Genomic DNA, 54,761 nt, shown 5'->3' with positions numbered 1-54,761 from the left:
TTTGGCCATTTGGAAGCCCTGCAGCAGCATGCTGCAGATAGCCTTCGGCCCGCTCACGCCGTGGCCGATGATGACGTTGTCGTTGATGCCCAGGATGGGCGAGCCGCCTACGCCCTCGTAGTCGAATTTGTGGAAGAACGGGTCCATGTTCATGCCCTTCTCCTGCATGATGTCGTAGAACGACTCCGAAAGCTTCAGAATCACGTTCCCCGTAAATCCGTCGCACACAATCACGTCGGCCTTTTCGTTGAACATGTCGCGCCCCTCGATGTTGCCGATGAAGTGAATATGCGGGTTCACTTTCAGCAAGTTGTAGGCGGCCTGCAGCAGGGCCGTGCCTTTGCCTTCTTCCTCGCCGAGGTTCATCAGGCCCACCTTGGGCTGCTCAATGCCCAGCACGTACTGGGCGTACAAGGAACCCAGCTCGGCAAACTGCTCCAGCATTTCGGGTTTGCACTCGGCGTTAGCGCCGGCATCCACCATCACGCCGTATTCGCCTTTCAGCTTGGGTACGAGGTTGGCAATGGCCGGGCGCATTACGCCCGGCACGGGCTTTACGCTGAAAATGGCGCCTACGAGCATGGCCCCGGTGCTGCCAGCCGAGCAGAAGGCTTCCACGTCGCTCCCGTGCAGGAGTTTGTAACCCACCGCAATGCTGGAATCGGGCTTTTGCTGCAAGGCTTTGGTGGGGTGTTCCCCCATGGCAATGACCTGCGTAGCGGGCACGAACTCAATATTGGCGGCACGCTCGCCGTGCGCGGCCAGCAGCGGGCGCACGGCTTCTTCCTGGCCGATCACCACGATGGTGGCCTGGCCGGCAAGTTGTTCGGCGGCCAGTACGGCTCCGTCCACGGCAGCTTGGGGGGCGAAGTCGCCACCCATGGCGTCGAGGGCTATTTTCATGAAAGCGGGATGAAGAACAGTCGGCGGTAATGTAAAACCGGCGGCCGGGTGAGGGCCGCCGGCTGGGCTAGGAGCGGGGTCGGGCTATTCCTCGTCGGTGGAAGCCGCGGCCGAAGCTACCGGAGCGTAGCCGGCAATAGCCACTTTGCCGTTGAGGTACAGGTCACCGTCCACTACGTAGGCGCGGTGACGCAGGTGCAGTTCGCCAGTGGTCTGGCAAACGGAGACCGGCTTCGGGTCGAGCTTGTAGTGAGTGCGACGCTTGTCGCGGCGGACGGCGGAAATGCGTCGTTTCGGGTGTGCCATGAGTGAAAATGAAAAGGTAAAGCGAAGGAAAAAAAGTCGGGTGAAAGCAGCGACGCCTTAGTTGAGGTTGCGCAGGGCATTCCACCGCGGGTCGGTGGTGTCCTCGTCATCGTCCTCGTCGTCGGCGGCCGGGCCGGTGGAGTAGATGAGCTTGGCTTCGGCGTCGGGGTTGTCGTCCTCTTCGTTCTGGAAGCGCGGGTGCAGCTTCTTCATCGGCAGGGCCAGGCCGATGTAATCGAACAGGTGCTGGGCCAGCGGCAGGCTCTGCGTATCGGGCGTTACCTGCAGCACATCGTCGTCGAGCTCCAGTACCTCGTCGCCGAAGCGCACGAGCAGCTGGTTGGTGACGTCGATGGGCTGGTCGAACTCGTCGAGGCTCCGGTCGCAGATCAGCTGCACCGTGCCCACGATGTGCGTGTTGATGACGATGCGCTGAGCGGTTTTGTCCACCAGCACGTCGGCGCGCAGCTGGCCGCTGGGAATCAAGGTTTGGTCGAACTGCTCAAAGAAGGCCTGATCGAGGTCAAACACGAACTCGTGTTTTTTCTCGCTCAGCGCGGCAATGGGCAAATCGTATCGCAGGTCCTTTTTCACGGAGTCGAGTCGGGCGGCAAAAATAGCAATATTTCGCCGCATGAATGGGGGATGAAGGAAGATTGGGCGCGGAATCAGGCCTTTTTGAGGATAAATTCCGGGCTGATACCCAGCCGCTCGTAGAGCTTTTTGGCCAGGTCCAGCGTCACGCGGCGCTTGCCGCTCAAGATCTGGGACAGAGCCCCGGCCGGCACTTCCAACAGCTGCGCCAGCTCTTTCTGCTTGAGGCGCATCTGCTGCCGCTTCAGCTCGATCATGTCGGCCAAAGTAGCCGGCAGCGTGGGTATCGGCAGCAGCCCGAGTTGGTCCTCGTAGGCGTCGATGGCCACGATGAGTTCCCGGAACTCGGCTTCCAGCGCCGCGTTGCCCTCGAAACCGGCGGCCACCAACGCGTCGAGGCGGCGCAAGGCGGTTTTGTATTCCGAAGGGTTGCTAAGCGTCATAAAAGGGAAGAAGCAAAGGTGGAGAAGCTAAACGCGGGCAAAGCCCATCAGCCTTTCCGGGTGCAAAGGTGCAGCGAAAATTGCTAAATCAAAAATTAAGTTTCGTTTTTGGAAAGATTGTTTCTGTATGGACAATAGGTAGTAGAGGGTGGCCAGGCGAAAAGTAGACTGTAAGCCCCTTATGTAAAGTGGCGTAGCATTCCCCTTGGAGTGCTACGCCACTGCTTGGCCATCTTGTACAGGCAGGGTGATTTCTTGCCTGCAGTACTATCAAGAAGGGCAGGTAGGCCCCAGCCGTTAACTCTGGGCTACCTGATCGGCGCGGCGGTTGCGCACCAAGTCGCAGGCCAGGTACAGGGCTTCGCGGAAGGAAGTCGGGTCGGCGCTGAATTTGCCGGCCAAGCCGTAGGCCGTGCCGTGGTCGGGGGAAGTACGGACCACCGGCAGGCCGGCCGTGAAGTTCACGCCCCGCTCGAAGGCAATGGTTTTAAACGGAATCAGGCCTTGGTCGTGGTACAGCGCCAGCGTCGCATCGAACTGCCCGTACTGGCGCGTGCCGAAGAAGCCGTCGGCAGGGTAGGGGCCGTACACCAAGTGTCCATCTTGCAGGAACTGCTGGATGACGGGCTGCACCAGATCCTGCTCCTCACGGCCGATCAGGCCGTTTTCGCCGGCGTGCGGGTTCAGGCCCAGCACGGCCACGCGCGGCTTCTGAATGCCGAAATCCTGCCGCAGCGAGTGCAGCAGCATGCGCAGCTTGCCGCTGAGCACTTCAGATGTCAGGCGGGCGGGCACGTCCTTCAGCGGAATGTGCCCGGTGGCGGTGGCCACGCGCAGGTTGTCGGCTACCAAGAACATTAGGCTGTCGTTGTTGGCGCTGAAGTGGTGGGCCAGGAATTCGGTGTGGCCGGGGAAGTTGAAGCCTTCGCCCTGCGTGTTTTCCTTACTGATGGGCGCCGTCACCAGCGCGTCGATCAGGCCGGCTTTCAGGTCGCGGGCGGCAGCAATCAGCGAGAGGCGGGCCGCCCGGCCCGAGGCTTCACTGGGCTGCCCGGGAGTCAGCACAAAGTCTTCCTCGTCCCAGCAGGTAACGGCGTTGATCTTGCCGGCGGTGATGTCTGTGGCCTCGCGCACCTGGCGGAAGCTGAGCGGCGGGTGGTGCTTATCCTGCGGAAAGTCGTCGAAAAGCGTGGCGGCCGTGCCGTACACCACCGGGGTGCAAAAGCGCAGGATGCGCGCGTCCTGCAGGGTGCGGTAAATGATTTCGGGGCCAATGCCGGCCAAATCGCCGGTGCTGATGCCTATGCGGGGAAGCATTCTGGGAATTTAGTGCTAAGGGGAAGCGCAGCGGCAGAAAAGTGCTGCTGGCATACTACTGAAACGTCCTGCTGAACGCCGGAGGGGCCGCGCAAAAGGAATCCGTCCGTTTGACAGAAGACCAGGGGCCGCAGCACGCGAGGTGTCTCGGCTGCGGGCCGGCGGAAGGTACTTAAAGTTCCGGTTTAAGCACGGCTGGTCAAGAAGTTGTATAACAGCCGCACGGCCGTACCTGTGCCGTGCTTGCCGCGGTACGAGTCGGGGGCCGTGAGGTAGGCCGGGCCGGCAATGTCGAGGTGAATCCAGGGGTAGCCCACGGCGAAGCGCTCCAGGAACTTACCGGCCGAAATGGCGCCGGCTTCGGCCTTGCCCAGGTTGTTGATGTCGGCAATGTCGCTCTTGATGTGCTCGGCGTACTCCTCCCACAGCGGCAACTCCACGATGCGCTCGTGCACGCGCCGGCCGGCGGCGGCCAGCTCGGCCATCGTCTCGTCGCCGCAGGTGCCCATGGCCACGATGCCTTCCTTGCCCACGGCCCGGGCGGCCGAGCCGGTGAGCGTGGCCGCGTCGATGACCAACTCGGGGTGGTACTTGCGGGCAAAGCTGAGCGCGTCGGCCAGGATCAGGCGGCCTTCGGCGTCGGTGTTGAGCACTTCCACCGTCAGGCCCGAGTGCATGGTCAGCACGTCGCCGGGGGCAAAGGCGGGGCCGCCGGGGCGGTTGTCGGTGGCCGGTACCAGGGCAATGACATGCAGCGGGACCTGGTTTTTGGCCAGTGCGTACAGCACGCCGGTCATGGCGGCGGCGCCGGCCATGTCGCACTTCATGATGTCCATGGAGCCCGGCGTGGGCTTCAGGCTCAGGCCGCCGGTGTCGAACACCACACCCTTGCCCACGAGCACGTAGGGCTTCTCGTTGCGGGCGCCTTCGGGCTTGTACTCCATGATGGTGAACGTGGGCGGCTCGGGGCTGCCCTGGTTGACGGCCAGCAGCCCGCCCATGCGCAGCGCCTCGATGCGGGCCTGGTCGAGGATTTCGGTGTGGTAGCCGGCGACTTCGCCCGCGGCGGCCATCTGCTCGGCGAAATTGGTAGCCGTGAGCTTGTTCTGGGGCATATTGACCAGGTCACGGGCCAGCTCCACGCCGGCCAGCAGGTGGCCCAGCGCCGTCACCTCGGCTTCGGCCGCGCCCACCAGCACCACGCGCGTTAGGTCGGCCGGCTTGCGGGATTTTTCGTCCGTCTTATACCCCTCAAACTGGTAGGCCGACAGGTACAGGCCCTCGGCCAGCGGCAGGGCGGCGTCGCCCGCAGTCGTCAGGTCGACGATGTAAAGTTCCTGCACCTTCGCGGCTTTCAGCTTGGCATGCAGCTGATGGCCGCTTTTGCGGAGTTGCTCGGCCGTGAGGTCGGCGGTTTTCTTCTCGTCCTGCACCACCACGTACAGCCGGTGCGTGTACAGGTTGACCGCGAACAGCTTCTGGTCGGCCGCGAGCTGGGCCTGGGCGTAGTCGCGCGCCGCGTCGGGCAGCTGCGGCACGCCGGCGGGCAGTTCTTGGCTGCCGACGGGCAGAATCACAACGGTATCGGCAGGGCCCTGGGGCAGCGCGGCGGCAGAGGAGAGGAGTAAGGGCATCGGGAAGGAATAGCTTGAAGGGCGCAAGTTATCGGGTTATGCGTAACCGCCGCGTAACCTTTCGCGAGTGGCCCCGGTGGGGCTTTCGTACTTTTGCCGCCCAAACCCGACACGCGGAGCCTCCCTCCGTGCACCTGCCCGTGGAACGCGTCACCCCCAAAAAACACCTGGGCCAGCACTTTCTGGCCGATCTGAACATCTCCCGCGACATTGCCGAGTCCTTGCGCCTGCCCGACGGCGTGCGGCACGTGCTGGAAGTGGGGCCCGGCATGGGCGTGCTCACGCAGTTTTTGCTGGAGCGCCCGGCCGACTACGAAACCACCGTTATCGAAATCGACCGGGACTCGGTGGCCTACCTAAAAGTGCACTTTCCTGCCCTGCAGGACCGCATCCTCTCGGCCGACTTTCTGAAGCAGGATTTGGGCAAGCTGTTCGATAACGCGCCGCTGGCCGTCATCGGCAACTTTCCCTACAACATCAGCACCCAGATCTACTTCAAGGTGCTGGAGCACCGGCAGCAGGTGCGCGAGTGCGTGGGCATGATTCAGAAGGAAGTGGCCGAGCGCATTGCGGCGGGCCCGGGCTCCAAGGTGTACGGCATCCTGAGCGTGCTGGTGCAGGCTTTCTACGACACCGAATACCTCTTCACGGTGCCGCCGCACGTGTTTGTGCCGCCGCCCAAGGTGCAAAGCGCCGTGCTACGTCTGACCCGCAATCAGGTGGAGCGGCTCGACTGCGACGAGAAGCTGTTTTTCCAAGTGGTGAAACAGGCCTTCAGCACCCGCCGCAAGACGCTGCGCAACTGCCTCAAGCCGCTGGGCATGCCCGCCGAAGCCATGACCGATCCACTGTTCGATAAGCGCGCCGAGCAACTCAGCGTGCAGGACTTTATCGGCCTCACGCAGCAGGTGGCTGCGCAGCGCCAGCAGGCCATGCAGGACTAGCCTTTCTTTTCCCCATCCCATGAAAAAGACGTTTATCCTAGGCCTGCTGTTCGTCGCGCTGGCTGCCTTCCGCGCCGCCGCGCCCACGTTTGAGGGCCGCATCGTATACCAGTACTCGTTTGCCGACCTGCAGGGCCAGGACATCACGGCCAAGATGACCCCCTTCTTCGGGGCGCAGCAGCACTACTACGTGAAGGGCGCCGCCTACAAAGCCTACAACGAGCAAAACGAGTGGGTGCAGCTTTACGAGCCCGGTCCCAACCGCTACCACTACTTCACGGGCGGCAAGCTGGCCCAAAGCTTCGCGGCCGGCGACGCGGCCAGTCAGGCCAAAACCACCGCGCTGAAAACCAGCGAAACCATTCTTGGCCGGCGCTGCCAAGCCCTGCAGATCGACGCCGACGGCGCCAGCACCATCTACTTCTACTCCCCGGAGGTGCGCGTCGACCCGGCCCCATACGCCCAGCACAATTTCGGGCACTGGAACACCATGCTGCAGGGCACCAACGGGGGGCTGCCGCTCAAATTCGTTAGCGTAAACCCCAAGGCCGGCTTCGTGATGACGGCCGTGGCCATTGAGGTAACGCCGCTGCAACTCAAGGCCGAGGATTTTGCCCTGCCGACCGCCGCTCAGAAGTAACCGCATGCCCCTGTTCCTTTGCATCGACGAAATGCACCCTTCGCTGAAGTCCCTGATGCGCGAAGCAGGCGTGCAGATTGATTACGAACCCGACCTGCTGCCGGCGGAAGTGCCGGCCGCGCTGGCCGAAAAGCCCTACGAGGGCCTGATCGTGCGCTCCAAGGTGCGCGTGACGGCCGACCTGCTGCGCCACGGCCCGCAGCTGCGCTACGTGGCGCGGGCCGGCGCTGGCGTCGACAACATCGATGTGGCGGCGCTGCAGGCAGCCGGCGTGACGCTCGTCAACGCGCCCGAGGGCAACGAGCAGGCCGTGGGCGAGTTTGCGGTGGGCACCCTGCTGGCCCTGCTGCGCAAAGTGGCTGCCGCCGACGCGGAGGTGCGCCAGGGCAAATGGCAGCGCGAGGCCAACCGCGGCTACGAGCTGCAGGCCCGCACCGTGGGCATCATCGGCTGCGGGCACATGGGGCGCTCCTTCGCCCGCTGCCTGCGCGGCTTCGGCTGCACGGTGCTCGGCTACGACCACGATCCGGCCGTGCAAGCCACCGACTACCTGCCGCTGGTGCCGCTGGCAGAGCTGCAGCAGCGCTGCGACGTGCTCAGCGTCCACATCCCGTATTCCGCCGAAAACCATGCTTTCGTGAACGAGGCGCTGCTGCGCGGCTTCCACCACAAGCTCTGGCTGCTCAATACCGCCCGCGGCGAGGTACTCGACCACGCCGCTCTCGTCCGGCTGCTGCAGGAAGGCCAGTTGCGCGGCGCGGCCCTGGACGTGCTCGACAACGAGCGGCTGGCCGCGCTCAAGCCCGAGCAGCAGGCCCGCTTCGAGTACCTGCGCACGGCGCCGCAGGTGGTGCTCACCCCGCACGTGGGCGGCTGGACGCACGAATCGTACCGGCGCATCAACGAGGTGCTGGCCGGCAAAATAGCTGCGCTGCTGCGCCAGCACGTAAGCCCCTGAGTTCAGCAGGCAAACGCAGCGGGCCGTAGCGCCTGCCCCTCCGCCCGCCCCGGCCGGGCTTGCGCACTGTGGCCCTGATTGCGTATATTTGCTGATGCCTGTTCGGGAGAACGGCCGGCACCGCCGGCCGTTCTCCTTGTTTTTTTACCTGTTTGCCCCACCACTCTCATCGTCATGGCTGTCAACTATTATACCGCCGAAGGCTTGCAAAAGCTGAAGGATGAACTGCAGGACCTCAAGATCCGCGGCCGGGCCGAGGCAGCCCGTCAGCTGGCCGAAGCCCGCGACAAAGGCGACCTGAGCGAAAACGCGGAGTACGACGCGGCCAAAGAGTCGCAGGGGCACCTGGAGCTGAAGATTTCCAAGCTGGAGGAAATCATCGGCAACGCCCGCATCCTGGATGACACCAACCTGGATACGAGCAAGGTGCTCATCATGAGCAAGGTGAAGCTCAAGAACCTGAAAAACAACATGGTGCTCGACTACACGCTGGTGGCCGAGGAGGAAGCCAATCTGGCCGCCGGCAAAATCTCCGTGAAGTCGCCCATCGGCAAAGGCTTGCTGGGCAAGTCGGCCGGCGACGTGGCCGAAATCACCGTGCCCGCCGGCAAGCTGCAGTTCGAAATTCTGGAAATCAGCCGGTAGGCGCCGCCGGAGCGTCGCTCCAGCCCCCGACCTGCACAAAAGGGCGAAGCCACGGCTTCGCCCTTTTGCGTTTTGCCCCGTACTTTGACGGCCGGCATGGTCATGCCCTCGGAGGGCCGCGCAAAGCGCCCTTGCCCGTTCACTACCTCACCCATTCACCTCATGCCTTCCATCTTTTCGCGCATCGTCGCGGGCGAGCTGCCCGCCTATAAAGTGGCCGAAGACGAGCACCACCTGGCCTTTCTGGACATTACGCCGCTGGTGGAAGGCCATACCCTGGTCATTCCGAAGCGCGAAGTAGACTACATATTCGATTTGCCGGCCGAGGAGCTGGCGGCCCTGCACCAGTTTGCCCAGCGCGTGGCCAAGGGCGTACGGGCGGCCGTGCCCTGCAAGCGTATCGGCGTGGCCGTCATCGGCCTGGAAGTGCCGCACGCCCACATTCACCTGATTCCGATGAACCAGGTGTCGGACATGAACTTCGCCAACCCGAAAATCAAAGTGCCCGAAGCGCGCATGCAGGAGCTGGCGGCTGCCATTGCGGCCCAGGTGCCGGCCGCCGCGGGCGCTGCCCAGGCCCGCAAAGCCCCGCTGGGAAGCAAAGCGGAGCGCGAAACGGCCGCCGCCGTCCCCGCCGCGGCCGATGACACCCTGCCGCAGCTGCGCCCGCTCACCGAAGGGCTCTACTACCTGAGTGAGTCCGACTCGCCGCTGACGCCCGTAAGCCTGCCCGCCCCGGCTGGCGAGCTGACGCCGCAGGCCCTGCGGCAGGCGCTGCAACTGCCCGCCGACACGGCCGTGGAAACCCAGGATCTGATGGTGTTTCTGCGCAACCACACGGCCGACGACGGCGTGCTCGGCGACGTGGAACTGGCCAACCGCTTCAAAGCGCTGCAGATGTTTCTCAAGCAAGAGCTGGAAGATACCCAGGTGTACCGCGTGGGCAAGGGCCCGCAACTGGAAGCGTATGCCCTGGGCAAGACGCGTGACGGTCAGCTGGCTGGCTTTAAAGTGACCTTGACTGAAACCTGATCCGACTGGATGACAGTGGAGTAGGCGGAGAGTGGTACAATAATTGGGAGACGTGCACAAGCAAGATCCGGGTATCGGCGTTGCTGCGTAGGTAAATCGTTCTCCTGTATTCCATTCCACCGTTATGCTCAACCATTACGTCCTGGCGGCGCTGCTCCTGATTGGGATAAGTACCGCCAGTCAGGCCCAGGAAGCCACCCCGGCACCCCCGTCAGACCCGCCCGCCACGGCCGTGGGCGGCCCCGTACCCGCCAATGTGGAAGACTTCGTGCGCCACGAAACCAAGGGCGGCGAACTGGACTTCGACAAGATACTGGCCGCGAAAAAGCAGACGGTGTTTCTGCACGACGGCAACATGTACAGCAAGCGCGAATACGCGCTGGTGCTGTGGGGCATGCGGGTAAAAGCCCTCGGGCTACCTTCGGCGGAGCGCGCCTGCGCCGTGTACGCGCTGGCCAGCAACCGCACCCTCTCGCCGGCCGAAAAGCGGGCCCTGACCAACGGCTTCGAAAGCGGCAGCCAAGAGTAAGGTGAGTTGCTGCCCAAGTAAAAAAGCCCCGCCGGACACACGTCCGGCGGGGCTTTTTCCTGCTGAGTGCCAAGTTCAGCGCGTGGGGCCGTTGTCGACCCGGGCTTCGAGGCGGGCCTGCACGTCGAGGGGCAGCTTGCTGAGCAAGTCCAGGCCGGTAGCGTTTTCGATAGCGTCGACGCTCACGCGGTACCGGCTCCAGTCGGGCGCTACCGCGTTATCGTTGGGCGTGTCGATGGCAATAACGCGGGCTGCGCTGGTAGCGAGGCGTTGGAGGTCGTTGTCGCCCTCGGGCAGCACCACCAGCACCTTCCACACGCGTTTGGGCACCGTCACGCGGCCGTTGTCGAGGGTTTGAGCAAGGCCGTTGGCGCCGGTGCCGCCGCGGCCGTAGCTGCCCATTAGCACGTACACCTCGTGGCCGGCCTGCACCAGGTCGCGGCCGTATTCCTCGAGGTTGTTCCAAGTGCGCTGGTTGTTCATGGGCGCCTGGGGAATCATGTTCGTCATCAGAAAGGTCGCCGAATTGTCGTCCAGGTCGTAGTTGCGGTCGGCGGAGGGGCAGTTGTGGCCCTTGTCGAAACCAGATCCGGCGTAGGAGCGCGACGTGACCGGGTACCAGCCGCGGGGCAGGGCCGGGTCGGGCCGGAAGTCGTCCTGGCGCGGGGCCGAGCCCAGCCAGGCTTTGCTCAGGTGCCACACCACCCAGTTCGGAATGCCCCGGTCGCGGGAGTAGCTCAGCGCGAACTGCGGCTTCACCATCAGGTAGTTGTTGGGCGACGCGTCGGGGTTGGATGTCGCGCCGCTGGGGTTGCCCAGCGCAAGCGGGTCGTCGCGGCGGGCGGTGCCAGCTGCAGCAGGTGCGGCGGGCGGATTTGCCGGTCGGGTACCGCCCGGCGCCGGCTGGGCAGCGCCATTGCCGGCTACAGCAGGCGGGGCGGTGCCCGCCTTGTAAGGCTCCACCGCGAAATCGTCGATGTTGAGGCGGTCGTCGCCGCCGTCCACCTTCCGGATTTCCAGCCGCAGCGGGCCGGGGCGGTTCACCACCACGGTAGCGGGCAGGCCGGGGCCTTCCACCTTCAGCTCGGAGCCGGCGGGCTGCCAGCTGCGGCCGCGGTCGGCGGAATACCACAGCTGCCAGCGCACGGAGCCATCCTGGCCGTAGCTGGCGTGGAACACGCGCACGCGGCCCGCGCCGCCTGGCAGATCAAAGCGCATCTGGGCGCGGCCCTTGCCGCGCAGGCGCAGGGCGCGCTGGCCGTGCTTGTGGTCCTGCTCGGAGGTGCCAATGAGCGCGTCGTCGAGCAGCCACTTGCCCGTAGCCAAGGGCTCTTCGGCGGCGCCATACGCCCCCTTGCTGCCGGTTTCGAAGTCTTCGGTGAGTGGCCGGCTCGTCTGCAGCACTGTGGCGGCAGCGGCGGTGGGCGGCGTTGCTGTGGTGGCTGCGTCGTCGGTGCGTTGAAAGCAGGCGGCCAGCATACCGCTGAGCAGCAAGGCCGAAAGCAGGGGGGAAGAAGTAAGGTGCATAAGCAGGATGGGCTGGGGCGCAAGATAGGCAACCGTTTTGGGGTGGCGGCCGGGCAAATCAGCCCGCGTGAGCTCCTTTGCCGGTACGTGACGACCCGGCAGCCCACAAAAAAGCCGGGCCGCTGACAGCAGCGGCCCGGCTTTTTTGTGGGCGTTGTTGCGGAAGGTTAGGTTAGTTTACCAGCTGGCCCATCACCGTGAGAGCGGCCAAGGTGGGGGTGGGGTGGCCGCCGGCATCCTCCAGCGTCACGGCAAAGGCCTGGGCGCTGGGAATGTCCTTCATGCGCTGCAGGCTGTCGCCGGTAGCGGTGTGCTCGGCCAGCATGCCCGCGTCGAGGGGCTTGCCGTTGTCGAGGGCCCAGAGCTGGTACTGCTTGCCGGCGGGCGGGGCGGGCAGGTTCTTGACGTCGACGTACACGGCGCGGGTAGCGGGGTTGTACATGACGCGGGCGCGGGCCCCCGGCGCCTGGGGCGTGCCGGTCATGACCACCATGCGGAACTGCTCGCTGCGCAGCACCCCGATTTCGGCGGTGCGGGCAGCCAGGCGCTTCTGCACCGCCTGCGTAGTGGCCGCGTAGCGCGCCTGCTCCGACTGGGCCAGGACCAGCTGATTTTCGGAGCGCTGCCAGCGGCTATAGAACAGCCAGTTGGCGCCCAGGCTCAGCAGCAGCAGCACGGAAGCGGCCACGGCCAGCCAGCGGTAGCCGCGGCCCGTGCCGGCCTCAGCGGCTGGCATGGGCCGCACCACGGCCTCGGGTTGCTCGTAGCGCGCCGGCTCGGGCGTAGAAGGGGCAATCGGGGTGGCAGGGGCAGTGACTGGCTCAGCCGCCGGGGCCTGCCGGATGGCTTGCTGCCAGCCGCCCAGCACCCGCTCGCGCATGCCGGCCGGCGGCGTCACGGCGTGGGCTTCGGCGTAGCCGCCCAGGCTGCGCTGAACCCCGGCCAGCTCGGCCCGGATTTCGGGGTACTGCGCGGCGAGTCGCTCCACCTCGGCGGCTTCGGCCGGGGTAAGCTGCTGCAGCGCGTACAGCTCGAGTTGTCCTGATTCGATGTATTCCTCGATGTTCACAGCTCAGGTTATCGGATCAGTTTGGAAAGTACTTTAATGGCGGCGCGTGCGCGGGTTTTCACGGTTCCTAGCGGCAATTGAAGCTCCTCGGCTACCTCGCTTTGGGTGTAGCCTTCGAAATACAGCAGGTCGACTATCTGACGCTGTTCGGGAATCAGTTGGCGCGTGATTTCCTGCAGCCCGATGTGCTCGGGCCGGAAGGTAGGAACGGCGGGCTGACGCTCGGCAGGACTATCGTCCAGTGGCTGACTGCGAGAACCTACGCGGTACTGGCGGGAGCGGATTTTGTCGATGGCTAAATTTCGGCACACGTTCAGCACCCACGTAAACAGCCGCCCCTTGGACGCGTCGTAGCTCTGAAACGAATGCCAGATTTTAACCATCCCTTCCTGCAGTACATCTTCGGCTTCTTCCTCGCGGCGCACGATGCGCAGGATGACGCCGTAGAGGGCCGCCGAATACTTGTCGTAGAATTCCGACATGGCGGCCTCGTCTTGGGCGCGTAGCCTGGCTACGAGCTGTTCTTCGGCAATGGATGGCGGCTCGGGTAGCAAACTGGTCACGGTGTGGTGAAAATTCCCGGCGCGGCGGTGGGGGCCGCAGACGGGGCGGTCAAAAGTAAGGACAAAACGCCGACGACGATGGCAGCATCCGCTAACCGGGGCGGCAAAGGAAAAGTTATACGCGGCATCGGCCTGCGGGCTGCGTACGTACTTTACGGGCCGACGTTACCCGGACATGCCTAGCTACTTATGCCCATCGAATCCTACAACCCCTACACCGGCCGCGTGTGGCGCCGTTTTCGCGCCTTTTCCTGGGCTCAGACCGAGCGCATCCTGGCCCAAAGCCACCGCGCCGCCGCCCGGTGGCGCACCACTTCGTTCGAGGAACGCGCCCGGCTGATGCGCCGCGCCGCCCAGCTGCTGCGCGAGCGGCAGCACGAGCTGGCCCGCCTGATGGCCCTCGAAATGGGCAAGCCCGTGCCCGACGGCCGCGCCGAAGCCCAAAAGTGCGCCCTGTGCTGTGACTATTACGCCGCGCACGCCGAGGAATTTCTGTCCGACGAAGAAATCAAGACCGAGGCCCGCCGCAGCTTCATCAGCCACGAGCCCCTGGGGGTGGTGCTGGCCGTGATGCCGTGGAATTTCCCGTTCTGGCAGGTGGTGCGCTTTGCCGCCCCGGCCCTGATGGCCGGCAACGTGGGCCTGCTCAAGCACGCCTCCAACGTGCCGCAGTGCGCGCTGGCCCTGGAAAAAATCTTCCACGACGCGGGCTTTCCACCCGCCGCCTTCCGCACCCTACTCATCGGCTCCGACCTGGTGGGCCGGCTGATCGAAGACGACCGGGTGCGGGCCGTCACGCTCACCGGCTCGGAACCCGCCGGGGCGCAGGTGGCCGCCACGGCCGGCGCCCAGATCAAAAAAACCGTGCTGGAGCTCGGCGGCTCCGACGCCTTCATCGTGCTGGCCGACGCCGACCTGGCCCTGGCCGCCAAAACGGCGGCGCAGGCCCGCATGATCAATGCCGGGCAGAGCTGCATCGCCGCCAAGCGCTTCATCGTGGAAAAACCGGTGGTCAAGGAGTTTATCAGCCAGCTGAAAACACACCTGCTGGCAATGCGTACCGGCGACCCGCTGCGCGAAGACACGCAGTACGGCCCGCTCGCCCGCCCCGACCTGGCCGACGAGCTGACCGAACAGGTGGAAGATTCCGTACGGCAGGGCGCCAAGGTGGAGCTGTTTGGCGGGCAGTCCAAGCCGGGCACGGCCCTGTTCCGGCCCGTGATTCTGTCGAACGTGAAGCCGGGGCAGCGGGCCTACGCGGAGGAGCTGTTCGGGCCGGTGGCCCTGGTGCTGGAGGCCAAGGATGCCCGGGATGCCGTCCGGCTGGCCAACGACTCGCGCTTCGGGCTGGGCGCCTCCATCTGGACCGCCGACGTAGAGCGTGGCGAAGAGCTGGCGCGGCAGGTAGAAGCCGGTGCTGTGTTTATCAACGCGCTGGTCAAGTCGTCGCCCGAAATGCCCTTCGGCGGGGTGAAGAAGTCGGGCTACGGCCGCGAGCTATCCTACCTGGGCATCCGCGAATTTGTCAACCAGAAGTCGGTGTGGGTGGCCGGAGAGGCGCCCGTCGCTAAGAAAAAGGTGGAGTAAGTGGTGAGGTTGCGAGTGTCGGGCCGCTTGCGCGGAATGCGCGGCTTCGGCCTCCCAAACGTCAAACTCACCGCCTCACCGTCTCACGCGTAGCCCAGCACGCGGTACACCACGTAGCCGCTGATTTCGTGGAGCAGCAGGCTCCAGCGCGTCAGCGCGTCGGCGTCGGGCACGAGCCAGTAGTGGGGCGAGGTGCTGCGGTCGGTGGTGACGAACCCGGCCGGAAAGGCTACCGGCTGCAGTCCCACGCGGCGAAAGCAGCCCAGGGCCCGGCGCTGGTGAAAGGCCGAGGTGACGAGCACCACGGAGCGCAGCTCGGGGTGACCAGCCAGCATTTCCTTGGTGTAGAGGGCATTTTCGCGGGTGTTGCGGCTGCGCTCCTCCAGCAGCATGTGCGCGGCGGGTACGCCGGCCAGGCGCAGCAGAATGTACAGCTCGCGGGCCTCGGTGCGCGCCGTGGGGCCGTTGAGGGCACCCGAGCCCCCCGAAATCAGGATGCGCCGGATGCGGCCGGCGCGGTACAGCCACAAGGCGTTGGTCAGGCGGTCGGCGCCGCGGCCCAGGTACACCCGGTCGTGCGGCGACTTGCGCCCGTCGCCGATGCCGGTCAGCAGCACGCCCACGTCGTGGTGGCCCAGCGCCCGGAGCCGTACGGGCGGCAGCTCCCAGGCCAGCAGCGCCTCGTTGACCAGGGCGTTGTTGGTGCCCACTACCAGCAGCAGCAGCGCCGCCAGCAGCAGGGCGCGCCGCCGCCGGGGCCGGCGCGTGAACAGGGCCGCGGCCAGCAGGGCCAGCAGCCACAGGGCCGGCAGCAGCAGAAAGTTGAGCAGTTTGGAGAGCAGGAAGAACACCCGGCAAAGCTAGGCGCCCGACCGAAAAGTCGCGGCCATCCGGCCAGACGAAGCCCGGCCACGACGGACTTTTTACCGCGGGTAATATTCGGATGAATGCGAGGACGGCGCCGATTACCCGGTGTCGGTGGGGCCTTTACTACGTGAGCGGCATGAACGCGCGCAGGCGGTCGAGCATCTGGCGGACCTGCGCCTCCGAAGTAAGCGCGTCGCACTCCAGCAGCTGGCCCTGGCAGTAGCTCACGAAAAAGGGTGCGACTTTTTCCTGCATCAGCTTTTTGGCCACGGGGTTTTCATCCGAATTCAGGCGCAGAAACACGATGCCGCGGTACGGCTCGTCGTCGGCAAACCGGGCAAAGGGCGGAGCCAGGGTTTCGCAGGTGGGGCAGTTTTCGGAGGTGAACTTGGCAAACACCTTCAGGTGGTCGTGGGTCAGGTGGCGCAGCCCCTCGTCGTCGGTATCGATTACGCGCAGGCGGTCAGCTTCTTTCATGGGAACGGGCGGGGGCTAGAGCAGAAAGGACGCCTGTGGTACGAAAGTTTGATTGATGTGGCTCGGCCCGAGTCGCGGGCCGTTCTCGCGGCACGGGCCCGCCGCGGGTGCCGCCAAAGCCTACCGCCCGCCGTGCTCCGATTTGGCTCGGCACGGCGGGCGGTAGAGAAAACATTGCGCCGGGGCGCTGAGCAGAGCTGTCCAGGCGGCAAGGCCGCTGAGGCAATGGGCAGTGCGGCGTTAGCGCAGCATCATCTGCCGGATGTACTTTACCGGGGCGCTGCCGTAGCTCAGAAACTGCTCGTTGAAAGTCTTCAGGTCGAACTTCTCGCCCTGCTTCTTTTTCAGCTCTTCCCGCAGGTCGTAAATCTCGGTGTAGCCGGTGAAGTAGGAGCTGAGCTGCACTTGGCTGAGGGTGGCGCGGCGCCACTTGTTGCGGGCTTCGGCCTCTTCCTGGAAACCGTCGCGCTGCAGCAGCCGCACCGCTTCGGCCTCCGAAATATTGCCCGTGTGCACGAGGTGGTCGAGGATGGTGTTCAGTGTCACGCGCATGTTCCACTTGTCCCACATCAGCCAGATTTCGTCGGTGCCGCCGGCGTAGCCGCTTTCCAGCATCATGCGCTCGGCGTACACGGCCCAGCCCTCGATCATGGCCCCGTTGCCGAGCACCGCCTTGATGATGCTGGGGGAGCGGTTGGCGTACACCAGCTGGGTGTAGTGGCCCGGAATGGCCTCGTGAATGTTCAGGATCTGCAGCGTGTACTGGTTGTACTCACGCAGGTAGCTTTCGGCCTGCGCCGCCGGCACGCCGTCGAGCGGCTCCACGTTGTAGTACGTATCGGCCCCCTTGTCGTACGGCCCCGGCGCCGACACCGACGCCCCGGCACCCGAGCCGCGCATGTACAGCGGCGTTTCGCGCACCACCAGCGGCTTGGAGGGGTCCTGGGTGAGCAGTTTCTTGTCGTCGACGAACCGCACCAGCTCGGGAATCTGGGCCCGCACCGCCGCCACGAAGCCCTGCGGCGTGGTGTGCGTGGCCGAGAGCTTCGTAATCACTTCCCGGATGCGGGTGAGCGTGTCGGCGGGCAGCGGCTGGCCCGGCAGGTACTTGGGCCAGAGGCGGGTGGCGCGCACGGCCATGTCGGCCAGCAGCTCCTGCTTGTGGCGCTGGGCTTTCTGGTACACCTCGTCGGCCGAGGCGTTGGCCACGATGTCGTAGCGGAATTTCTGGTCGAAGAGCTTCTGGCCGATGCGGAAGCTGCGCTTGGCTTGCGGGCGCAGCTCCTCGTCGAGGAAGCGGACGTAATCCTGGATGGCGTCGCGGGTGGTTTCAATGCGAGCGAGCAGCTCGGTTTTTTCGCGCGCCGTCAGATCGGCCTTGGCCACCGAGTCGCGCAGGGGCTGCCCGAAGACTTCCAGCCCGCCGCGGTTTTGCAGGATGGCCAGCTCCAGGTGCTCCCGGGTGGGGTTCTGGAGGTTGTTTTCGGCGGCCGCGTAATACTCGGTGGCGCGGTTGATTTTGGCCGAGATGCTGCGCAGGCGCTGGGCCAGCGGCTGGTAGCGCCCGTTGAGGATTTCGGCCACCGGCTCGCTCAGGTTGTACTGGGCCGGATTCCACTCCCAGCTGCGCAGCGTGTCGTTGTACCAGCGCGTCGAGCGCAGCTGGTTCACCATCAGCAGGTAGTCGGTTTGGTTGTGGGCCGATAGCTCCTCGAACCGGAAACCCTGCAGCTCCTGCAGGCCGCGGGCAGCGGCCTGATTTTCCACCTGCCGGCGCCCGGCGGTGGGCAGCACCAGCACGGCGTCGTACTTGTGGAAGCCCTGCGAAGAGGCCCAGCCGGGGTTGTAGTACCAGAGCGAATCGATGAACCGCTCCTTGTAGCGGTCGAAGCCGGTGTCGGCGGCCGAAGTCTGGGCCGCGTCGCGGTCGGACTTGCGCTGGCAACTGGCGGCGGCCAGCGTGCCCGCGGCGGCAAAACCCAGCAGCAGGGTGCGGGCGTAACGTGGGGTCATAAACGGAGTTGGTGGAAAACGCTTGCGGCAGGCAAGGTAGCGGCAAAAACACAGCAGACCCGCGCGGGCTGCACCGCGCCGCCAACCCAGGTGGCCCGTACTCTTCGCGCAATTGCGCATTTTTACCTTTTCATCTCTCTATGCACGGCACCATCTTTACGCTGCTGAAGCGTTACGTTCAGACGCAGTACGACCACAGCACCTGGATTCGCCTCGTGGAAGCTGCCGGCATCGGCCCCGCCGACTTCGACCACAAGCACGTGTACCCCGACGAGCAGATGTTTGCGCTGGTGGGCACGGCCGCCGAGATGACCGGCATTCCGGCGGCGGAGCTGCAGGAAAAGTTTGGCGAGTACCTCGTGCCCGACCTGCTGTACATGTACGGCAAGCTGCTGAACCCCAGTTGGCGCACCCTGGAAATGCTCGAGCACACCGAAAACGTAATGCACCGCCGCGTGCGCCAGGAACACGAGGAAAACGCCCCGCCCGTGCTCGACGTGCGTCGTACCGGCCCCGACGAAGTGGTGGTCGAGTACGTGTCGGCCCGCCGGATGGGGCCGCTGGCCGTGGGCATTGTCCGCGGATTGGCCGTGTACTTCGACGAGGCCGAGCGCATCAGCATCGAGCCCACCACCCGCGACGACGGCCGGCACGTGCACATCCGGGTGCAGCGCCGCCCGGAGTAGCGCTTCAGCCGGCATCAGCCGGCGGCCGCCCCCGAATCCAAACCGCCCGTCCCTTCGTTTGTTGACCCCGATATGGAAAAGAGCACCTACTACAACCCCGCCGACCTGGCTAAGTTTGGCAACATCACCGAGTGGCAAGCCGAAGCGGGCCGTAAGTTCTTCGACTACTACGGCGAGGTATTCAAGGAAGGCGCCCTCACGGAGCGCGAAAAAGCCCTGATTGCCCTGGCCGTGGCCCACGCCGTGCAGTGCCCGTACTGCATCGATGCCTACACCACCGACTCGCTGCAGAAAGGAGCCGACGAAGCCCAGATGATGGAAGCCGTGCACGTGGCGGCCGCCATCAAAGGCGGCGCGGTGCTCGTGCACGGCGTGCAGATGATGAACAAAGCCAAGGAGCTTTCTATGTAATGTGGAAGAATGTGGGCAATGTGGCACTGTGAAAAACTGACCGGTCACGAAGCCGACGGAAATCATTTCTCCCATTTCCACATTATCCATATTCCGCCCATTCCGACCCCATGAAAAGCCTTCACGCCCAGCAGCATCCTTTGGCCGACACCGGTTACCAGCTTACCGTGCTCAACGCGGCGCAGACGAGCGGGCAGGCCTGGCCGGCCTTTGGCGCCAAGCTGCGCGAAACCGGCCTGCTGCCGCTGCGCCCCACCGGCATCAGCACCCTGCAGCTGAACGTGGGCAAGATGTGCAACCAGACCTGCAAGCATTGCCACGTCGACGCCGGGCCCGACCGCACCGAAATCATGACCCGCGAAACCATGGAGCAGTGCCTGCAGGCCCTGCGCCTGGCCCCCGACATGCAGGTGGTGGACTTGACGGGCGGCGCGCCGGAGATGAACCCGGACTTTCGCTGGCTGGTGGAGCAGGTAGCGGCCCTGGGCCGGCAGCTCATCGTGCGCTGCAACCTGACCATCATCGTGGCCAACAAGAAGTACCACGACCTGCCGGCGTTCTTCGCCCGGCACGGGGTGCGGGTGGTGTCGTCGCTGCCGCACTTTTCGGCCGGCCGCACCGACGCGCAGCGCGGCGAAGGCGTGTTCGAGCGCAGCATCCGGGCCCTGAAGATGCTCAACGCCGTTGGCTACGGACAGGAGGGCAGCGGGCTGGTCCTAGACTTGGTGTACAATCCTTCGGGCGCCTTTCTGCCCGGCTCGCAGGCCGGGCTGGAGCGCGACTTCAAGCAGCGCCTGCGCCGGGAGCACGGCGTGGAGTTCAACGGGCTGCTGACCATCACCAACCTGCCCGTCAGCCGCTTCCTCGATTACCTGGTGGAAAGCGGCAACTACGCTGCCTACATGGACAAGCTGGTGCAGGGCTACAACCCGGTGGCCGCGGCCAACGTGATGTGCCGCAGCACGCTGTCGGTGAGCTGGGATGGGGGCCTGTACGATTGCGACTTCAACCAGATGCTGGAGCTGCCCGTGGAGGCCCGCGCCCCGCAGCACATCCGCGACTTCAACCTGGCCCGGCTCAACGAGCGCAGCATCGTGCTCAACCAGCACTGCTACGGCTGCACGGCCGGGGCCGGCTCCAGCTGCGGCGGCGCCACGGTGTAGTGTATAGTTGATGGCTGATTGTTGAATGGTTAATTGTTAATGAATGATTGCTAGACGTTCACTCGTCCAAAAAAACAACCAACAATTCAACAATCAGCCATTAACAATCATCAACCAACCTTGAAACGACTGTTGCTGATGTGGTCTGCGCTGCTGGCCCTGGTGGGCTGCGGCTCGGCCCAGCCGACGACGCCCGCGGGCGTTTCGCCGGCCTACGCTACGCTGCTCAAAACCCTCTACAAAGGCTCCGTACCGACGCTGTCGGCCGAGGAGCTGGCGCGCCTGCGCCGGCAGCGGCCCGCCCTGACGGTGCTCGACACCCGTACCCCGGCCGAGTACAACGTGAGCCACCTGGCCGGGGCGCGCCTGGTGGACTACGACGCCTTTTCGGCCGCCGCCGTGCGCGACCTGCCCCGCGAGCAGCCCGTGGTGGTGTATTGCTCGGTGGGGGTGCGCTCCGAGCGCATCGGCGAGCAGCTCCGCGCCCTGGGCTTCCGCGACGTGCGCAACCTCTACGGCGGCCTTTTCCAGTGGGCCAACGAAGCCCGGCCGCTGGTCGACGCCCGCGGGGCCACCCAGCGCGTGCACCCGTACTCGGCGCTCTGGGGAGCCTGGCTTACCCGGGGCGAAAAAGCCTACCACTAACGGGCTGATTCGGAGCAGGAGCTCGTGCTGGCGTGCCAGTCCGTTGTGCCTCTTTACCGCCATCGGCTCATCAGCCTGCGCAACCAGATTACCCCGTTGAAACCAGACCACCTGCTCATCTTTGCCCGCTACCCCGAGCTGGGAAGAGTGAAAACGCGCCTGGCCGCCGAGCTGGGCCCCGATGCTGCCCTGGCCGCCTACCGGCAGCTGCTCTACCATACCCAAGCGGCGGTGCGGCCCCTCACGGCCGGTCGCACCCTCTGGCTGGCGGCCCCGCCTCCGCCCGCGGCCGGCCCGCTGTGGCCCGGCGTACCGCAGCGCGTGCAGCCCGCCGCGGCCGATTTGGGCCAGCGCATGGCTCACGCTTTCGAAGACGCTTTTGCGGGGGGCGCCCAGCGGGTGGTCATCATCGGCACCGATTGCCCAGGGCTGAGCACCGCGCTGCTGGAGCGGGCCTTTCAGGAACTGCACACCCACGACGTGGTGCTGGGGCCGGCCCACGACGGCGGCTACTACCTGCTGGGCCTGCGCGCCCCGCAGCCGGCCCTGTTCGCGGGCATTGCCTGGAGCACCGAGGCGGTGCTGCGCGACACCTTGGCCATTGCCGCCCGGCAACACCTGGCGGTAGCCCAGCTGCCCACCCTGCGCGACGTGGACACCGCCGCCGACTGGCGCGCCTGGCAGCAAAGCGCGGGGTAGGGGCCGCGGGCGCTACCTTTGGCCTTTCTGTTGCCCCAAGCTTCGTTTGTCTATGCTGCGTTCTGCCGCGCCGCGCCTGCTGGCCGCCTCGTCCGTGCTGTTCCTTGCTGCCTGCTCCCCGCCCTCGGCGCCCGAGCAGACCGGCGCGCCGATTTCGGCCCTGGCGGGTATCCAGCAGCACTTCGACGCCGGCTGGGCGCAGAGCAAGCTGTGGGATGATGGTCTGGCCGAAGTGGCTACCTACGCGGCCGAGCGGGTGGTGTACCAGCGGCCCCGCCCCTACGAGATGACCATCATCACGGTAAAGGAGGACTTCAACCAGGCTTACAACGTGAAGACCGACGACTACCAGCGCCCCGACCTGTTCGCGGTGATGAAGGTCAACGAGTTCTGCCAGATTCCGACCGACAACTACCCGTACCACTACCTCACGTCGCTGTTTTTCCGGCGCGAGCAGCCGCTGCAGGTGCACAAGATGACGACCTCTTCGCAGGAGTGGTGCGGCAATACCTTCAAGGCCCTGACCGAAGCCGGCGGCCTCTACAAGCTCAGCTACAACTCCTACTGGGACGGGCAGGGCGTGAATCAGGTGGACGTGCAGCGCGACATGCTGCTGGAAGATGCCCTGCCGTACACGCTGCGCAGCCTGCGCTTCAACGACGAGCCGCTGTTCGAGGCCAACGTCCTCGAAACCCAGCAAACCAGCAAAGCCGGTCAGCCCAAGCTCTACCGCGCCGAGTTCCGCGTGGCCCGCGCTGCCCTCGGCGAAGCCCCGCGCCCGGCCTGGCGCGTGACCGTGCGCCTGGAGCGCGGCAAGGACAATGTGTACTGGTTTGATCAGCACTACCCGCACTTGCTGCTGCGCCACACGGCTTGGGACGGCCGCAAGCTGCTGCTGAAAACGGAGCGCCGGTTCGCTTATTGGCAGCATTAAGGAGCGTTAGCTTAACGGCCTAAGTCATAGCCCAGCAATGGCCTGGTTCAAATGGCGGACGTGGCCATGCTGCCGCCGGGGTGATTATTAAGAACTGGCGGCTGCCGCTGGCTGATGCCCGGCCCGCCGCCAATCCCACGCCACCGCCGCGGCCACGCCCAAATACTCCAGCGCCACCAGCCGCAAATCCTCCTGGTAGGCGGCCGTGCGGTAAGCCGCGTACGACAACGGAGCCAGGGCCGCCCAGACGGCCGGGTAGCGCCAGCCCGTGCAGCAGCTCAGCGCCACCAGCGGCGCGAGGTACCAAGGGTGCACGGTGGTAGCCAGCAGGTAGTAGAGCGAAAAAGCCAGCAGCGCGGCGCGCGGCAGCGCCGCGGGCGTCGGTTGTTTTTCCAGGGCGGCCAAGGTCAGAATGCCCACCGCTGCGCCCATGGCCAGGAAGGTGCCCAGGCGGGCAATTTCGTTGTAGCCACTCAGCCAGTACCCGGCGGCGCGCAGCAGGTAGTACACGCTGGCGTTGAACTCGAAGGAGTGAAAGTACAGGTCGAGGCTGCGGCCGATGTTGGTTAGCAGCGCGGCCGAGGCAAAAGGCGCGAAGCTCAGCCCAAGCAACAGCAGCACGGCCGCGCCCACAGCTACGGCGCGCCACCAGCCCAGGCGCCGCAGCAGCAACGGCAGCAGCAGCAGGGGCGTGAGCTTGGTGGCCACGGCCAGGGCCAGCGGGGCGGCCGCGCTCAGCGCTCGGCCGCGCACCAGCAGCCAGCAGGCGGCCAGCATGCCGCTAATCACCAGGGCTTCGAAGTGCAGGTTGCCGACCAGCTCAGCCACCACCAGCGGGTGCAGCAGGTATACCAGAGCGCGTTCCGGGGGGAGGCCGAACCGGCGAAGCAATAGCACGAGCAGCAGCGCCGTCGTCGCTTCGGCCAGCAGCAGGGCCAGGCGCAACGCGACAATCTGCCCCTGCTCGGAGCCCGGGAAATGCCCCGCGGCCAACCCAAACAGGGCCTGGCACACTGGCGGGTACACCGAATAGTAGTGGGGCGAATTCAGCCGCTGGTAGAGCTGCGGCGTGAGGGCCGGGGGGCCGGGCAGCGCGCCGCCCCCCGCCCGGTACTCATCGGGGCGGTGCAGAAACGGGTTTTCGCCGGCGGCGACCAGCGCCCCGTCCCAGCGGAAGCGGTGGTAGTCGTCGGAGAGGGGCGGGGTGGCCGGCAGCCAGAGCAGCCGTAGCAGCAGGGCCAGGCCCAGGCCGACGCGCCAGGGCAGGCGCAGGCGCAGCAATAGGGCGTAGGCCAATGCCCCCACTCCAAACAGCGTCAGCAGCTGCGCCGTGGCGGTGCGCGGAGTGCTGTAGGCCAGGGCAAACTGCGTAGCGGCCAGCAGCAGAGCCGCCGCGCCCAGCAGCCACCGGTGGCGCGGCGTGCTCATGCCTGCCGGGCGTGGCGCACGCTGTAATACACCACCGCCGCGTAGCCGGCGGCGAGCAGCACGTGGAAGGGCAGCAGCCCGTAATTGTCGTAGCGAAACGCCAGCCCGATGCCCGCGGCGAAGTACAGCGCCAGCAGCGCCTCCAGCACCGTTTGGCCGCTAACCGAGCCCGTGCGGTAGCGCCGCCAGCGCGACCCGGCGGCCGCGCCGCGGCGCACCAGCCCCGACTTGGGCGTGCGCACGAAGGGCGTAAGCTGCCCGGCCAGGCCGGTGAGCACCGCCCAGGCGTTGTGCAGCGAGAGGCCCATCGACATGGACAGGAACAGGAGCATTTTCGGGGCGAAGCGCAGGCCCGCGCCGCGCCCGCCGCTCCGGCGCCAGGCGGCGTGGTAGTACGCCACCAGCGGCGCGAGGCTGAGCACGGAAAGGCCCGCCAGCCGAAACACCCAGCGCAGCTCCGGCGTGCGCGTTTGCACCACCAGCAGCGGCACGCTGAGCAGGCCCATGAGCAGCACGGCTACGAACACGGTGCTGTTGAGCAGGTGAAAAGTGGCGTAGAGCTTGGAGGCGAAGCCCAGCGTGGGGGAGGCCCACACCCGGCGCAGGTGCTTGCGGGCCGTTTCGGCGCCGCCCTTGTTCCAGCGGTGCTGCTGCGAGCGGAGCGCGTCCATCTGGGCGGGCAGCTCGGCCGGGGCCACCACGTGGGGCAGGTAGCGGAAGTGCCAGCCGGCCAGCTGGGCGCGGTAGCTCAGGTCCAGGTCTTCGGTGAGCGTGTCGGCCTGCCAGCCGCCCGCGTCGTCGATGCAGCGGCGCCGCCACACGCCGCCGGTGCCGTTGAAGTTGATGAAGTGGTGGCCGGCGTTGCGCCCGACCTGCTCCACCAGGAAGTGCGCGTTCAGCCCGAAGGCCTGCAGTTCGGTCAGCAGGGAGTATTCTTCGTTCAAGTGGCCCCAGCGCGTCTGCACCACGCCCAGGCGCTCATCGGGCAGGAAATACGGTACGGTGCGGCGCAGAAAATCGGGCGCGGGCACAAAGTCCGCATCGAAGATGGCCACCAGCTCCCCGGTCGCCGAGGCCAGGCCGTGGGCCAGCGCGCCGGCCTTGTACCCCTGGCGGTCGGGGCGGCGCACGTGCTCGATGTCGAGCCCGCGGGCGCGGTGGTAAGCCACGCGGGCGGCGGCCAGGGCCACGCTTTCGTCGGTGGAGTCGTCGAGTACCTGGATCTGCAGGCGGCCGGCCGGGTAGTCCAGCGCCGCCGCCGCGTCGATGATGCGCTCCACCACGTTCAGCTCGTTATAAACGGGCAGCTGCACGGTCACGCGCGGCCAGGCCGCGTCGGCCGGCGGAGGGGCTGGCGCCGGCGCTTCGGCAGCGCGGAAGGCGCGGCGGGCCAGGCGGGTGAGGCGCCACTGCGTGAGGCTGAAGGCCAGCACGAACAGCAGGCACAGCCCGTAGAGGACCAGAAGCAGCATTTCTAGCCCTAGCATGTGCAGGCAGCCGGTGAAGATGGGGTCGTCAAGAATGCAAAAGTAAGCACCGCCGGGTGGCCGCGGCTAGCGCCGGGCGTAGCGGAAAATCGTCCACAGAATCTTGTAGCCGGCCCCCAGCGTGCCCTTCACCGTGCCCGAAATCTTCGAGAAGCCGATGCGGCGGCGGTAGCGCACCGGCACTTCGGTGCTGCGCAGGCCGAGCCGGGCTGCCTTGAGCTGCATCTCCACCGTCCAGCCGTAGGTCTGGTCCTGCATGTCGAGGCGGCGCAGGGCTTCGGCCCGGATGGCGCGGAAGGGCCCCAGGTCGGTGAAGCGGGCGCCGTACAGCTGGCGCAGCAGTGTCGTGGCCAGCCAGTTGCCAAAAATCTGCTGGGGCAGCATCGCGCCCGGCTCGCGCTGGCCCAGGGCGCGCGAGCCGATAACCAGCTCCACGCCGTCGTTCAGGATGGGGCGCACCAGCTCGGGCAGCTGCTCGGGGTAATCGGAGTAGTCGCCATCGAGAAAGACGATGATGGCGGGCTGCTCCGTGGCGGGCCGGGCGTAGCAGTGGGCCATGCCGCGCAGGCAGGCGTAGCCGTAGCCGGGGCGGTCTTCGCGCAGCACCGTGGCGCCGCCGGCCCGGGCCGCCGCCGCCGTGTCGTCGGTGGAGGCGTTGTCGACCACGATGACTTCGCGCACCCACGCCCAAGGAATGTCGGCCAGCACCGGCCCGATGCTGCGGCCTTCGTTGTGGGCCGGGATGATGACGTCGATGAAGGGAAGCGAAGCAGGTGGGGTGGAAAGGGGCATGCGGCGCGAATCAGGGCGCAAAGGTGAGCATTCAAGGTCGAACCGGCGGCGCTCAGGCGTCGCGGCGGCGCTGCAGCACGCGGCGGTGCCAGCGGCCGGTGCGGTTGCTGGCCTGCAGCTCGGCTTCTTCGTCGAGGATCAGGTACAGGCTGTAGCCGAACACGAAGGCCGTGGCCGCGCTCAGCAGCCAGCCCCAGCCCCGGGTAAAGGCCATGTAGAAGTCGTAGCTCATGACCAGGGCCGGCACGGCGGCGGCCAGCACGGCCATGCGGCGCGAGGGACGGGGCTGCTCGAAGAGCAGCGTGGCCAAAAACGCCGTGAGCAGCACCGTCTGGTGAATGGCCTCGCCCATCCAGGCGGGCAGCAGGTTGTTCAGCCCGATAAAGCGCGACAGCGCGCGCAGCACGTAAGCCAGGGCAGCCGCCTCCACGATGGCCAGCAGCAGGGGCAGGTAGGGACGCAGTACAGGTCGGGCCATAGGCACGGGCTAGAAGTGAGAAGCGCCGGGCGACCCGGTCAGCAACGGCGGTGGGCGCGGCGGCGCGGCCACATACGCGGGTACTAGCCCCGGCGGTTTTGCGGCCCGCGTGCCGGCTCAGGGGCCCGCTTTCCAATATAGCGTTTTCTCTCGGCCACGGCCGGCCCGCACCTGTACCGGCCTGGCGCCTTGGTCCGGTTGGGTTACCTTTGCCAATTCAGGCCAGGGCTGGTCTACCGGCTACGAAACACAAAAGGGCATCCGGTTGTTTATTTTGTCCCGCACCTGCTTTCATGCCGCCCTATATTCAACCCCATTCGCTGATTCCGGAAGACGAGCTGGCCCGCCTGCGCACCCTGCGTCAGTACCAGATTCTGAACACCACCCCGGAAACGATTTTCGACGATTACGTGGCCTTGGCCGCGCAACTGTTCAACCTGCCCATCTCGCTGATTTCGCTGGTGGATGCGGAGGAAGTGTTTTTCAAGGCCAACACCGGGCTGCCCGGCCTGGAGCGCGTCGCCCGCGCCGACAGCCTGTGCTCGGCGGCGGTGCTGGAAGAAACCGTGCTGGTGTTTCCCGATCTGGCCCAGGAACGCTGCAGTTTGGTCAATCCCGCCGTGGCCGAATCGGCCGGGTTGCGCTTTTACGCAGGCGCCGTGCTGCGCATGCCCGACGGGCACAACATCGGCAGCCTCTGCGTGATTGACCGCGAAGCCCGCGCTTTCTCCGAGGACGAGCAGACCCTGCTGGTACGCCTGGCTGCCTTGGTAAGCCTCACCATCGAGCTGCGCATCGCGCTGCTGGAAGGGGGGCTGCCGGAGCAGTGGCCGGGCGCACAGGCCGAGTTGCAGGCCCGCCTGCATGAAAGCTCGACGCTGGCCCGCTACCTGGCGGCCCGCACCGGCGGCGCCGCTTTCTTCAACGACGACGTGCAGCAAGCCGTGGCCGGGCGCCTGGCCCGCATCGAGCAGGCCCTGCACGAGCATTTGGCGGCGGCAAAATCGCAGCCGCCTCGCTAGATTGCGCCTTGAATTGGCAAGCCAACGGCGCTGCGGCCGGCGGCCTTACGTGCCCTTGGTACCTGGAATGGGAGCTTTACTGACTGATTTGCTGCAGCGCGCCCAGCGCAGCCGCCGCGTGGTGGCCTTGCAGGCCGCCGGCGAAATGTACCTGGGCTACGTGCTCAGCCACAACCCCGACGTGGTGCTGCTGCGCAGCATTACCCGACAGGGCACGCTCACCGGGGTGCGCAGCCTGAGCCTGCACGAAGTCACGCAGGTGCACTTCGACGATAAGTACGTGCGTCTGATTGAGTTTAAGGAGCACAACCCCGAAGCCGTGTTTGGTGTGGCCCCGGCCCCCGACGGCCTGGAACAGCAGTACCTCTCCGTGCCCGCGCTGCTGCAGCGCGCCCAAGAAGTGCACCAGCTCGTGCAGCTCATCACCACCAACTCTAACAACGACCCCTACGGCTACGTGGTGCGCCTCACCGACGACGAGCTGCTGCTAGAGGTGTACACGGCCTTCGGGGAGCCCGACGGCCACACCGTGCTGCAGGTGGAAGACGTGCGCAGCGTGGTGTGGAGCGACGAGGACACGCGCACCATCGAGCTGCTGCTCAAGCAGCGCCGGGCCGAAGAAAAGTAAGGCGGCAGCGCCGGCGCTGTGCGTTGTCGGGCTCGCACGGGTAGGGCAGCGGCCGATTGCGTAGGCAGCCGCAGGGCCGTGTGCAGCCGTCGGCCCGTATTCTGCGTAACTCGGGGCGCACCAAGCTTCGTTCGAATGCCCCGTTTGCTCTACCTGCTGCTCTGCCTGCTGCTGACCAGTTCGCTTTCGGCCGCCGCCCAGTCGGCCGTGCCCAATGCCCTCAACGCCACCCTCGACGGCTACGACTACCCGTTTGCCGTCAGCTACCTGCCCCTGCGGCTGGAAGGCCGGGCCGTGCGCATGGCCTATATGGACGTGCCCGCCGCCGCCAAGGCCAACGGCCGGACTGTGGTGCTGCTGCACGGCAAAAACTTCTTCGGGGCCTACTGGCGCGGCACGGTGGAGGCCCTGACCAAGGCCGGCTTCCGCGTGGTGGTGCCCGACCAGATCGGTTTCGGCAAGTCCGATAAGCCCAACATCCACTACTCCTTTCACCAGCTGGCCCGGAATACGAAGCAGCTGCTCGACAGCCTGGGCGTGCGCCGCGCCGTGGTTGTCGGCCACAGCATGGGCGGCATGCTGGCCACGCGCTTTGCCATCGAATACCCGGCCCAGACCGAGCAGCTGGTGCTCGAAAACCCCATCGGGCTGGAAGACTACCGGCGCGGCGTGCCCTTTCAGAGCGTGCTGGAGGCCACTTCCACCGAGCTGAAGGCCACCGAGGAGGGTATCCGCAAGTACCACGCGACCTACTACCCCGGCCCGTACCCGCAGGTACACGACCAGTGGCTGCTGCCGCTGGCCGCCCAGACGCGCCACCCCGACTTCCCGGACGTGGCCGTGGCCAGCGCCCTCACCTACGAGATGATTTACCAGCAGCCCGTCTGCTACGAATTCGACCGGGTGCAGGCGCCCACGCTGCTCGTCATCGGGCAGCAGGACCGCACGGTGGTGGGTAAGGGGCTGATCAAAGACCCGAAAGTGGCGGAGCGCATGGGCCAGTACCCGGCGCTGGGCCAGCGCACGGCCAAGGCCATCAAGGGCAGCAAGCTGGTAGCGCTAGCCGGCGTCGGCCATATTCCGCACCTGCAGGCCGCCCCGGCTTTTCACGCCGCGCTGCTGGATTTTCTGCGCTAGCTGCCGCTCTTCGGGACATTATTCTGCCCTGACCTGCTGTTGATGCGCCTTCCGTACTGCTTATTGCCCGCCACGGCCTTGCTGGGCGCTGCCTGCTGGCTGACCAGCTGCCAACCCGATTCGGCCCGCTCCGAGCAGGCGGCCGCCGCGGCCCCGGCTGCTCAGGTGGCCGACACTGCCGCGGCGCCGCTCACGGCACCTGCCCCGGCTCCGGCGGCGGCGGATGCGGCGCCGGTGAAAATTGTGGCGGTCAGCGCCGCCGGGGGCACGGAGGCCGAGGGCCGCTTCGTGCTGCCCGAGGTGCAGCTGCCCGATGCGGCCGTGGCCCGCCGCCTCAACCAAGCCATCGTGGCCGCCAGTTTCGACGACGAGGAGCTGCAGCGGCTGCCCGCCCGGCAGTGGAGCGCAGCCGGCGCGAGTTCGTGACCAACGACGGGCGGGGCCTGACCAGCCTCCGCTACGAGGTGGAGCTCAACCAGGCCGGCTTGCTCACCCTGCTGCTGGTCAACGAAACTCTCGGCGCTTACCCCTCCATCAATACGCGCCGCGTGGTCTTTGATACCCGCACCGGCCGGCGCCTGCGCGTGGCCGACCTGATCCGCCCGGCCGACACCACGGCCCTGCGCCAGCGCTGGCGCAGGGCCATCAGCCGGGTCGTGGCCGAGCGCATCCGCGCGTTTGCGCAGGACTTCCCCGAGGAGCAGGCCGCGCTGCCCGACTTGCAGGAGCACCTGCGCTGGGACGCGGCCACCCGGCAGGTGGCTTTCGAGCCCCACGAGCCGCGCTTCGACGACTTTGCCGTGACCCGGCAGGGCCTCACGCTTTACCATTCCTTCGGCCTGCCGCACGTGATTCAGACCGCCGAGCCCGAGGGCACGTTTACGCTTTCGTACGCCGAGTTGAAGCCTATGCTGCCACCCGACGGGCCACTGGCCCGGTTGGTGCCCTCGCCACCGGGGTGACGCCGGTAGTGTCGGCGAGGTGTCGGGTTTGTTAGTCCAGGATGCGCAGGCTTTCGGCGTGGATGAAGGCCGAGGGCTCGTAGCGCCCCTCGCGCGGGCCGTTTTCCAGGTTCAGCACCCCGCGCGGGCAGGCCGTGCTGCACAGGCCGCAGCCCACGCAGGCCGCCCGGATGATGGGTTCGCCGCGCTGAGCGTACTGCTTCACGTCGATGCCCATTTCGCACACGTTGGAGCAGTTGCCGCACGAAATGCACTGCCCGCCGTTGGTAGTGATGCGGAAGCGGGAGAAGTGCTTCTGCAACAGGCCCAGGTAGGCCGCCATCGGGCAGCCGTAGCGGCACCACACCCGCGAGCCAAGGATGGGGTAGAAGCCCACGCCCACCACGCCCGAGAAGACGGCGCCGATGACGAAGCCGTAGGTGCGCGAAAACTCATCGGACAGCCGGCCCAGCAGCGCGCCGCCGGCGGCACTGTTCAGCCACAGCAGCGCCGTGGTGACGATGATAAAGCCGAGCACCGTGTACACGATGCTTACCTCGTAGCGCCAGGCTTCGCGGCGTTTGTCGGCGAGGTGGCGGTACGGGTCGCCGGCGGTTTCGGCCAGGCCGCCGCAGCCGCACACCCACGAGCAGTACCACCGCTTGCCGTAGAAGTAGGTGAGAACGGGCGTGGCCACGAACGACATCACCGCTCCCCAGAACACCATGAACACGCCTAGGTGGCCGTTTTGCAACAGCGCGCCCACGCCGCCGGGAAACAGGTAGTCGTACTTGAGCGGCCAGAAGTAGGTGAAGTAAAACTCGGGCTGCTGCAGTGCCAGCAGTACGCCCGGCAGCAGCCACGCAAAACCCAGCTGAAAGAACATCACCGAAGCTGTGCGCACCCGCTGGTAGGGCGAATGCCGGTATTTGAGCAGGGCCCGCGCGCCCATCAGCAGCATGGCCAGGGTGTAAAAGGTGCCGTAGAGAAACCACTGATCGGCCGCCCGCCCGCGCAGCAGCTGGCTCAGCCCGTCGAGCGGACGGATAAGGTTTTCCAGGTACTCCGGCCACCAGTACAGCACCACGTAGAAGCCCGTCAGCGCGATGCCTGTAACCCAGGCCACCGCCCCGCGCGAGGTGCTGGCCCGGGCCCAGAGGAAGTCGTGGCGTACGCCGGCCGGGCCGCGCCCAAACACGAGCCAGCTCCAGCCCAGCGCCCCGGCGCTCAGCAGCGCCAGCCCTAGCCAGAAGGCCAGCTCACGCAGGCCGGCCGGCGCGGCAGCGGCTACAGCCAGGGCCAGCAGCCCCAGGGCCACAGGCGTGAGCCAGAGGCGCTCGGAAACGGAGGTGGCTACCGTCGGGTGCGCCAGCGGCTGGTCAGAATACGTTGCGAATGAAGCCATGGAAGGGGGAGGGCCGGCCGCCAAAGCCGGCCGCGGCAGCAAGGGAAGCCAACGTACGCACCGGCGGAGCGCCTGGCTTTGCGACGGGCGCAAACTCACCGCCTGAGCTGCCGACGATGCGGCCGGCGGCTTAGTGGTGGTGATGGTGGTCGTGCTCGTCGGGCTTGCCGTAGAGGTTGCTCAGCGAGCCGAGCACGAAAACGGCGGCCCAGCACACGTACAGCCAGTGAAAACCTGCGGGCTTGGGCTGGCCGACGACGGCCAGAATCAGCTGGGCCCCCAAGGTCATGATGACGCCGGTGAAGGCGATGTACTGCCAGGCATTGAAGGCGGCCGGGTGGTAAAGCTTGCGGTAGTCGGGTTTTTCGGGCATGAGGAGTTATACGGAAAGCAGGCGCGCCAGCAGGCCTTTGCGCCGGCGCAGCGTGAGCGGCTGCTCAGGGAAACGTGCGTTGTAAGCCGCCACGATGGCCGGCTCGTGCTGGGGAAAGAATTCGGGGTCGAAGTTAGCCGCCCCGAACTGCTCCAGCACCTGGGGCAGCGGCGTGCCCGCGCGCAGCCACCCGTCGCATACGTCGTGGCGCAGGCGCAGGCCCAGCGCGTTCAGGCCCAGCAGCGCCTGGGTGGCATCGGCGCGGTACTGCAGGCGCAGGCCGCAGCGGCCCTGCGGGTGCTGCCACCAGAAGCTGGCCTGGCCCTCGACGGGGCGGGGCGGCACCTGCCCGTAGGTCTGGTATTCGAGGTCGAAGAACTTGGCGGAGTTAAACCACGGCCCACGCCGGTAGGGCGTGGGCTGCCCCGCAATGGTGTGCGCCACCGTTTCGCCCTGCATGCGGCCGGTGTACCACAGCGGCTCGATGGCGGCCTCGCCGGGCGGCGGACTGCGGCGCTGCGCGCAGTCGCCGGCCGCGTAAACGCCGGGCACCGAGGTTTGCAGCAGCTCATCAACGAGGATGCCGTGGTCGGTTTCGATGGCCGTGCCGGCGGTCAGCGTCAGGTTGGGCGTGACGCCGGTGGCAATGCCCAGCCACTGGCAGGGCAGCTCCTCGCCGGCGGCGGTGCGCACGGCCCGCACCCGGCCGGTTTCGTCGCCCAGCGCCGCGGCCAGCTCGGTGCGGTAGCGCACCTGCACGCCGTGGCGCCGCAGCTCCGCGTCCACCAGGGCCGCTTCCTCTGCCGGGAGCACCGAGCCCCAGTAGTGGGCGTCGCGCACGAGCATGGTGACGGGAATGCGCCGCGCGTGAAGCATCTCGGCCAGCTCCACGCCGATCAGGCCGCCGCCCACCACCACCGCCTGCCGCACGCCCCGGGTATTCTGGCTCATCAGCTCCACATCGGCCAAGGACACCAGCCCCTGCACGCCAGCCAGGTGCTGGCCGGGCCAGTCGTAGTAGCGCGTGGTGGCGCCGGTGGCCAGCAGCAGCGCGTCGTAGGAGAGGGGGCCGCCGGCGGCCAAGTGCACCTGCCGGCGGGCTACGTCGAGGCGGGTGACGCGGTCGTGCACCAGGTCCAGGCGGTTTTCGCGCCAGTACCAGTCTTCGTAGGGCTTCACATCGGGCCAGCGCAGGTGCCCCATGTAGAGGTACATGAGCGCGGGCCGGGAAAAGTGGTGCGCACTTTCGGCCGAAACAAGGGTGATGCGCGCCTCGGGGCGCAGGCGGCGCAGCGTTTGGGCGCAGCTCACGCCCGTGATGCCGTTGCCGATGATGACTAAGTGCATAGGACCGGGAAACAGGGCGTAAACAGCGGCCGGCGGCCGAAGTTGCCCCGCCAGGCCAAACCTACTGTTTTCCGGCCGGGCTGGTTTGGGCCAGCCGAACGCGGACCGCCCGGCTTGCGTACGCACTGGTACCAACCATTTACGCCCAACCCATCATGGCTACTCCTCTCAACCTCAATAGCGAAGGCACCCACAACGACGAAAACGAGCAAATCAAGCGCGACAAACCGGCTACCCGCCGCGATGCGCAGCAGGAGGGCGAGCGGGACTTCGAGCAGATCATCAACAACAACACCGACGTCGACAAGGACCCGACGGCCTACCGCAGCGCCGGCGCCCGCGGCTACTCCAAGCGCACCGATCAGAAGGGGCCGCTGGAAAACCTGCACATCGGCGGCAGCGAAACCGAGCCCCAAGGCGGCAACGACCACAGCTCCGACACGAGCAAGCAGCAGGGCCCGGGCCACGAGGTGGAGGGCAGCTACGAACTGGACCACGAGCAGAACCTGCGCACCCGCGAGCAGCCCTTCGGCGCTAAAAGTCCGCAGGGCCCCTCCAACCCCGTGCAGGAGTAGCCTGCTGGCATGGAACCGCTCCACCGCCCCGCCACCCCTCCGGTGGCGGGGCGGATTCATTATTACGGAATTGTAACGCGGATATGACGATATGATAATGCCAAGGTTATATATTTAGGGACGAACTGAGCGAAGTGCGGAACGCCCGGCTCCGACGCCCATCTGACTTCCTCTCTTTCCCGACCATTTCATTTTCCTTAAGTACCCTACCGTACTCCTTCCCACCTATGAGTGACAACTACGAAACCGTTACGACCGACGAGCCCACCGAAACCGACGCGGATTCGCTTGATTCGGGCAACCGCAAGCTGGGCCTGATTGCCGGCGGCGTGCTGCTGCTGCTGGGCGTTGCTATGGCCTTCGGGCCCGAAGCCAACCGCCAGCGCATTGCCAACGGCCAGATGCCGAGCTTCGAACTGGCCGGGGCCAGCGTGGTCGGCGAGCGGGCCACCGAAGAAGCGGCCGCACCCGTGGCCACCCCGGCAACGGAAGAAGCCAGCGTGGACAAAGACGCTGCGAAAGCAACGAAAGCTACCCCCCGTACCACGACGACTGCCACTGCCTCGACGGCAACCAACAACGCTGCGGTAGCCGCGGCGCCCGTGGCCGAAGAAACCGCGGCGCCCGAGCCGGCCACCCCCGCGGCCGCGCCGGCCGTGGAAGAAGCCCCCCGCACCGTGGTGTTCAGCGGCCGCGTGCTCGACGAGAACGGCCAGCCGCTGGCCGGCGCTACCGTGTTCGTGAAGGGCACGCGCAAGTTTGCCAGCACCGACCAGAACGGGAACTACTCCGTGGAAGCCCCGGCCGGCGACAACAGCCTGGTGTACGGTTACGGCGGCTACCAGGACCAGGAGATGCGCGCCAGCGGCGGCCAGAAAAACAACGTGACGCTGATTCCGAGCGAAACCAGCAAGCGCAAGCGCCGCTAGCCTTTTTGCTTCTCCCGCAACGAACAAGGGCCGCTTTCCACTGGGGAAGGCGGCCCTTGCTGCGTGCGGCCAAGGCCGGCGGTGTGGTTATGACTTCGGCGGCGAAGGCGGCGGCACGGACCCGGCAAAGCGGGTGCGGAACAGCAGGTACACCGGCACGCCCAGGGCCACCAGCAGCAGGCCGTACTGCGCTTGCGGGCCCTTGTCGGCGTCGAACAGCAGAATCAGGCAAAAGGCCGAGGCCAGCACCACGTACAGCAGCGGCACCAGCGGGTACCCCCAGGCGCGGTAGGGGCGCGGGGCCTCGGGGCGGGTGCGGCGCAGCACGAAGATGCCAACGATGGTGATGACGTAAAACAGAATTACCGAGAACATCACGTAGTCGAGCAGCTGGCCGTAGGAGCCGGAGAGGCACAGCAGGCAGGCCCAGGCGCACTGCGCCCACAGCGCCACGCCCGGCACGCCGGCCCGGTTCAGGCGGGCCAGACCGGGGAAGAACAGCCCGTCCTTAGCCATGGCGTAGTAGGCGCGGGCGCCGCTGAGAATGATGGAATTGTTGGCCCCGAAGGTGCTGATCATGATGAGCACGGCCATGAGGGCGGCGCCGGCGTTGCCCAGGATGCTCTGGGCCACAGCGGTGCCCACCCGGTCGTTGGCGGCGTACATGATGCCGCGGCCGAGCACGTCGGTTTCGGCGGCGTTGGGGTTGCCGTGCAGCGGCAGCACCAGCAGGTACACCAGGTTGATGAGCAGGTACAGCGCCGTGACGATGCCCGTACCGATGGCCATGCTGAGCACGATGGTGCGCTCGGGCCGCACGATTTCGTCGCCGGAAAAGCCGATGTTGTTCCAGGCGTCGGAGCTGAACAGGGAACCGGTCATGCCCAGCCCGATGGCGGCCACCAGGCCCCACACCGTCAGCGGCACGGCCTGGCCCTGCGCGTCGTAGCGGGCAGCCTGCCACATGTCGCTGAAGTTCTGGCTCACGGCCGTTTCGTTGACGCCGATGAAGAGGCCCACCAGGATGAGCAGGGCCAGGGCCACCAGCTTCGTGGAGCCGAAGATGTTGGAAATCAGCTTGCCGCCGCGCACCCCGCGGGAGTTAATCCACGTCAGGCCCACCAGCATGATGATGGCCAGCAGCATGACGGTGGTGAAGCGCACCGGCCCGGCCTCGAACAGCACGTGCTTCTCGCTGAACCACGGCACCAGCACGCCCACGAAGCGGGCAAAGGCCACCGCCACGGCGGCGATGACGCCGGTTTGAATGACCAGGAAGAGGGACCAACCGTAGAGGAAGGCCACCAGCTTGTTGTAGGCCTCGCGCAGGTACACGTACTGCCCGCCCACCTTCGGGAACATGGAAGCCAGCTCGCCGTAGCTCACGGCCCCGGCCAGGGTGATGACGCCGGTCAGCAGCCACACCACCAGCAGCCAACCGGTGGAGCCGACGAGCCGGGCAATGTCGGAGGAAACGATAAAAATACCGGAGCCGATCATGCTGCCGGTGACAATCATGACGGCATCGAACAGCCCGATGGCACGCTGAAAATGACCCTGTGGTTCGCTCATGCGAGAGGTGGAAGTTGAAATGGGGGCCGGAAGATAGAGGATTGAAGTAGATTCAGAAGAGGGCACTGCGGGAGCAGTGGCCCAAGGGCTGGAGCTGCTGAATGAGTAGGAAGTCCGGGTTTGGTTAAGGGCAGTGCTTCTGCCGCTCGGCAGTGGCTTTAACGTTGCCCAACTCCTCGGCACGCTGGAAATCCGGGCAGGCCTGGTCAGTCAAGCCGAAGTGGAGGTGCCATAGACCCCGCTCAAGGTATACTGTGCCCGCGTCGAAGCCCCGGGCTGGAAGGGTGTCGAGGTATGCCAGGGCCTCACTGAGCCGGCCCGAAAAGCCGTACACCTCCGCTTTGCCCAGGTGGTAGTCCAACTCCTCCGGTTGCAGGCGCAAGGCCTGATCCACATCCTGCATGGCCGGGGGATACTCCCGAAGTTTGAGGTAGATCTGCGAGCGGTTATAATAGCCTAAAGCGTCATCAGGATGCTGTGCCACGTGCACGGCGATGTCCTGCAAGGCCTTGCGCAGTTGGCCAAACCGGTAGTAGGCCGTCGAGCGGTTCAGGTACGCATCCGCTGTGAGTGGGGCCAGGTCCACGGCCTGGTCCAGATCGGCTAGGCTGCCGCGCTTGTCTTGGCGCAACGCTTTCACGATGCCGCGGTCGATGAGGGCCTGGTAGTCGGTGGGAGCCAGGCGAAGGGCCTGGTCGAGGTCCGCCAGGGCCAGCCCAAGGTCGGGTCCGGCCGAGCGCGCCTTGCCCCGCCCGGCCCAGGCACGGACGTTGTCGGGATGCAGGCGTAGCACGCGGGAGTAATCAGCAATGGCACCGGTCCAATCGCCTTGCAGCCGCCGCGCGCGAGCCCGGCCCAGGTTCCAGTCAACGTTCAGAGAATCCTGCGCGAGCAGGGCTGAAAAAGAGGCAATAGCAGCTGGGTAGTTCTTGGCCTGCAACTGTTGTTCGGCCACGGCGGCCGGGCTCTGGGCCGCGGCGGGTGTTGGTTCGATGACAACTAGCAGGCACGCGGCTACAAGCCAACCTAAAGTGGGCGGGCGCAACGGATGAATCACAGGGTAAAGTTAAAACTCGCTGCGGTCCGACCAGCTGCGCATGCGCCAGGGCTCCGTGCGGTTTTTGCGCACCAGCACCAGCCGGGCGGTGCCCGTGCCGTCGTAGCGCTGGTTGTCGCGCTGCTCGATGCTCAGGGAAAAGGCCCGTTCCACGTACACCAGCGTATCGGAGTACATCGTGTCGGTGGTGGGCATGTACTGCGTCCACTGCAGATTGGCCGAACGGGCCGCCCGGAACAGCTTGTAGGTGGCCGTCACGTCCACGTCGCGGTTCCAGGAGCGGTCGGCGTTGGCGGCGAAGTCGCGGTACGTGAAGGTGAACTTGCGGTTGAGCAGCTGCCCGTACAGCGTGGAGTCGCGCAGCTGGTAGGAGGCCCGGAACCGGTCGAAGAAGCCGCGCACCGTCACGGGGTTGCCCAGCAGCTGATCGGGGTTGATGGCTTCATCGTCGAGGCCGGGGGCGAAGGGGTTGCAGGCCGTGGCCACCATCGTGGCGCCCAGCACCCACCAGCGCCGCGGGCGGGCCGGGCAAGGACGACGAGCGGTGCGCAACAGAGGCAAACGGTTCATGGTGAGCGGGGTGCCAGCGGGTGCAAGCTAAACCGTTACCCGCTATGGTGCAACTGCCGCCCGCTATATTCCCTAGCCAAACGCGGACCCCAGCCTTTTGTTTGAGCCTTGGGGCGTTAGCGCCGCACAAAATATTTCTTGGCGTCGGTCCACACCGGGCGGCTCGAGGTGCCCAGGTCGCGCCAGGCCGCTATCTGCCACTCGTTGTTGCGGCGGCGCAGCAGCAGGCGGATGTTGCCCTCCATCGTGCGGATGCGAAACGCGGTGTCCGTCTGCGCCAAGGTGAGTTGGTACTGCGCCGAGACTTCGGCCGAATCGGGGCCGTAAAGCTGGTCGCGGCGGGCCGAGAGCTGCAGTTGGTTCTGGGCCGTCGCGGGGGTGCGCTGGCGCAGGCGGTTGAAGTAGTCCAGCTCTTCGCGGATGCCCCAGTTGGCAAACAGCGCCGCGTTGGTGGAGCCGGCCGAGGTCGGGTCCGGGAAAAAGCGGTAGCGAGTAGGCACGAAGCACCGCTCGTAGTTGGCCGCGTTCAGCCGCTGCACCGCCGTGGTGAAGTTGGTGAGCAGCACGTCGATGCTGGTCGGCGACACCCACTCGCTGGACGCCGTGGCAGGCTCCGGCTCGCGCAGCTCAAAGCAGGCGGGCAGCGCCGCGAGCAGCAGGCAGGCGGCGGGCAGGAGCAGGCGGGCGGGGCGCAGCATAGTGACCCCAAGGTACGGATTCAGCAGGAGGGACGCTACGAAACCACCAGGCCTGGCTGACGGGGAGGAGTGGGTCGCGCCGGATGCGGTTTTCAGGGAGGTTTGGCAGATGAGGCATCCGGAGCGCCATTTGCCACGCTGTAAGCCGATAAGCCGAAACATCTTTGCCGGTTGCCCTCGGTACACGGGGCGGGTAAGCCGTTCAGATAAAGCGCGGTAAGTCACGGGTGTGGGCTGCTCGGCTCGCCTGTTGGCTGGCTACCCGCCGCCCGGCTGGTAACCTCTTCCGCCGCCCGCCCGAATAGCTACCTTTGCCGCCCACCCACCTCCGCCTCGCTGCCGCTGCATGTCAAACCGCTTACTGGTCTTGCTTTCGGGTTTGCTGCTGCTCTCGGCGCTGGCGTCGTACGTGTACTACCGCCGCGTGGTGGCCCGTACCCCCGTCGACCCCTGGGCCCTGGTGCCCGACGACGCGGCGCTGGTGGTGGCCACCCGCGACCACCCGACGCTGGTGCGCCGCCTGAAGGAAACCCAGCTCTGGGACAACCTGGCCACGCTGCGCTACTTCCAGCAGGTGGAGGAGCAGGTGGCGCTGGCCGACAGCCTGGGCACCACCCGCAACTCGGTGCTCAGCTTTCTGGGGCGCAAAACCGTGCTGACGTCGGTGCACGTCACCGGGCCGCGCAGCTTCGACGTGCTGTTTCAGGTGCCCGTGAGCAGCGTGCGGCAGCACCGCCAGATCCGCACCCTGGCCGAAGCCCTGGGCCGCGACGCGCGCTACGAGGTGAGCACCCGCGACTACCGCGGCGAGCAGCTCATCACCATCACGCAGCGGCGCACCCGCACCGGTCTGACGTACTTCAACTACCGCAATACGCTGGTGATGAGTGCCAATGCGGCCTTGGTGGAAGCCGTGGTGCGGCGCACCGAGCACCCGGGCCTGCCTTCCATCGCGGCCGAGTTCGGCAATACCGACTACCTGAAGCTCCAGGACGTGGACGCGGCGCTGCTGATCAACTACCGCCAGCTGCCGCCCTTCCTGGGCGTCTTTTTCCGCCCCGAGCTGCGCCCGGACTTCGAGTACCTGGCCAGCCTCGGCGATAAAAGCTTGCTGGGCATGAAGCTGACCGGCAACCGCGTGCTCTTCAACGGCTTTACCAACCCCGAGCGCGCGGCCGGCTCCTTGCACCAGCGGCTGCGCGGGCAGCGGGCCGGCCGTCTGCGCATGGGCGAGGCGCTCAGCACCCGCACCGCCGTGCTGGTACACCTGAACGCCGCTCCGGCCGCGCTGCGCACCCCACTTGCCGCGGCCGATACCGCGGCCCGAGTCCTGGTCGACAGCCTAGCAGCTACGCTCGATACCGAAGCGGCGCTGTGCTACCTGTCGGCCCCCTCGCCGCGGGCGGTACCCGGCCGGCTGGCCCTCGTGCGCACCCGCAACGCGACCCAGGCGGCCCGCTGGCTGGGCCAACTGCGGCGGGCCACGGGTACCAGCCCCAGCTTCGAGCGGTTCGGCAGCTACCAGCTGTACCAGAGCGGCTTGTCCGGGCTGGCGCAGCGCCTGCTCGGGCCGCTGTTTGCGCCCGTCGCCGCGGGCACGGCCGGGGCCACGGCCCAGGTGGGCGACTACCTCGTGCTGGCCGAAGACGCCTCCGCGCTGCGCACCTACCTCACGGATATGGCGGCTGGGCAAAGCTGGAGCCGCTCGCCGGCCCAGATGGCGCTGCTGGAGGAAGCCACCCCGGTAGCGCAGCTCAGTGTGGTGCTCGACACGCGCAACAGCTGGAACGTGCTGCTGCGGGCCCTGGTGGAGGAGCGCCGCGCCGGCCTGCTGCGCAACGAAGCCCTGCTGCAGCGCTTTCCGCAGGTGGCACTGCAGTACGCGCTGGCCGACAGCGGGCAGTATTACACCCAGCTCGTGCTGCGCCACCCGCCCATCGGGCCGGCCGTGGCGGGCGGGCAAACGGCCGGGGGCGCGGGCAGCAGCCTGAACTTTCAGGCGGGCCTCGCTGCGGTAGGGCCCCAGGTGCTGCCGGCCGCCGCGGGCCGCCTGGCGCCCGTGCTGGTGCAGGACCGGCGCCACGCCGTGCACTACATCACTGTCGACAACACCGTGGGCTGGTCCGACTCGCTGGGCGGGCCGCTGCTGATGCCGCCGGCGCTGCTGGATAACGCGTTTGGCAGCCGGCCGGGCATCCTGATGCTCACGCCCGGCCGCGTGCACCTGCTAAGTGAGCGGGGCCGCCCGGCGCGCAACTTCCCCCTTAACCTGCCCGATACGGTGCAGGCCGCTTCGCTGAGCAGCGCTCCGCCCGCCGACGGGCAGCCCGCCCGCCTGCTGGTGGCCGACCGCTACGCCAACGTGTTCCTGTTTGATGCGCTGGGCGGCGCGCCGCCCGCCTGGCAACCCAAGCGGCTGGACTTCGCGCTGGCCGCGCCGCCGCAGCTGCTGCGCGTGGGCGGGCGCGACGTGGTGCTGTGCCTGCTCGAAAACGGCTACATCTACGCCTACGACGCGCTCGGGGGCACCTTGCCGGGCTTTCCCATCAGCCTCGGCGCCCGCCTGCACGCGGCCGCCTTCGTGGAGCCGGGCCCCACGCTGCGCCGCACCCGCCTGACGGTGATTAATCAGCACGCCGAGCTGGTGTCCTTTACGCTCGGCGGCGACGTGGTGCAGCGCCGCCGCCTGACCACCTGGAGCCGCGGCAGCACCTTCCGCCTCGTAACCGACCAGGCCGGGCGCGGCTACGTGGTGGTGCGCGACGACGGCGCCGGCCGCCTGACCGTGTTCGACGCGGCCGGCCGCACCCTGGTGGAGCGGCGCTTCCTCACGTCGGCCGAGAAGCCCGCGCAGCTCTTTGACTTTGGCAACGGCCGCCGCGTGCTGGTGCTCACCGAGACGGGCCCCGGCAAGGCTTACCTCTACGACTCGCGCTACCGCCTCGTCGGCGGGCAGCCTTTCGACAGCAACGCGCCCACCGTGGGCCTGACCTTCGATGCCACCGCCGACAGCTACCAGCTATACCGCGTGGTGGGCACCGAGCTGCGCCGCCTCACCCTGAAAATGGACTGAGCCCGCGCGGTTGCGCGGCCCCGCATTTGCGCCGCCACGTTGCTGGTCAGCCCGACCATCCTCGGTCCTTCATTCCTCGGTAGCCGGAGCCGAAAACCGGGCTTCGTTCCGCGCCCTTTCACTTTCCTTCCGCACAGCGCATGGCAGCAGCTCCCAGCTCCGACGTCTTTGCCACCGGCCTGGTGGTCGGCAAGTTTGCCCCGCTGCACCTGGGCCACCAGCGGCTCATTGAAGCGGCCGCCGCGGGGGTAGGGGAGTTGCACGTGTGGGTGTACTCCGAGCCCGACCTGCCCCGCCTGCCGGCCCCCGTGCGCGCCGGCTGGCTGCGACGTATCTACGGCGGCCGCATCGGCCGCACGCGGCTGCACGTGCGGGCCCTGACCAAGGCGGAGTACCCGCAGCTGCCGCCCAACGACGCACCGGACTACGCGCACCGGGAATTTGTGCGTCAACTGCTGCTGGAGCTGAACCTGTGCATCGACGTAGTATTCAGCAGCGAATCGTACGGGCCAGGCTTTGCCGCGCACCTCGGCGCCAAGCACGTGATGGTGGACGCGGCACGTAGCGTTCTGCCGATTTCCGGCACCCAGCTGCGGGCCGATGTGTACGGGCAGGCCCGGTGGCTGCCGCCGCAGGTGCAGGCGCATTTCCGCTCCGCCGAGTACCTGCAGCGCGTGGTGCTGCTCGGGGCCGAAAGCACCGGCAAGTCGACGCTGGCCGAGGCCCTGGCCCAGGCGCTGCACACCGCCTGGGCGCCGGAGTACGGCCGCACGCGCTGGGAGGAAAAGGCTGGCCGGCTCGACTTCGACGACCTGCTGCTGATTGCCCGCCGCCACCGCGCCCTGGAGGACGCGGCCCTCGCGCAGGCCCGGCACTGGCTCATCTGCGACACCAACGCCGTGACGACGCTGTGGTACAGCTACGCCGGCTTCGGGCGCGCCGCGCCGGAGCTGCTGGCCCTGGCCGCCGACTGCCGCCGGCGCTACGCGCACACCTTTGTGTGCGCCCCGGACTTCCCGTTTGTGCAGGACGGCACCCGCGCCGACGCCGCGCAGCAGGCCCTGCAGCAAGGCATGATCCTGATGCAGCTGGACCTGCTCGGCATTCCGTACCAGCTGCTCACCGGCCCGGTATCGGCCCGGGTGGCGCAGGTGGTGGAAGCTTTGGGCGAGGCCCTGCCGGTGAAGCTATAGGTTGTTGAAGGCTAGTTTTTAAACCAGCCTTTCTTGTAGAAGTAGATGAGCATGCCGCCGGCAATGAGGGCCATGATGATGAGCACCGTGGGGTAGCCCCACGGGTCGTATAGCTCGGGCATGTTCAGGTAGTTGGTGCCGCCGCCGGGCCGCTCGCGCGAGAAGTTCATGCCGTACACGCCGGCCACGAAGCTGAGCGGAATGAACACGGCGCTGATCATCGTGAGCACCTTCATCACCTCGTTCATGCGGTTGCTCTGCTCCGACATGTACAGCTCGATCAGGCTCGACACCGATTCGCGGTAGCTTTCCGTCAGGTCCATGGCCTGCACGGCGTGGTCGTAGCAGTCGCGGAAGAAGAGCTTCATGTCTTCGGGCACCACGTCGTCGTGCAGGCGCAGCAGTTCCATGATCTTGTCGCGCTCGGGGTACACCAGGCGCCGGAAGCGCACGATGTCCTTCTTGATCTGCAGGATGCGCGCCAGCAGCCGTTTGGTGGGCCGGTCGCGGATGATGACGTCTTCCAGCTCCTCGATGTAGTCGCCGATGGCGGCCATGGTGGGGTAGTAGTGGTCGAGCACCACGTCGGTGAGGGCGTAGGCCAGGTACAGGGGCGGGCGCTGCTTGATCTGGCTGAAGCCGGAGCGGATGCGCTGCCGCACGGTGTCGAGGCAGTCGTCGTAGTCGTCCTGAAAGGAGAGGACGTAGTTCGGGCCGGTAAACAGGCTGAGCTGGTCGTCGTCGATTTCGAGCTGGCGGGTAAACTCGGTCATGCGCGAGACCAGAAACAGGCGGTTGTCGCCGAAGACCTCCACTTTGGCGCGCTGGTAGTCGCCCAGCACGTCCTCCATCTGCAGCGGGTGCAGGTCGAAATCCTGGATGAAGCGCTGCATCATCTCCACGTCGCCGTAGCCGCGCACGTCGATCCAGTGGCGGCGCTCGGGCTGGCTGCGAAAGGCGTTGAGCATGTCGTCGTAGCGCTCAAACTCCCACTCGTCGTAACCGCGTGTATCGTAGCTCATCAGAAACAGGCGGGGCTTCAGCGAGTTGGGCGAAGGGCTGAGCGTGCCGGGGCGGGCGCCCACGCCCTGCAGCCGGGCCTGCCGGGTAGCGTCGTGGTCGGCCACGGTGGGCGGGGCGGCGGCTTCGGCCAAGGTGGCAGCCGAAGCATCGGCGGGGTCGGCCGTCAAGGAGCTGCTTTCCGGGGTAGTATCGGGCATGGGTAACGAAACATAGAAGGGCCCGGGGCCCACTGCGGCGTAATGCTACGCAGATGCGGCCAGAAAGTACAGCCGCCGGGGCGGCCGGCCCGGATCGGCAGCGGTGGCCCCCGGCTGATTTTGCCGTACTTTCGCCGCTTCGCAGTTTTTCCCGTGCCCGGTTTTTCTTTTTCCGCCCTTCCCTCCGCTGCTTTGCCGCCGCAAGATCTGCCGGCCGGCCACGGGCGTTACCGGCTGCGCTGGCTGACGCCGGGCGCGGAGCTGCCGCTGGCCGACGAGCTGTACCTCTACCAGCGGCCCGCGCAACTGCAAGCCGCTTCGGAGCTCACGCTGGCCGTGCTGGAAGATGTGGCCACGAGACAACTGGTAGCCTGGTGGCCCATCGCGCACCACCCGGACGGCACGGCGGGCAGTCCCCGCACCGCGCCTTTCGGCGGCCCGCAGCTGCTCACGGCCGCGCTGCCCGCCGCCGTACTCCACGACTGGCTCGGCGCCGTGCACCGGGCCTTGGCCGCCGGCGGGGCCGAGCGGTTGCGCCTGCGGCTGCCGCCCTTTGCCTACGAGCCGGTCACGAGCGGGCCGCTGGTGGCGGCGCTGCAGCGCCAGGGCTACCGCGTGGAGCTGGCCGAAATCGACGCGTACCTGCCGCTGGACCGCAGCTACGAGGCCGGGCTGCATCCCTCGGAGCGGCGCCGCCTGCACAAGTGCGAGCGGCACGGCCTGCGCTTCGAGCAGGAGCCGCCCCTGCTGCTGCCACTGGCCTACGACTTTCTGCGCCGCTGCCGCGAAGAGAAGGGGCAGACGCTGTCGCTGAGCGAGGCGCAGCTCACCGCCCTGTTTCGCGACTTTCCCCGCGACTACCTGCTGTTTTCGGTGCGCGACGCGGCCGGCGACTGGGCTGCCCTGACCGTGGCCGTGCTGGCCGGGCGCGGCGTGCTCTACAACTTTTACCCGGCCAGCCCGCTGCGCTACAACGCGTTCAGCCCGGTGGTGCTGCTCAACGCCGGGCTGCACGCGTTCGGCCGGGCCAGCGGCCTGCGCCTGCTCGATCTGGGCACGAGCACCCTGCCCACCGGCCCGAACGAGTCGTTGCTGCGCTTCAAGCGCCACCTCGGCGGCGTGCCCAGCCTCAAGCTGACGCTCACGCGCGGGCTGTAACGCCCCGCATTCTGCCGACGCCCGTGCGGCGGCGCGTAACTTGCGCGGCCCTAGCTGCCTTGCATGAGCCTGCCCGCTGCCGAAGACGATGCCACCGTTACGCTGCCCGCGCCCCCAAGCGGGCTGGCGCGCTTCGTGCGCGGCTCCCTGGGTTCGGGCGCCTCGGTGCTGGCCCGGGCCGGCGGGGCCCTGGCGCTCAATAAGTTGCTGGCCGTGTATGGCGGCCCCGGCGGCCTGACGCTGCTGGCGCACTTTCAGAACCTGATGGCCTTGCTCACGACCCTGCCCAACGACGGGGTACACGTGGGCATCGTGAAGTACCTGGCGCCCCGGCGGCCGGGCTCGGCGGGCTGGCGGCTGTGGTTTGGCACGGGGGCGCTGCTGAACGCGGCGGTGCTGCTGCTGGGCTTTCTGGCGCTGCCGGCCCTGCGCGGTCCTCTGCTGGCGGCGTTTGAGCCCACGCCGGGCTGGGTGGCCGGGGTGGTGGCGGGCATCACCCTGCTCACGGCGTACACGTACCTGGCCGCCGTGCTGCTGGCCGCCCAACGCCTGCGGGCCTACGTGCTCCTCACGGTGCTGCTGAGCGTGCTCGGGCCCCTGGCCGTAGCCGCCGCGCTGCGGCTTGGCTGGCCGGTGCCGCGGGTGCTGCTGGCCTACCTGCTGGCCCAGGGCTTGACGGTGGTGCCGGCGGCCTGGGTGTGCGCCCGGGCGGGGCTGCTGGCCCCGGTGCGCGGGCGCCTCAGCCACCCGGCCGTGCTCGGGCTCGGGCGCTTTCTGCTGATGGCGCTGAGCGTATTGCTGTGCAGCAAGGCCGTCGACTTTGCCGTGCGCGACCTGCTCATTGCGCGCTTCAGCCTCGCCCAAACCGGCCTGTGGCAGGCCGTAGCCAAGCTGGCCGACAACTACACAATGGTTTTCTCGGCCGTGATGGGCGCCGTGTTCTACCCCCGGCTGGCGGCGCTGGCGGGCCAGCCGGCGGCCCGGCGCCGCTTCGTGCGGGCGGTGTTCGGGCTGCTGGCCGGGGTGCTGGCCCTGGGCCTCGGGGCGCTCTGGCTGCTGCGCGACGTGCTGCTGCCGCTACTCTTCGACGCGCGCTTTGCCGCGGCCCGCGACCTGCTCGGGCCCCAGCTGCTCGGCGACTGGGCCAAGTTCCTGAGCTGGACGCTGTTGTACCTGCTCATGGCGGAGGCCCGGGTAGGGCGCTACGTGCTGGTGCAGGTGGCCTCGGCCGCGGTGTACGCGGGGCTGCTGGTGCTGCTGCTGCCGCGCTACGGGCTGTACGGCGCCACGCTGGCCCACGCGCTGCGCTTTGGGGTGCTGCTACTGGCCTGCGCGCTGTACTTTCGGGCCTACTTCCGCCGCTGAGCCCCGCCCGGGGCCGTGGTTGGCGGAATAGCGGGCAGAAGCTGCCGGGCCGGAAATGGCCAGCCCAGCCCGCCCGCCGCCTTCCGCCCCGTTTCACCCCGCCCGTGTTGCCGACATCTTCCGCATCCGATCTGCCGCTCGTGACCATCGTGGCGCTGTGCCACAACCACGCCCGCTTCCTGGAGGCCGCCCTCGACTCAGTAGCTGCCCAGACGTACCCGAACCTGGAGGTATGGCTGGTCGACGACGCCAGCGCGGACGACAGCCCGGCGCGGCTGCGCGCGTACGCCGCCCGCTACCCCGCCTGGCACCTGCTGCTGCTGCCGGCCAACGTGGGCAACTGCCGCGCCTTCAACGAGGCGCTGCGCCGCAGCCGCGGGGAGTTCGTCATCGACTTCGCCACCGACGACGTGCTGCGGCCCGAGCGCGTGGCCCGGCAGGTGGCCTTCATGCAGGCCGAGGGGCCGCGCTGCGGCGTGGCTTACCACGACTGCGACCTGATCGACGAGCAGGGCGGGCACGTGCGCTTCCACTTCCGCCGCGACGCCGCCGGCCGCCCCGCGCACCCGCGCCCCGCCGCCGGCAACGTGTTTGCCGACGTGCTCAGTCGCTACTTTATCAGCACGCCGACCATGATGTTTCGGCGCACGATGCTGGACGAGCTGGGCGGTTACGACGAGACGCTGGCCTACGAGGACTTCGACCTGTGGGTGCGCGCCGCCCGGACCTGGGACTTCGGCTTTCAGGACGAAGTGCTGACCCAAAAGCGCCTGCATCCGCAGTCCATGTCGCGCAAGGCTTACCGCCCCGGCGACCCGTACGTGGCCTCCACCATCCGCATCTGTGAAAAGGCCCTGGTCCTGTGCCGCACCCCGGCCGAGCGGGCCGCGCTGGCCACCCGGCTGCGCTGGGAACTGCGCCAGGCCGTGCGCTTCCGCCGGGGCCCCGAAGCCCGGCAGCTGTACGCGCTGCTCCGCCAAACGGACCAGCTGAAGCCCCTGGACTACGCGATGGGACTGGGAGCGAGGTTGCTGAAATGATGCTTGATGTGGTGTGTGGTAATAATTGTGAATATCAGCAAATTAAATAGTATGCATACTAATGAAAATAGGTCATGGCTTTAGGTCAGCGCCGGGCACTTAGCACGCTCTGGATCAACGAGCGTAGCCCAGCTAGGGCTCCTTAGTTCGAAGGCAATTGGTACAGTTCCACCGGGCCGTCTTTGGCCAGCAGGCGCCGCCGTGGGAACCAGCGCAGCACACTGTCGGCGGAGTAGCGGAGCAGCTGGCGGGTCAGCTCCGGGTTGCTCAGCGTCGCGCGGTTGAGCAGCAGCCACGCCCCTTCGCCGGGCGCGAGCTGCACCGAGTCGCGGGCCCAGTAGCGGCGGAAGCGCAGGCGCGGCGGCACCCGGAAGCCGTAGTAGAAATCGTAGTTGCCGATCAAGTAATCATCGACGAACACCACACCCGGCCGGGGGCCTTGCAGGTGCTGGTTGATGAGGCGCGCCTGCGGAAAATGGGCCGACACGCTGGGCTTGCGCACGAAGTGCAAAGGCCGCACGGCCAGCACCGCCGCCAGGCCCAGCAGCCCCGCGCCGGCGTAGCGGCCGCTGCCCGGCGGCAGCCACCGCTGGGTAAGCGGCAGGCCAAGCCCGGCCAGCACCAGCGCGCCGCCGGCGTACAGCACGGCGGCGCTGCCGCGGTCAAGGGCAGCCAGCACCAGCAGGGCGGCTGCATACAGCCAAAGCCGGCGGCCGGATTGCAGCGCGTCGGCCAGCCCGAAGCCGGCGGCCAGGCACAGCGGCGGCAGCAGCGGCGTGAGCATGCGCGGCACCAGGCTGATGGGGTTGTACTGCGTGAGTGAGGTGCTGCCGAGCCAGTAGAACGCCAGTGTGCTGAAAGCCAGCCCCAGCCAGAACGGCCGGTCGGCGACCTCAGCTGCTGGGGCTGGCGGCCAAGCGCTGCCCACCGCCAGTAGCACCGCCAGCCCCAGGCCCGTGCGCAGCAGAAACTGCGCCGGGCCCAGGGTGAGCCGGTGCAGCAGGGCTGCCCGGCTGCCCAGCAGGTAGTTGCCGTCCTGCAGCACCGCGTTGGTGTGCTCAATTAGGTGCAGGCGGTAGAGCGCGTCGCCGGTCTGCCAGTGGTAGAAGGCCAGGTACACCGTCAGCAGCCCGGCGCCTACGCCCGCGGCCGTCAGCCAGAACCGGCCGTGGCGGCGGTGGCGCGTATCCAGCACCAGCAGGCCCAGGTAAAAGGGCGCGTAGTACACCACCGTTTCCTTGCAAAGCAGGGCCGCGAAGTTCAGCCCGGCAAACGCTGCGCCCCAAGCCAGCGGCCGGGCGCCCGCCTGCCGCCCCCGCCACAGCGCCAGTGCCGCTGCGAAGCAGGCCAGCATGTTCACGTTGTCGGGGTAGAGGTAGGCGGTCAGGTTCAGGCTGAAGTAGTGCAGCCCCAGCAGTGCAAGGGCCCCGCTGGCTGCCACAGGCTGGCGCCGGCCGTACGCGGCCCACAGCAGGAGTAGGCAGCCGAGGGTGGCCAGCAGGGGCCAGAGCGTGGTGCTCCAGATATTGATGCCGAGCAGCGCGTAGAGGCCCGCGACCGGCCCGAAGATCAGCCACCGCTCGTGCAACGGGTCGTGGAGCAGGCGTTGCGGATCGGGCCCGAGGTGAAAGGTGCCCGCGAGCAGCTGCTGGGCGTAGCGGGCGTAGTAGTAATCATCCAGCGCATACAGGCCCTCGTGCGCGCCGACGAAGTACGTCACGGTGATGAGCGTTACCAGCCCCAGCGTGAGGGTGGGCAGCAGACGGAGCAGGCGCGCGGAGGAATTCACAGCGGCGAAATTGGGAAAGAATCCGGCAGCGGCGCGCTGCGGCCGATTGGCTTACTTTGCGGGCTATGAAGCAGGCCCGGCTTGGCTATTGGTTGCGCGTGGTGGGCTTGCCCGTGGGGCTGGTGCTGCTGACGGCCTGGCTGCTCGGCTGCCACTACGAGACCAACGACGATTTCAGCATCACCCTGCTGCTGCGCGGGCGCACGGCGGCCGCGCCGGTCACCAACCTACACCTCTATTTCCACGGCTGGGCCTGGCTGCTGGCGCAACTCTACCAATACTGGCCCGCGGTGCCTTGGTACGGCTTGTTGCTCTACGGCCTGCTCGGGCTGGCGCTGGTGCTGCTCACGGCCGTGCTGGAGGAGCTGCTGCGGCCGCGCACCACCCCGCCGCTGCGGGCGCTGCTGCTGGCCGGCTTTCTGCTGCTGGCCGGGCTGGAGCACGTGCAGTGGTTCAACTACGTGCGGGTGCCGCTGCTGCTGGGCGGGGCTACGGTGCTTTGGATGGCCCAACGCGTCGGAGGGCGTGCGGCCCGCTGGGTGCTGCCGCTGGGCTTGCTACTGTTTGCGGCTGGCTGGGCCATTCGGCCGAGCGCCGCGTGGTTGGGGCTGGTGGCCGTGGCGCCGGCCGCGTGGTGGCTGGGCGGCCGCGGGGCCGGGCGGGTCGTGGCCGGCGCCGCGGCCGTGGCCCTGCTGCTGGGCTTGGCCGTGCAGCTGACCCGCTCGCCCGAAGCCACGCGCTACCGCCGCCTCGACGTTCGCAAGTCAGAAGTGCTGGACTACCGCTGGCAGCTGGCCGCTCCGCGCACCCCGGCCGACAGCCTGGGCGTTTGGCTGGTGGGCGAGTGGATGCTTGGCGACTCCACGGTGGTCAACGAGGCGTTCTTCACTCGCGCCTACCGGTTCAGGCCGCTGCTGGACGTCACGCGGGCGACGGAGACGCTGCGCGGGGTGAGGCAGCTGGCGCGCGACTATTTTGCCCTGCTGCTCATCAACGCGCTGCTGCTCGCCTTAGGCCGGGAACTGCCCACCCCGGCCCGGCGGCAGCAGGGGCTGTACCTGTGGGGCGTTGGCCTGCTGCTGCTGGGGCTGATGGTGGGCCTGAAGCTGCCGCCGCGGCTGGCCGGGCCGCTGCTGACCCTGCTCACCGTGGCCCACGCGGCTGCGCTGTGGCGCCAGCCGCTGCCCCTGCCTGTGCGAGGCCGCACCCTGCACTTGCTGCTGGTCGGGGCTATGGTGGTGCTCTACGCTTTCAAGGTTGGGCACCGGCACCAGCGGCTGGCGGCCGAGGAGCGGTGGCAGCGCGCCGCGCTGGCCGAACTATCGTCCCACCGGACTGGCCCGCTGGTGGGCATCGGGGTGGAAGAACGGTTTAAGTCGTTGTCCCCCTTTCGGCAGTACGTGCCCGCAGCCGGCCCGCCCTGGCTGCTCCTGACCGGCTGGCCCACGCTCGACCCCTCCCAGGCCCGGCTGCGGCAGCAGCTTACCGGCACCCGCGGCCAGGCCGAGGCCCTGCGCCGCCTGCACGGCCGGCCCGGGGTACGCTGGGAAAACGTCTACCTGACGCCCAGCAAGCACGCCCCGCCCGCCGACGCCGACTGGTTCTGGAAGCGTTTGCAGGCGTGGTAATTCTAACGGCGCCGCTGGCTGCGCCGCCGCCCGGTCCGAATAGTTATAATATTCGCTTGGCTGCCGAGCTTTTCATCGGTGAATTCCGTATGAAGAAGTACCGGACCCCTGCCGTAAGCATTCCACCCGGCAATTGCCTACTTTTGGCCTTTCCTCGACTGCTCCGTTCTTCCTCCATCACCATTTTCCTTCAGCCCGCATGATTGCTACGATGACTTCCCGCGGGGAAGTACTACAGCACCTTGAAGTCTTTTTGCGCGAGAACATGGGTTCTTTTCTCAAAAAGGTCGACGAGAGCTGGCAGCCCTCAGACTTCCTGCCCGATTCGCGCCTCGATAACTTCTTCGACGAAGTGAAGGCCCTGCGCGAGCGGGCCAAAGAGCTGAGCTACGACCTGCTGGCCGTGCTCATTGGCGACACCATCACGGAGGAAGCCCTGCCGAACTACGAAGCCTGGTTTCACCAACTTGATAACCTGAACCGCGACCCGGACAACGGCTGGGCCCAGTGGATCCGGGGGTGGACGGCCGAGGAGAACCGCCACGGCGACCTGCTCAACCGGTACCTCTACCTCTGCGGCCGCGTGAACATGCGCGAGTTTGAGGTCAGCACCCAGTACCTCATTGCCGACGGCTTTGATCTGGGCACTGCCCACGACCCGTACCGCGCGTTTGTGTACACTTCGTACCAGGAAGCGGCCACCAACCTCTCGCACCGCCGCGTGGGCACGCTGGCCCGCAAAGCCGGCGACGGCGCCCTCTCCAAGCTCTGCGGCATGATTGCCGGCGACGAAGCCCGTCATGCCCGCGTGTACCAGACCTTCGTGGAGAAAATCTTCGAAGTCGACCCGTCGGAAATGATGCTGGCCTTCGAGGACATGATGCGCAAGAAAATCGTGATGCCCGCGCACTACATGCGCGAGCTGGGCGTGGAGATGGGCAAGACCTTCGGCCACTTCACCGATGCGGCGCAGCGCCTGGGCGTGTACACCAGCCAGGACTACACCGACATCCTGGAAAGCCTCATCAACACCTGGAAAATCGACCAGATTACCGGCCTCAACGGCCAGGCCGAGAAAGCCCGGGAGTACATCATGGCCCTGCCCAACCGCCTGCGCCGCGTAGCCGACCGCATGCCGGTGCCCAAGCTGGAGTACAAGTTCAAGTGGATTGACTAAGCGCTGAACGGCTGCTTTGAACGGCCACACCTCACCGCGCCAACACACAACGGCCGAGCCCCGCCAGGGCTCGGCCGTTGTGTTTGAAAGATAGCGGCGGCGGGCCTGACAGCACCTGGCCCCCGCCGGTGGGGCCGGTTAGGAGGCGTCGCGGTGGCCCACCACGGTCAGCAGGCCCTCTTTCTTGGGCATTTCGTACTCCACGGTACGGGTCCCACCCGAGGGCGAACTATTGGGGTCATCGGGGCGGTAGATGGGGAAGGTGCGGATGATGCGGCGCCCATCGACGCGGAAAGAGTCGTGGCCGAGGTAACCCTCAGCGGCGGCTCCTTCCAGGGCCGGCAAGGCCAGGGGGCGACGGCCGCGGCTCAAGAACTCGTAGCCCAGCAGGCGGCCGTAGGAGCCGCTGCCGGCATCGGCCACAAACACGAGCAACTCGGGGTATTCGTCGTTGTTCAGGTTGGTGACCACCGCGTCGAGCACCGTGCCGTCGAGGTTGTCGGTCATCGAGGCCAGTTCCCGCCCCAGGCGCTCGGCCCGCCAAATCAGCTGGCGCTGGCTGCCGGTGCCTACGGTTTGCACGGCGAAGCTGTAGTCGCCGCGCTGCAGGTCTTTCTGGTAGCTCACCGTATTAGCGGGGTTGGTGGCCGTCGACACGGGAGCTGCGCTTTCGGTGGCGCTCCGCTGCGAGTCACAGCCGGCCAGCAGCACGGCGGCTAAGTAGAGGTAAAAACGTGTTGTGGTCATGGGCAGTAGCAAGAAACCCGGGGGCAACGCAACCCGGCCGGGGGGGACAACCAGGAGCTTTCACAAACGACCCGGAAACAGCCAGGTTGCGCAGCAACGTCATGGGCCAGGCCGGGTGGCAACAACAAAGCCCGCCGGGGGAGGCAGGCTTTGTAAGCAAATCAGGCAGTAGGTCGTTGGCTTAGGGCTTGGGCGGTGTGCCGGAGGCCGGCGTCGTGCTGCTGGCCGGCTGGGTCATCGGCATCAGCATACCGTCCGAGTTCAGCGTGTATTCCACCGAGCGCGACTGGCCGGTAGCCGTGGCGCTGGCATCGGTGCCGCTGTACACGGGGAAAGTGCGCACAAGGCGGTTGCCGCGCACTTCGTACTTGTCTTCGCCCTTGTAGCCGGCAGCCAGGTCGTTGCTCAGCTTGGGTACGGCCTGAATCGGGCGGAAAGATTTGTCGACGAATTCGTAGGCTTCGACGCCGCCCATGCCCATGGAGCCGCCGCTGGTAAACACGTACAGCTCGGGGCTGCCGTTGCCGTTCAGATCGCCCATCACGGCATCGGTCACGTTGCCCTTCACGTTCAAGCGTACCGGATCAGTAACCAGTGCATCGCCGCGGCGGGTTTTGATGGTCAGCTGCTGGCCGTTTTCGAGTGTGTTCGATTGAATCTGGAAGCGGTACTCGCCTTGGGTCAAGTCACGGGAAAAGGCTACGTCGCCGGGGGTGGTAACGGTGGTTTCTACCGTGGCCGTGCCCGAAGAGGTGTCAGTGGCGGTGCGGGCCGAGTCGCAGCTGGCGAGCAGCAGGAGCGAAGCGGCTCCCAGTTGCCATACCGAGGTGAAAGGTTTCATGGGGGTATGAAAAGGAAGTGGAGAGAAGGTCAGTATTACCGATTCCCTATACTAACGCCTTCCGTACCCCTGGGGTTACACATTGCTACGGAACCACCTGCACGCCTTTCCAGAAAGCCACCCGCCCGCGGATGGTTTCGGCCGCCGGTTTCGGCTCGGGGTAATACCACGCGGCATCCTTGTTGAGCTGGCCGTTCACGCGCACTGAATAGTAGCTGGCACGGCCCTTCCACGGGCAGGTGGTGCCCGCAATGCTGTCCTCGAAGTATTCCCGTCGCAGCGAATCGGCCGGGAAATAGTGGTTGTTCTCGACGACCACCGTGTCGTTGCTTTCCGCCAGCACGGCGTTGTTCCAGATGGCTTTCATGGGCAGAAGTTTCTGATGGCTTATTTCTGGTTGCTGGAAGTAAGCCGCAAAACCCTTTTTTGATGTAGCTGCGCCAGCAATGAACCAGTAACGAGAAACCAGAAACCGGCAACTCCTGTTTTAGGGGTCCATTCCTCC

The 54,761-nt window shown here is 66.8% G+C and carries 55 protein-coding genes (1 of these 55 cut by a window edge); 27 read left to right on the top strand and 28 right to left on the bottom strand.

Annotated features, from left to right (window positions below; genetic code table 11):
* The 6 genes from plsX to ACYVKQ_RS22380 form a co-directional block, all read right to left on the bottom strand.
* A protein-coding gene (gene plsX / locus ACYVKQ_RS22405) for a phosphate acyltransferase PlsX (protein WP_460677603.1) crosses the window boundary here: on the bottom strand, positions 1–903 show its 5' portion. 42 nt of this gene lie to the left of the window's left edge; the window shows 903 of its 945 coding nt (coding positions 1–903); the start codon lies at positions 901–903; the stop codon falls past the left edge of the window.
* 84 nt (positions 904–987) lie between these two features.
* The gene (rpmF, locus tag ACYVKQ_RS22400; protein WP_460677602.1) at positions 988–1,209 is read right to left on the bottom strand and encodes a 50S ribosomal protein L32; all 222 of its coding nucleotides are present in this window, start codon (positions 1,207–1,209) and stop codon (positions 988–990) included.
* A gap of 57 nt (positions 1,210–1,266) precedes the next feature.
* Complete coding sequence (locus ACYVKQ_RS22395) at positions 1,267–1,845, bottom strand: YceD family protein (RefSeq protein WP_460677601.1); 579 nt, start codon at positions 1,843–1,845, stop codon at positions 1,267–1,269.
* 32 nt (positions 1,846–1,877) lie between these two features.
* Positions 1,878–2,246, bottom strand: a complete 369-nt coding sequence (locus tag ACYVKQ_RS22390) for a helix-turn-helix domain-containing protein (RefSeq protein ID WP_460677600.1) — start codon at positions 2,244–2,246, stop codon at positions 1,878–1,880.
* 297 nt (positions 2,247–2,543) lie between these two features.
* Positions 2,544–3,563: a 4-hydroxythreonine-4-phosphate dehydrogenase PdxA gene (gene pdxA / locus ACYVKQ_RS22385; RefSeq protein ID WP_460677599.1), complete on the bottom strand. Its 1,020-nt coding sequence runs from the start codon at positions 3,561–3,563 to the stop codon at positions 2,544–2,546.
* Between the two features lie 185 nt (positions 3,564–3,748).
* Positions 3,749–5,197: a leucyl aminopeptidase family protein gene (locus ACYVKQ_RS22380; RefSeq protein ID WP_460677598.1), complete on the bottom strand. Its 1,449-nt coding sequence runs from the start codon at positions 5,195–5,197 to the stop codon at positions 3,749–3,751.
* A 140-nt stretch (positions 5,198–5,337) separates the two neighbouring features.
* Between ACYVKQ_RS22380 and rsmA the strand changes: the two genes are divergently transcribed.
* From rsmA to ACYVKQ_RS22350, 6 genes are all read left to right on the top strand, one after another.
* Complete coding sequence (gene rsmA / locus ACYVKQ_RS22375; RefSeq protein ID WP_460677597.1) at positions 5,338–6,141, top strand: 16S rRNA (adenine(1518)-N(6)/adenine(1519)-N(6))-dimethyltransferase RsmA; 804 nt, start codon at positions 5,338–5,340, stop codon at positions 6,139–6,141.
* A gap of 19 nt (positions 6,142–6,160) precedes the next feature.
* On the top strand, positions 6,161–6,781 hold the full coding sequence (locus ACYVKQ_RS22370) for a hypothetical protein (protein ID WP_460677596.1): 621 nt from the start codon (positions 6,161–6,163) through the stop codon (positions 6,779–6,781).
* 4 nt (positions 6,782–6,785) lie between these two features.
* Entirely contained in the window at positions 6,786–7,739 is a 954-nt protein-coding gene (locus tag ACYVKQ_RS22365) for an NAD(P)-dependent oxidoreductase (RefSeq protein WP_460677595.1), read from the top strand.
* Positions 7,740–7,913: 174 nt separating this feature from the next.
* The gene (gene greA, locus ACYVKQ_RS22360; protein WP_460677594.1) at positions 7,914–8,384 is read left to right on the top strand and encodes a transcription elongation factor GreA; all 471 of its coding nucleotides are present in this window, start codon (positions 7,914–7,916) and stop codon (positions 8,382–8,384) included.
* A gap of 162 nt (positions 8,385–8,546) precedes the next feature.
* The gene (locus ACYVKQ_RS22355) at positions 8,547–9,416 is read left to right on the top strand and encodes a nuclease A inhibitor family protein (protein ID WP_460677593.1); all 870 of its coding nucleotides are present in this window, start codon (positions 8,547–8,549) and stop codon (positions 9,414–9,416) included.
* 124 nt (positions 9,417–9,540) lie between these two features.
* On the top strand, positions 9,541–9,945 hold the full coding sequence (locus tag ACYVKQ_RS22350; RefSeq protein ID WP_460677592.1) for a hypothetical protein: 405 nt from the start codon (positions 9,541–9,543) through the stop codon (positions 9,943–9,945).
* A 75-nt stretch (positions 9,946–10,020) separates the two neighbouring features.
* On the opposite strand, the gene ACYVKQ_RS22345 is transcribed toward ACYVKQ_RS22350, so the two are convergent.
* The 3 genes from ACYVKQ_RS22345 to ACYVKQ_RS22335 form a co-directional block, all read right to left on the bottom strand.
* A complete protein-coding gene (locus ACYVKQ_RS22345; protein WP_460677591.1) occupies positions 10,021–11,472 on the bottom strand; it encodes a DNA/RNA non-specific endonuclease in 1,452 nt (483 codons plus the stop codon).
* A gap of 172 nt (positions 11,473–11,644) precedes the next feature.
* Positions 11,645–12,541: an anti-sigma factor gene (locus ACYVKQ_RS22340; RefSeq protein WP_460677590.1), complete on the bottom strand. Its 897-nt coding sequence runs from the start codon at positions 12,539–12,541 to the stop codon at positions 11,645–11,647.
* 8 nt (positions 12,542–12,549) lie between these two features.
* On the bottom strand, positions 12,550–13,104 hold the full coding sequence (locus ACYVKQ_RS22335) for an RNA polymerase sigma factor (RefSeq protein WP_460677589.1): 555 nt from the start codon (positions 13,102–13,104) through the stop codon (positions 12,550–12,552).
* Positions 13,105–13,293: 189 nt separating this feature from the next.
* Between ACYVKQ_RS22335 and ACYVKQ_RS22330 the strand changes: the two genes are divergently transcribed.
* Complete coding sequence (locus ACYVKQ_RS22330; RefSeq protein ID WP_460677588.1) at positions 13,294–14,691, top strand: NAD-dependent succinate-semialdehyde dehydrogenase; 1,398 nt, start codon at positions 13,294–13,296, stop codon at positions 14,689–14,691.
* 83 nt (positions 14,692–14,774) lie between these two features.
* Here the strand turns inward: ACYVKQ_RS22330 and ACYVKQ_RS22325 are convergent, their stop codons facing one another.
* The 3 genes from ACYVKQ_RS22325 to ACYVKQ_RS22315 form a co-directional block, all read right to left on the bottom strand.
* The gene (locus ACYVKQ_RS22325) at positions 14,775–15,542 is read right to left on the bottom strand and encodes a YdcF family protein (protein WP_460677587.1); all 768 of its coding nucleotides are present in this window, start codon (positions 15,540–15,542) and stop codon (positions 14,775–14,777) included.
* Between the two features lie 139 nt (positions 15,543–15,681).
* Positions 15,682–16,035 carry a thioredoxin family protein gene (locus ACYVKQ_RS22320; RefSeq protein WP_460677586.1) on the bottom strand — a complete coding sequence of 118 codons (354 nt, stop codon included), beginning with the start codon at positions 16,033–16,035 and terminating at the stop codon, positions 15,682–15,684.
* A 240-nt stretch (positions 16,036–16,275) separates the two neighbouring features.
* Positions 16,276–18,048 carry a DUF885 domain-containing protein gene (locus tag ACYVKQ_RS22315; protein WP_460677585.1) on the bottom strand — a complete coding sequence of 591 codons (1,773 nt, stop codon included), beginning with the start codon at positions 18,046–18,048 and terminating at the stop codon, positions 16,276–16,278.
* Between the two features lie 140 nt (positions 18,049–18,188).
* Between ACYVKQ_RS22315 and ACYVKQ_RS22310 the strand changes: the two genes are divergently transcribed.
* From ACYVKQ_RS22310 to ACYVKQ_RS22285, 6 genes are all read left to right on the top strand, one after another.
* A complete protein-coding gene (locus tag ACYVKQ_RS22310; RefSeq protein WP_460677584.1) occupies positions 18,189–18,734 on the top strand; it encodes a heme NO-binding domain-containing protein in 546 nt (181 codons plus the stop codon).
* A gap of 72 nt (positions 18,735–18,806) precedes the next feature.
* Entirely contained in the window at positions 18,807–19,145 is a 339-nt protein-coding gene (locus ACYVKQ_RS22305) for an arsenosugar biosynthesis-associated peroxidase-like protein (protein WP_460677583.1), read from the top strand.
* A 110-nt stretch (positions 19,146–19,255) separates the two neighbouring features.
* Positions 19,256–20,308, top strand: a complete 1,053-nt coding sequence (gene arsS, locus ACYVKQ_RS22300) for an arsenosugar biosynthesis radical SAM (seleno)protein ArsS (RefSeq protein WP_460677582.1) — start codon at positions 19,256–19,258, stop codon at positions 20,306–20,308.
* Positions 20,309–20,428: 120 nt separating this feature from the next.
* Entirely contained in the window at positions 20,429–20,953 is a 525-nt protein-coding gene (locus ACYVKQ_RS22295; RefSeq protein ID WP_460677581.1) for a rhodanese-like domain-containing protein, read from the top strand.
* Positions 20,954–20,998: 45 nt separating this feature from the next.
* Entirely contained in the window at positions 20,999–21,652 is a 654-nt protein-coding gene (locus ACYVKQ_RS22290) for a TIGR04282 family arsenosugar biosynthesis glycosyltransferase (RefSeq protein ID WP_460677580.1), read from the top strand.
* Between the two features lie 52 nt (positions 21,653–21,704).
* Positions 21,705–22,586, top strand: coding sequence for a hypothetical protein (locus ACYVKQ_RS22285; protein WP_460677579.1), 882 nt, complete (start codon positions 21,705–21,707; stop codon positions 22,584–22,586).
* 87 nt (positions 22,587–22,673) lie between these two features.
* Here the strand turns inward: ACYVKQ_RS22285 and ACYVKQ_RS22280 are convergent, their stop codons facing one another.
* From ACYVKQ_RS22280 to ACYVKQ_RS22265, 4 genes are all read right to left on the bottom strand, one after another.
* Complete coding sequence (locus tag ACYVKQ_RS22280; protein ID WP_460677578.1) at positions 22,674–24,014, bottom strand: glycosyltransferase 87 family protein; 1,341 nt, start codon at positions 24,012–24,014, stop codon at positions 22,674–22,676.
* Positions 24,011–25,486, bottom strand: a complete 1,476-nt coding sequence (locus tag ACYVKQ_RS22275; RefSeq protein ID WP_460677577.1) for a cellulose synthase family protein — start codon at positions 25,484–25,486, stop codon at positions 24,011–24,013. Before ACYVKQ_RS22275 ends, ACYVKQ_RS22280 begins: the two co-directional genes overlap by 4 nt.
* Before the next feature lie 81 nt (positions 25,487–25,567).
* Complete coding sequence (locus ACYVKQ_RS22270; protein ID WP_460677576.1) at positions 25,568–26,293, bottom strand: glycosyltransferase family 2 protein; 726 nt, start codon at positions 26,291–26,293, stop codon at positions 25,568–25,570.
* 52 nt (positions 26,294–26,345) lie between these two features.
* Positions 26,346–26,771: a hypothetical protein gene (locus ACYVKQ_RS22265; RefSeq protein ID WP_460677575.1), complete on the bottom strand. Its 426-nt coding sequence runs from the start codon at positions 26,769–26,771 to the stop codon at positions 26,346–26,348.
* Between the two features lie 293 nt (positions 26,772–27,064).
* Between ACYVKQ_RS22265 and ACYVKQ_RS22260 the strand changes: the two genes are divergently transcribed.
* From ACYVKQ_RS22260 to ACYVKQ_RS22240, 5 genes are all read left to right on the top strand, one after another.
* Complete coding sequence (locus ACYVKQ_RS22260) at positions 27,065–27,793, top strand: GAF domain-containing protein (protein ID WP_460677574.1); 729 nt, start codon at positions 27,065–27,067, stop codon at positions 27,791–27,793.
* Between the two features lie 67 nt (positions 27,794–27,860).
* Positions 27,861–28,421 carry a hypothetical protein gene (locus ACYVKQ_RS22255; protein WP_460677573.1) on the top strand — a complete coding sequence of 187 codons (561 nt, stop codon included), beginning with the start codon at positions 27,861–27,863 and terminating at the stop codon, positions 28,419–28,421.
* Positions 28,422–28,556: 135 nt separating this feature from the next.
* Positions 28,557–29,558, top strand: a complete 1,002-nt coding sequence (locus tag ACYVKQ_RS22250; protein ID WP_460677572.1) for an alpha/beta fold hydrolase — start codon at positions 28,557–28,559, stop codon at positions 29,556–29,558.
* 42 nt (positions 29,559–29,600) lie between these two features.
* Entirely contained in the window at positions 29,601–29,984 is a 384-nt protein-coding gene (locus ACYVKQ_RS22245; protein WP_460677571.1) for a hypothetical protein, read from the top strand.
* Positions 29,957–30,520: a hypothetical protein gene (locus ACYVKQ_RS22240; RefSeq protein ID WP_460677570.1), complete on the top strand. Its 564-nt coding sequence runs from the start codon at positions 29,957–29,959 to the stop codon at positions 30,518–30,520. Before ACYVKQ_RS22245 ends, ACYVKQ_RS22240 begins: the two co-directional genes overlap by 28 nt.
* A 31-nt stretch (positions 30,521–30,551) precedes the next feature.
* Here ACYVKQ_RS22240 and ACYVKQ_RS22235 read toward each other — a convergent pair whose 3' ends face one another.
* From ACYVKQ_RS22235 to ACYVKQ_RS22225, 3 genes are all read right to left on the bottom strand, one after another.
* Complete coding sequence (locus tag ACYVKQ_RS22235) at positions 30,552–31,904, bottom strand: 4Fe-4S binding protein (RefSeq protein WP_460677569.1); 1,353 nt, start codon at positions 31,902–31,904, stop codon at positions 30,552–30,554.
* Positions 31,905–32,034: 130 nt separating this feature from the next.
* A complete protein-coding gene (locus ACYVKQ_RS22230) occupies positions 32,035–32,277 on the bottom strand; it encodes a hypothetical protein (protein ID WP_460677568.1) in 243 nt (80 codons plus the stop codon).
* Between the two features lie 6 nt (positions 32,278–32,283).
* Positions 32,284–33,624, bottom strand: a complete 1,341-nt coding sequence (locus ACYVKQ_RS22225; protein WP_460677567.1) for an NAD(P)/FAD-dependent oxidoreductase — start codon at positions 33,622–33,624, stop codon at positions 32,284–32,286.
* Positions 33,625–33,779: 155 nt separating this feature from the next.
* Here ACYVKQ_RS22225 and ACYVKQ_RS22220 point away from each other — a divergent pair, with 155 nt between their 5' ends.
* Together ACYVKQ_RS22220 and ACYVKQ_RS22215 are read left to right on the top strand one after the other, a co-directional pair.
* Positions 33,780–34,199: a hypothetical protein gene (locus ACYVKQ_RS22220; RefSeq protein WP_460677566.1), complete on the top strand. Its 420-nt coding sequence runs from the start codon at positions 33,780–33,782 to the stop codon at positions 34,197–34,199.
* 227 nt (positions 34,200–34,426) lie between these two features.
* Complete coding sequence (locus tag ACYVKQ_RS22215; RefSeq protein WP_460677565.1) at positions 34,427–35,128, top strand: carboxypeptidase-like regulatory domain-containing protein; 702 nt, start codon at positions 34,427–34,429, stop codon at positions 35,126–35,128.
* Between the two features lie 87 nt (positions 35,129–35,215).
* Here ACYVKQ_RS22215 and ACYVKQ_RS22210 read toward each other — a convergent pair whose 3' ends face one another.
* From ACYVKQ_RS22210 to ACYVKQ_RS22195, 4 genes are all read right to left on the bottom strand, one after another.
* Complete coding sequence (locus ACYVKQ_RS22210; RefSeq protein ID WP_460677564.1) at positions 35,216–36,700, bottom strand: APC family permease; 1,485 nt, start codon at positions 36,698–36,700, stop codon at positions 35,216–35,218.
* Positions 36,701–36,824: 124 nt separating this feature from the next.
* Positions 36,825–37,757 carry a tetratricopeptide repeat protein gene (locus ACYVKQ_RS22205; RefSeq protein ID WP_460677563.1) on the bottom strand — a complete coding sequence of 311 codons (933 nt, stop codon included), beginning with the start codon at positions 37,755–37,757 and terminating at the stop codon, positions 36,825–36,827.
* A 9-nt stretch (positions 37,758–37,766) separates the two neighbouring features.
* The gene (locus ACYVKQ_RS22200; RefSeq protein WP_460677562.1) at positions 37,767–38,327 is read right to left on the bottom strand and encodes a hypothetical protein; all 561 of its coding nucleotides are present in this window, start codon (positions 38,325–38,327) and stop codon (positions 37,767–37,769) included.
* A gap of 116 nt (positions 38,328–38,443) precedes the next feature.
* The gene (locus tag ACYVKQ_RS22195; RefSeq protein WP_460677561.1) at positions 38,444–39,025 is read right to left on the bottom strand and encodes a hypothetical protein; all 582 of its coding nucleotides are present in this window, start codon (positions 39,023–39,025) and stop codon (positions 38,444–38,446) included.
* Between the two features lie 346 nt (positions 39,026–39,371).
* Between ACYVKQ_RS22195 and ACYVKQ_RS22190 the strand changes: the two genes are divergently transcribed.
* The gene (locus ACYVKQ_RS22190; RefSeq protein ID WP_460677560.1) at positions 39,372–42,098 is read left to right on the top strand and encodes a hypothetical protein; all 2,727 of its coding nucleotides are present in this window, start codon (positions 39,372–39,374) and stop codon (positions 42,096–42,098) included.
* A 140-nt stretch (positions 42,099–42,238) separates the two neighbouring features.
* Positions 42,239–43,291: an AAA family ATPase gene (locus tag ACYVKQ_RS22185; RefSeq protein ID WP_460677559.1), complete on the top strand. Its 1,053-nt coding sequence runs from the start codon at positions 42,239–42,241 to the stop codon at positions 43,289–43,291.
* A gap of 11 nt (positions 43,292–43,302) precedes the next feature.
* On the opposite strand, the gene corA is transcribed toward ACYVKQ_RS22185, so the two are convergent.
* On the bottom strand, positions 43,303–44,511 hold the full coding sequence (gene corA / locus ACYVKQ_RS22180) for a magnesium/cobalt transporter CorA (protein ID WP_460677558.1): 1,209 nt from the start codon (positions 44,509–44,511) through the stop codon (positions 43,303–43,305).
* 192 nt (positions 44,512–44,703) lie between these two features.
* Between corA and ACYVKQ_RS22175 the strand changes: the two genes are divergently transcribed.
* The 3 genes from ACYVKQ_RS22175 to ACYVKQ_RS22165 all read left to right on the top strand — a co-directional run bounded on the left by ACYVKQ_RS22175 (position 44,704) and on the right by ACYVKQ_RS22165 (position 48,074).
* Positions 44,704–45,669, top strand: a complete 966-nt coding sequence (locus ACYVKQ_RS22175; protein WP_460677557.1) for a hypothetical protein — start codon at positions 44,704–44,706, stop codon at positions 45,667–45,669.
* Positions 45,670–45,732: 63 nt separating this feature from the next.
* Complete coding sequence (locus tag ACYVKQ_RS22170; protein WP_460677556.1) at positions 45,733–47,034, top strand: MATE family efflux transporter; 1,302 nt, start codon at positions 45,733–45,735, stop codon at positions 47,032–47,034.
* A 107-nt stretch (positions 47,035–47,141) separates the two neighbouring features.
* Complete coding sequence (locus ACYVKQ_RS22165) at positions 47,142–48,074, top strand: glycosyltransferase family 2 protein (RefSeq protein ID WP_460677555.1); 933 nt, start codon at positions 47,142–47,144, stop codon at positions 48,072–48,074.
* Positions 48,075–48,216: 142 nt separating this feature from the next.
* Here the strand turns inward: ACYVKQ_RS22165 and ACYVKQ_RS22160 are convergent, their stop codons facing one another.
* Positions 48,217–49,863 carry a hypothetical protein gene (locus ACYVKQ_RS22160; RefSeq protein ID WP_460677554.1) on the bottom strand — a complete coding sequence of 549 codons (1,647 nt, stop codon included), beginning with the start codon at positions 49,861–49,863 and terminating at the stop codon, positions 48,217–48,219.
* Positions 49,864–49,928: 65 nt separating this feature from the next.
* On the opposite strand from ACYVKQ_RS22160, the gene ACYVKQ_RS22155 reads away from it, so the two are divergent.
* Positions 49,929–51,491, top strand: coding sequence for a hypothetical protein (locus ACYVKQ_RS22155; RefSeq protein WP_460677553.1), 1,563 nt, complete (start codon positions 49,929–49,931; stop codon positions 51,489–51,491).
* Between the two features lie 199 nt (positions 51,492–51,690).
* Positions 51,691–52,668, top strand: a complete 978-nt coding sequence (locus ACYVKQ_RS22150) for an acyl-ACP desaturase (protein WP_460677552.1) — start codon at positions 51,691–51,693, stop codon at positions 52,666–52,668.
* Between the two features lie 138 nt (positions 52,669–52,806).
* Here ACYVKQ_RS22150 and ACYVKQ_RS22145 read toward each other — a convergent pair whose 3' ends face one another.
* The 3 genes from ACYVKQ_RS22145 to ACYVKQ_RS22135 all read right to left on the bottom strand — a co-directional run bounded on the left by ACYVKQ_RS22145 (position 52,807) and on the right by ACYVKQ_RS22135 (position 54,623).
* Positions 52,807–53,415: a hypothetical protein gene (locus ACYVKQ_RS22145; protein WP_460677551.1), complete on the bottom strand. Its 609-nt coding sequence runs from the start codon at positions 53,413–53,415 to the stop codon at positions 52,807–52,809.
* Between the two features lie 181 nt (positions 53,416–53,596).
* Complete coding sequence (locus tag ACYVKQ_RS22140; RefSeq protein WP_460677550.1) at positions 53,597–54,256, bottom strand: hypothetical protein; 660 nt, start codon at positions 54,254–54,256, stop codon at positions 53,597–53,599.
* Positions 54,257–54,341: 85 nt separating this feature from the next.
* The gene (locus ACYVKQ_RS22135) at positions 54,342–54,623 is read right to left on the bottom strand and encodes a DUF427 domain-containing protein (RefSeq protein WP_460677549.1); all 282 of its coding nucleotides are present in this window, start codon (positions 54,621–54,623) and stop codon (positions 54,342–54,344) included.
* Positions 54,624–54,761: the final 138 nt, after the last annotated feature.

Source organism: Hymenobacter coalescens, from assembly GCF_054783195.1.
The sequence above is the reverse complement of the archived record's forward strand: the minus strand, read 5'-3'. Positions and strand labels throughout refer to the sequence as shown.

Bases quoted from the DNA above. Each gene is read 5' to 3' on its own strand.
- ACYVKQ_RS22270 (WP_460677576.1), bottom strand. From the start codon at position 26,293: ATGCCCCTTTCCACCCCACCTGCTTCGCTTCCCTTCATCGACGTCATC.
- greA (WP_460677594.1), top strand. From the start codon at position 7,914: ATGGCTGTCAACTATTATACCGCCGAAGGCTTGCAAAAGCTGAAGGAT.
- ACYVKQ_RS22155 (WP_460677553.1), top strand. From the start codon at position 49,929: ATGAAGCAGGCCCGGCTTGGCTATTGGTTGCGCGTGGTGGGCTTGCCC.
- ACYVKQ_RS22195 (WP_460677561.1), bottom strand. From the start codon at position 39,025: ATGCTGCGCCCCGCCCGCCTGCTCCTGCCCGCCGCCTGCCTGCTGCTC.
- ACYVKQ_RS22390 (WP_460677600.1), bottom strand. From the start codon at position 2,246: ATGACGCTTAGCAACCCTTCGGAATACAAAACCGCCTTGCGCCGCCTC.
- ACYVKQ_RS22185 (WP_460677559.1), top strand. From the start codon at position 42,239: ATGGCAGCAGCTCCCAGCTCCGACGTCTTTGCCACCGGCCTGGTGGTC.
- ACYVKQ_RS22370 (WP_460677596.1), top strand. From the start codon at position 6,161: ATGAAAAAGACGTTTATCCTAGGCCTGCTGTTCGTCGCGCTGGCTGCC.
- ACYVKQ_RS22265 (WP_460677575.1), bottom strand. From the start codon at position 26,771: ATGGCCCGACCTGTACTGCGTCCCTACCTGCCCCTGCTGCTGGCCATC.
- ACYVKQ_RS22150 (WP_460677552.1), top strand. From the start codon at position 51,691: ATGATTGCTACGATGACTTCCCGCGGGGAAGTACTACAGCACCTTGAA.
- ACYVKQ_RS22140 (WP_460677550.1), bottom strand. From the start codon at position 54,256: ATGAAACCTTTCACCTCGGTATGGCAACTGGGAGCCGCTTCGCTCCTG.
- ACYVKQ_RS22330 (WP_460677588.1), top strand. From the start codon at position 13,294: ATGCCCATCGAATCCTACAACCCCTACACCGGCCGCGTGTGGCGCCGT.
- ACYVKQ_RS22285 (WP_460677579.1), top strand. From the start codon at position 21,705: ATGCTGCGTTCTGCCGCGCCGCGCCTGCTGGCCGCCTCGTCCGTGCTG.
- ACYVKQ_RS22255 (WP_460677573.1), top strand. From the start codon at position 27,861: ATGGGAGCTTTACTGACTGATTTGCTGCAGCGCGCCCAGCGCAGCCGC.
- ACYVKQ_RS22245 (WP_460677571.1), top strand. From the start codon at position 29,601: ATGCGCCTTCCGTACTGCTTATTGCCCGCCACGGCCTTGCTGGGCGCT.
- ACYVKQ_RS22225 (WP_460677567.1), bottom strand. From the start codon at position 33,624: ATGCACTTAGTCATCATCGGCAACGGCATCACGGGCGTGAGCTGCGCC.
- ACYVKQ_RS22230 (WP_460677568.1), bottom strand. From the start codon at position 32,277: ATGCCCGAAAAACCCGACTACCGCAAGCTTTACCACCCGGCCGCCTTC.
- ACYVKQ_RS22310 (WP_460677584.1), top strand. From the start codon at position 18,189: ATGCACGGCACCATCTTTACGCTGCTGAAGCGTTACGTTCAGACGCAG.
- ACYVKQ_RS22320 (WP_460677586.1), bottom strand. From the start codon at position 16,035: ATGAAAGAAGCTGACCGCCTGCGCGTAATCGATACCGACGACGAGGGG.
- ACYVKQ_RS22355 (WP_460677593.1), top strand. From the start codon at position 8,547: ATGCCTTCCATCTTTTCGCGCATCGTCGCGGGCGAGCTGCCCGCCTAT.
- ACYVKQ_RS22395 (WP_460677601.1), bottom strand. From the start codon at position 1,845: ATGCGGCGAAATATTGCTATTTTTGCCGCCCGACTCGACTCCGTGAAA.
- ACYVKQ_RS22345 (WP_460677591.1), bottom strand. From the start codon at position 11,472: ATGCACCTTACTTCTTCCCCCCTGCTTTCGGCCTTGCTGCTCAGCGGT.
- ACYVKQ_RS22315 (WP_460677585.1), bottom strand. From the start codon at position 18,048: ATGACCCCACGTTACGCCCGCACCCTGCTGCTGGGTTTTGCCGCCGCG.
- ACYVKQ_RS22145 (WP_460677551.1), bottom strand. From the start codon at position 53,415: ATGACCACAACACGTTTTTACCTCTACTTAGCCGCCGTGCTGCTGGCC.
- ACYVKQ_RS22260 (WP_460677574.1), top strand. From the start codon at position 27,065: ATGCCGCCCTATATTCAACCCCATTCGCTGATTCCGGAAGACGAGCTG.
- ACYVKQ_RS22365 (WP_460677595.1), top strand. From the start codon at position 6,786: ATGCCCCTGTTCCTTTGCATCGACGAAATGCACCCTTCGCTGAAGTCC.
- ACYVKQ_RS22350 (WP_460677592.1), top strand. From the start codon at position 9,541: ATGCTCAACCATTACGTCCTGGCGGCGCTGCTCCTGATTGGGATAAGT.
- ACYVKQ_RS22170 (WP_460677556.1), top strand. From the start codon at position 45,733: ATGAGCCTGCCCGCTGCCGAAGACGATGCCACCGTTACGCTGCCCGCG.
- pdxA (WP_460677599.1), bottom strand. From the start codon at position 3,563: ATGCTTCCCCGCATAGGCATCAGCACCGGCGATTTGGCCGGCATTGGC.
- ACYVKQ_RS22200 (WP_460677562.1), bottom strand. From the start codon at position 38,327: ATGAACCGTTTGCCTCTGTTGCGCACCGCTCGTCGTCCTTGCCCGGCC.
- ACYVKQ_RS22380 (WP_460677598.1), bottom strand. From the start codon at position 5,197: ATGCCCTTACTCCTCTCCTCTGCCGCCGCGCTGCCCCAGGGCCCTGCC.
- ACYVKQ_RS22135 (WP_460677549.1), bottom strand. From the start codon at position 54,623: ATGAAAGCCATCTGGAACAACGCCGTGCTGGCGGAAAGCAACGACACG.
- ACYVKQ_RS22190 (WP_460677560.1), top strand. From the start codon at position 39,372: ATGTCAAACCGCTTACTGGTCTTGCTTTCGGGTTTGCTGCTGCTCTCG.
- ACYVKQ_RS22235 (WP_460677569.1), bottom strand. From the start codon at position 31,904: ATGGCTTCATTCGCAACGTATTCTGACCAGCCGCTGGCGCACCCGACG.
- ACYVKQ_RS22275 (WP_460677577.1), bottom strand. From the start codon at position 25,486: ATGCTGCTTCTGGTCCTCTACGGGCTGTGCCTGCTGTTCGTGCTGGCC.
- ACYVKQ_RS22210 (WP_460677564.1), bottom strand. From the start codon at position 36,700: ATGAGCGAACCACAGGGTCATTTTCAGCGTGCCATCGGGCTGTTCGAT.
- corA (WP_460677558.1), bottom strand. From the start codon at position 44,511: ATGCCCGATACTACCCCGGAAAGCAGCTCCTTGACGGCCGACCCCGCC.
- ACYVKQ_RS22220 (WP_460677566.1), top strand. From the start codon at position 33,780: ATGGCTACTCCTCTCAACCTCAATAGCGAAGGCACCCACAACGACGAA.
- ACYVKQ_RS22305 (WP_460677583.1), top strand. From the start codon at position 18,807: ATGGAAAAGAGCACCTACTACAACCCCGCCGACCTGGCTAAGTTTGGC.
- ACYVKQ_RS22250 (WP_460677572.1), top strand. From the start codon at position 28,557: ATGCCCCGTTTGCTCTACCTGCTGCTCTGCCTGCTGCTGACCAGTTCG.
- ACYVKQ_RS22280 (WP_460677578.1), bottom strand. From the start codon at position 24,014: ATGAGCACGCCGCGCCACCGGTGGCTGCTGGGCGCGGCGGCTCTGCTG.
- rpmF (WP_460677602.1), bottom strand. From the start codon at position 1,209: ATGGCACACCCGAAACGACGCATTTCCGCCGTCCGCCGCGACAAGCGT.
- ACYVKQ_RS22215 (WP_460677565.1), top strand. From the start codon at position 34,427: ATGAGTGACAACTACGAAACCGTTACGACCGACGAGCCCACCGAAACC.
- arsS (WP_460677582.1), top strand. From the start codon at position 19,256: ATGAAAAGCCTTCACGCCCAGCAGCATCCTTTGGCCGACACCGGTTAC.